A 57,671-nucleotide genomic window follows, 5' to 3' on the forward strand; every position below is an offset into this window, starting at 1 on the left:
CGTACTAAATGATCTTGTGGTACTAGTTGGTCAATCGCGATCACTTCTAATTGGTCTCTTTCAATATTATTGTTTCTCGTCATCATAATCCATCACCTCTAGATATCTCATTATAAATATTGTAAATGAAAAAAGACTGTAGGCAAACTCGATATTATCGAGTTTGTCAACAGTCTGAAACTCGCCAATTGGCGAGTTTTTTTCTTATAATGATCCATTTATTGAATTTTTCAGCAAAAGGGAACTATTGAACTAAGACATATAACGTTACACGAAAATTTTGAACACATATGATTAAGTAGAGAAGAATCTTTTATTATATGGTAAGGGGAAATGTATAATGGAAATCATTCGAACGTTTACGATCCCTTTCATTTCGTGTGTCGGTTCAGTACTCTCAGTAATGTATGGAGGCTGGAATCATATTTTTTTATTATTGATCATCGCTGTCATCCTTGATTATGGGCTAGGTGTTTTGCTTGCGTTTATGAACGGATCTTTATCAAGTAATGTGGGCTGGAAGGGTATTGCCAAGAAAGTAATTATATTTTCCCTGATAGCGGTCGCCCATATCGTCGATGTAGTATTGGATACTCCTCATCTCGTAAGAAATGCAACGATTCTTTTTTATCTTTGTAACGAATGTATTTCCATTATTGAGCATGCCGCCAAGGCAGGAGTGCCTATTCCGAAAGCTTTAATGAATGCTTTGGAGAGTATAAGACCAAAAGAGAATAAAAACCCGGATCAGAATCATGACACTTTAAAACAGGACAAGGATTCCGATAAAACGCCTGAATAAAAACCCCCTATATGTGGAAAAAGAAACATAAACGGCTTAAGGAGATAATCTTATGACAAATGAAAGGAAGACCTATTATATTGATCTGGGAAGTGGTGAGATTTCCAGAAGCAGAACGGCTTCTACCTGGAATTATCAAATTGAAGCATCTGATGAAGACATTACACAGCTGCGAGAGTATTTTGACCAAATGCATTCAACAGGGTGGCAGAATTTTTTTCGTGCCCATGTACCCTATGTTCAATATCATTATGACAGGGAAAACGACGCGAATGACCGCTTATTAAAAGATGTGTACCAACTGATTCACGATTTGGGAGATGAAGAGGCAAGGAAACAAATTGAGTCTATAGGAATCTTAGATGAGAAATCCTATGCCGAACCTGACTCGCAAGACATACAAAATGACATAAAATAATGAAAGAGCCTCATAAAGGCTCTTTCATTATTTTTACTATTTGTGTTCTGTTACAGACCTGTTTCTGCCGTAATATCCTGAGCAGTATCAATTACTTCTTGGGGAACTTCAACTGTCACACTATTGAAATCCGCATAGGATCCATTCATCTTCATATCCATATTTAAGGTTTCTTCCCCTTCTGTAATAGTTAGGGAAAGGTTCATATTTAACTTCGTAGGATAAAAGGATGTTTGATCGATAAACATCTCATATTCTAAATTCTCAATTGCCATATTTTCAAATGCATTTCCCATCGCTTCATAATCTTGCGGCATAGCACTTTGCAGCATTTGATTGGCAAACTCAACGAATTTTTCACCATTCGCCTTTAATGTTAAAATATAATTCGTTTCATCTTTTTGAAATTCAAAGTCATCAATAAATTGCTGGAGACTCGCCAATTCAGCTCCAGGGTTGTTTTGCTGGCCAGCTGCTTCTCCTAAAATTTGCGTTGACATTTCATTAGGCATTTTTAACCACGTCTGATTAGATGGCTCTAAAAAGAAGAATCCATCTTCTGTTACATACATTTCTGTATCAATTGCTTCCTGTGTTCCTTCAATAGAAGTTGTTAATTGCTGATACATAGCAAGCGGTTCTGTCACGATTTGGCCATTCGTACTGGATGACATGTTCATGGCCCCTTCTTGTACATTAGAAGTCATTGACATTTCCAAATCAGTCGTCATAGAAAAGCTTTGCAATGAATTAGAAGCTTCCATCGTTTTGTTGTATACTTCTTCAAGTGTAAGCTCTTTCTCTTCTTCCTTTGGTTCTTCTTGAACTTCTTGCTTTTCCTGTTCTGCCCCATTGTTTTCGGAATTTGATCCGCTGACATCCTCTGCAGTTTGATTACATGCACCCAGAACAACTAGTAATGCAGCTGTCAGCAGAATCATCCATAGCTTTTTCATGAATTGTCCTCTCCTTTTCATTCCGCTCTTGACTCGAGCGTACGGTTTCATTTTACGGTAAAATAAGTCTGTAAGATTCATTTTTTTGTAAAATCCGACGAAGGTACCAGATTATTCTATCAGGAGCGACTCTCATGATTGTATTCACAGATCTAAATGGAAACAAAATTGAATTATCCTTTGGCACGCAGGCAAATACGGATTATATACAGCATGTTCTTTGCATTACTGAATATAACGGTTGCTGGTTATGCACCAATCATAAGGAGCGGGGAATTGAATTCCCAGGAGGGAAACTGGAAGAAGGGGAAAATCCAGAAGATGCCGCCAAAAGGGAAATTTTTGAGGAAACAGGGGGACTGGTCCAAGAACTTAATTTTATAGGCCAATATAAAGTGATTTCTGAAAAAGAGGAGTTTGTGAAAGGCGTTTTTTATGCCAAAGTGAAAGAACTGGTCAGTAAAAATGATTACCTTGAGACTAGGGGGCCAGTACTCATAGACCCTACTATTTCATTTAAGGGGTTAGACGAATCCTTTAGTTTTATTATGAAGGATGGTGTAGTCGAGACTTTCATACAGTATTTAAAAAACAAAAAAGAGGCCAACTCATTTAACTCATAAGTCGGCCTTTTTATTCTAATTATCTTTTATTAACTTTCTCTCAATCAATTCAACAACCTTATACATAATCGTAGCAAATACTGCAATAACAAGCAGCGACAGCATAACCAGTGTAAAATTGAATACTTGGAAACCATATATGATCGAGTAGCCTAATCCTTGGGAGGACACTAAAAATTCACCGACAATAACACCTACCCAAGATAAGCCTACATTAACTTTTAGGGTTGAAATGATGGTCGGAAAAGAAGCAGGAAGAATTGCTTCTTTAAACATTTGAAATTGGCTTGCCCGAAAGGTTTGCAGTACTTTTAAATAGTTCGGGTCCACTTCGCGAAAAGACGTGTAGACGACAATCGTTGTAATAATGACAGAGATAATCGTTCCCATTGCAATGATGGAAGTGAAATTTGGACCAAGGGCTACAATTAAGATAGGTCCTAATGCAACCTTTGGCATGGCATTTAACACAACCAAATAAGGATCCGCAATTTTTGAAAAGAAAGGAAACCACCACAAAATCGCTGCCAGGATCGTACCCAGCAAAGTCCCTAAGATAAAGCCTAAAACTGTTTCAAATAAAGTAACCCCAATCTCAGAAAATAAAGAGGCATCTTGAACCTTCTCCACAAATAAGTTAAAAACCCGTGATGGGGAGCTAAAAATGAGCGGGTCAATCCAGTGAAGCCGGCTGGCCGTTTCCCATAAAGCAAAAAATGCAATGAATATGATTATTTGGTACAGCCGTACCATTCTTTTTTCTTTGATTAGACTTTGTTTGTATTGTTCGTGAAGGAGATTGATATCAGGATTTTGTTTCAAGATTCTCCAGCTCCTTCCAAATTTCTTGAAACAGACCAGAGTAGTCTGAATGCTGTCTTGCATGAAATGGTTTGAGTTCTTTTAATTGTTCAGGAACATGAAAGATTTTATGAATTTTACCTGGGTGGCTTGATAATAAATAAATGGTATCACTCATCGCGATGGCTTCTCCGATATCATGAGTAACGAGGACGGCAGTCTTTTTAAAAGATTTTAATGTTTCCCAAACCAAATCTTCAAGTTTGAGTTTTGTTTGAAAATCTAATGCAGAAAATGGCTCATCTAATAATAAGAGCTTTGGATTGGTAGAGAGCGTCCGGACAAGAGCAACCCTTTGCCTCATTCCGCCTGACAGCTGTTTGGGATATTGATCCTCTACTCCAGCAAGCCCCATTTCTTTTAATAAATCAAGCACTCTTTGGGATGAATCTGGATGTAAGAGCCCTTGAAGCTTTAATCCAAGTGTTATATTTTCTTTTATGGTTTTCCAAGGAAATAAATAATCTTGTTGCAGCATGTATCCAACCTGTTGTGAGGCCTCATCCAGAACGGATTTCCCCTCAATTGTGACTTGCCCCTCTGTTGGGGGAAATAGACCTGCAATAATGGAAAGGAGTGTTGTCTTTCCGCAACCGCTCGGGCCGAGTAGGGAGATAAATTCTCCTTCCTCAGATGTGAAATGAATATCCTCAAGAGCGGTCGTGGCCGTTTTTTTCGTGAAGTAGGTGTGATGGACATGATTAACGGACAAAAAACTCATGCTTGAACGGCCTCCTCTTTTTTACTTTAGACAATTCGTATTTGATGTGTGTCTTACTCCTCAATTACAGATTCAGCAATCTCAGTGTTTACCAAAGTCTTATGATCGACCTGCTGTGGAAGTTCCCCGGCCTCGTCCATAATAGTCTGCAGGTTGTTCCATTCTTCTTCATCTAAAATTGGATCTGTTGCAAAGGACCCTTGGCTTCTATAACGATCTACGCTCATCTCAATAATTTCTAGCTCAGTATCTTCAAAATATGGCTGAATGGTTTCGGCAATTTCACGAGGGCTCGCAGTTTGAATCCATTGTTGTGCTTTATAAAGAGCACGAGTGAATTTCTCTATCGTTTCTTTATTTTCATCCATAAAACTTTGCTTTGCCATGAAGGTTGTATATGGGACGTGTCCAGACTCAGTACCGAAGGAGGCAACAACATGACCGACTCCTTCTTTTTCAAATACACTTGCTTGCGGTTCAAATAATTGGACATAGTCACCAGTTCCAGAAGCGAAAGCACTAGAAATATTGGCGAAATCAATGTTTTGAATGAGATTTAGATCACTTTGCGGATCAATTCCATGCTTCTTTAATACAAACTCTCCAACCATTTGCGGCATCCCGCCTTTGCGCTGGCCAAGGAAGGTTGATCCTTTTAACTGATCCCAGGAAAACTCTCCAGTATCTTCACGTGCCACTAAAAAGGTGCCATCAGTTTGCGTTAATTGGGCAAAATTAATAACAGGGTCAGTAGAGCCTTGTGCATATACATAGATGGATGTTTCCGATCCGACGAGGCCAATTTCAGCACCGTCAGAAAGTAATGTGGTCATCACTTTATCGCCGCCAAAAACAGTAGTAAGCTCTATATCAAGGCCCTCTTCTTCAAAGAAGCCTTTTTCGATCGCAACGTATTGAGGTGCATAGAAAATGGAACGGGTAACTTCAGCAACACGAACTTTTTCATTTCCTGGATTACAAGCAGCTAATGTTATAATCAACATAAGCGCTACGGATAAAGAAAGCATGATTTTTAACCACTTTCTCATAAATGTTCCTCCTCACAATTTGGCTTTTTCCTATGGGTATTCGCCCGGAAAAAGAATCTAAATTATCGTATGAAAAAAGAAAAAATGTGTGAATGCCCATATTTAAAAAAGGATCTGTACCTCTATATCGCGTAAAGGAGGATTTCATCATGTCACTCATTATTGATAAGCAAAAGTTTCCCTCCCCGCACCCAAACATTGATCTTTTTCACGTTACATATTATTCCAGTGGCTTGAAAGTGAAAGGGCTGCTTGCCGAGCCAAAAGGAACCAATTTATTAAATGGGTTTCTGTATTTGAGGGGCGGAATCAAAAACGTTGGAAAGGTGAGACCGGGAAGAATCATTCAGTTTGCGGCAGAGGGCTTTATTGTGTTTGCCCCCTTTTATCGCGGGAATCAGGGTGGAGAAGGATTTGAAGATTTTGGGCTAGAGGATCGGAATGATGCTTATGCCGCTTTTGACCTGCTTGCCCAGCATCCGCGGGTCTCTGCAAACTTGATTCATGTCTTTGGTTTTTCAAGAGGAGGTGTGATGGCCTTGTGGACAGCCATAGAAAAACCTGCTGCATCCGTTGTTACATGGGGAGGTGTAAGTGATATGGCTCTTACCTATGCAGAAAGAACAGATTTAAGGAGGATGATGAAGCGGGTGATTGGAGGGACACCTGTAAAAGTACCCGAACTCTATCATAAACGAACTCCTCTGTATAATTTAGAAGAAATGGAAGCGCCCGTTCTGATTATTCATGGTGAAAAGGATGAAAATGTGTCAGTTGAACATTCATTGAGGCTTGAAAAAAGGCTAAAGGAATTAGGAAAATCCGTTGAATCCTGGTATTTTCCTGAATACACTCATTATTTTCCCCCTGCTGTTAATAGAAAGACCGTTCAGGATTTAACAAGATGGATGAAAATACGGGGACTTGAAAGGGGCTGATTTCGTGGGGATGCCTTTAGAAATGCAAACACTGATCGTTACTAACGGAAAAGAAAAACGATTACAGGATAACACGTTTGAGCTGATAAAGGAAGGCTACCGGTTATACCCGATGCACATACCAATTGAGGTCAGAAGAAAAAAGGAGTCCGAGCCAAGCGGAACGGCTGTGATTGACTCTTTAAAATGGGAAGATAAAAAAACGGTTATTATCTACCGGCTGGAAACTTTGTATTCTGTCAATTAACTTTCTGTGATGAAGGATATTCTTCGCTTGTGCAGGGTAAAAAATGTCCTTCATCCCTTTATGATCGCTCGGCAGCAAGGTTAAAAAGTCCTTCACTCCCGATATGTTGAATTCCCTCTCCCTGTTATCCCCGGTGACAATGACCTTACTTACAATCATAATAAAACCCGGACAAGAATATTTATAAAGAGTAGCTTGGCCTTTTTTAAATGAAATGTGCAGCGGGATGGTGCCAAACCAAACTGTGTACCGGACAGTAGGGATGAACATGTATCAATTTTGGAGGAAAAGCGGGTTTGTGATCGCAGGAGGGACAATCCAGGGATTAGGAATGGGATTATTTTTGTTTCCTCATTCGATTCCATCAGGAGGAGCTGGGGGAATCTCAGTTCTTTTAAATCATTTTCTTTTTATTAATATGGGTTTAGCCTTATGGATCGTAAACTTTTCTATGCTGATGCTGGCAATGAAGTATCTGGGAAATCGTTCTGTGATTTGGACCATGGTAGCCATTACTGTTACTTCACTTTCAATTGGGTTTTTCCAGCATATCATCCCCACTCCAGTCGGGAATGTGTGGATTGATGCAGTAGTCGGTTCTGTTTTTCTTGGCACTGGTATTGGACTATTGCTTAGGGAAGGCGTCTCCAACGGGGGAGTTGGAGTGATCGCCTTAATTATTGCTAAGTATAGGCATGTGTACCCAGGTAAACCATTGTTTTGGATGAATGGTTTTATTTTTGTTCTAACCGCTTCTATAATTAGCTGGGAAATAATCATTCAAGCTCTCATAAGCCAATGGATTTCTACGAAAATGGTGGATGTCATCTACAGTATTAACTTTCATTCTGTTTATACCCTAAGCTGGAGGAAGAAATAAACTGTTTTACACATAATTGTAGCGGAATGGTGAATGTTTCTTTTCGCCATCTGATTTTTTTACATGAATTAGGGTAAGAGCGAGCAATCCGCATAAAAGGGTAAGCGCAGCCAGGGAATAAAACATGCCAGGGCGTGACCAGTCTAATAAGCGGGTCATGATCGGGGGACCTACAGCCACTCCGATAAATCGGACAGAGCCGTATAAAGAGGTCACAAATCCTCTTCTTTCTTTTCCAACTGACCCTGTAATTAAACTATTAATAGAAGGCAATATTAAACCAGTTCCTACACTGCTGATTGCGAGAACCAATAAGAACGGGACTAAACTTTCTATAAAAGACAATAAGCTATAGGAGATGGTCATCAGAAAAAATCCAAGTACTGTTAACCGTTTCATTGTAAATAAGTTTTTTCCGATTTTACTGCCGGTTATATAGGATGTTGTTCCCATTACTAGCAGAGGTATGGCTAGAATCAGTCCCTTGGCAACTCCGTCAATTTTATATTGCTGCTCTAAAACATCACTTAAGTAGAAAAGAATCCCAAACAAAGTAAAAAGACAAGTAGCACCCGCTAAATAAGTTGTAAGCAGCCAGCGGCCTTCATATTTGAAAACACTAAGAAGACCTCTCATATATTTTCGAAACGGAGGGGGAGCCTGGCGGTGTCTTTTTTCTTTAATAAATATCCAAGTTAAAATGATAGAAATTAGACAAATTGCAGGAAATGCGAAGAAAACCGCATACCATACAATCAACCCTACTAATGAACCAATAATGGGAGATAAAACTTTTCCAAGTCCATTCGAAGCTTCGACAATTCCTAATACTCTGCTTCGTTCTCCTCCTTTAAAAAGGTCGCCAGTTAAAGCCATTGCAATCGGTGCTGTTCCGGCAGCACCGATCCCCTGTAAGATTCGTCCAATTAAAATCCACGCGAATGAATTATTAAAACCGGCAGCAGCAAAACCAGCAAGTAATCCGCCAATCCCATATAGAATGAGGGCGGGCAATATTATTATTTTTCTTGAAAATCGATCTGAGAGATATCCAAGGATTGGAATAAATATCGCAGCTGCGATTGAGAACACGGTAATCGTTAAGCTTACTTGGAATTGACTAAGTTTAAGTGCTGACTTCATTTGCGGAAAGATTGGGATCAGCATTGAATTGCCGAGAGTCATAATGAGCGGAATCGATCCTATTGCTGTTATCATCATCCCTTTATTCTTGGACGCCACGGGCTTGTACACATCCTTTTAGTTGCTTAAAAAGTATACCTTGCATAAACTTCATTATTCCTTATCTCCAAAAATCTATTTTAAATTCATAGGAGGAGGGACGAGCCAACCTTTTTCCTTTGAGATTTTTACTAGTTTTTCTTCATACTCTGTTCTCTGTGTATGAAATTCCCCGAACATTTGGGCAATATCCTCTCGCAGCGATATTCCCATTACATAACTGAACAATATGTTTCCCGCCATGATTTCTCTCTGAACAAGACCCGCAATTTCAGGATCATTAAACCTTGCCCCAGCTGGGATATCTTCTGGATTCACATCAGGTCTTGCTGGAGGAGCCGGCGGCAAACGTATTCCGCTCGTTTTCAGAATTGCCTCAGTTTGCTGTTCCTCTTGTTTCACACAGTTTTCCGTAAAATCCTCCAAAAATGCCTTTAAGTCGTGATCGCTTGAGTGGTTCGTTAATATTTGAAGCGTAACTAAAAAAGCCTTTGTGGCATAAAGGTGGGACCAAAGATTAAAGACCTCACCCGAATGAAGCGGTTCTTCTTGAGGCTTCGTACTTAAGAGCGCCATTCGTTTCCATCCTTTCATAACAATTAAAATCCATATTATTGTTTCTCGATGATGAAATTTTATGTCTCAATTTACATTTATTTGAATCGGGACAGGAACCTACCTTTCATACAATCATAGGCTAAAACAGATTGATTTTATTGATAAGAGCTTAATACAAGGAGTGAAAATATGAAAAAATCCAGCCCTATATTCTATGCGGTTATGAGCCTGTTTTTAATGGTTAGTACTGTCCTGATCGGATGCTCAGCAAGAGGTGAAGAAGAGAAAGATAGCACTAATGTGATCCGGATTGGCTATCAGAAAAATGGACCTCTGCTCATTTTAAAATCACTTGGAACATTAGAAGAGCGACTAGAGGAAATCGGGTTTACCGTGGAATGGAATGAATTTCAGGCAGGTCCAGCTTTACTTGAAGCACTCAATGCAGGAAGTATTGACCTTGGCAGAACCGGTAATTCCCCTCCTGTTTTTGCACAGGCTGCTGACGCACCACTTGTGTATGTTGCAGCAGGAAAATCGAAATTTAAGGGAAGTGGCATTTTGGTTCCTGAGGACTCCCCAATCAATTCATTGGAAGATTTAAAAGGAAAACGGATTGGCTTTGCAAAAGGATCAAGCTCTCACTTTTTGCTAGTTAAAGCACTAGAAAGTGTAGGTATTTCTTATGACGAGATTACACCTGCTTACTTGCAGCCGGGAGATGCACGGGTTGCGTTTGAACAGGGGAACATTGATGCCTGGGTTGTATGGGATCCTTATACAGCTTCAGCACAAATTAACTCTAAAGCTCGCATGATTACCGATGGTGAGGGTTTCACTACGGACCGAGACTTCTTTTTAGCAACGAAAGATTTTGCCAGCAAGCATAAAGAAGTGCTTGATATTGTAATGCAAGAAGTTCAAAAATCATCTGAATGGGCCAATCAAAATCATGATAAATTGATTCCGATGCTTGCAGATGTTTTAAAAATAGATGAAGCGTCAATTCAGATGACTGTAGAAAGAAGAGTATACGGAGTCGATAAGCTCTCGCCAGAAATCATGCAAGAACAGCAAGAGATAGCAGATACTTTTTATGATTTAGAAATTATTCCGAAAAAGATTAATGTTGAAGATGCGCTAATCAGCGAATGATAGACTCTATTAAACCTTTAAATGAAAGGGGGAGAAAGATTGAAATCGTCCATAACAGGTTTGCTTACTAGAATGGTGCCATGGGCCATCCCCTTTTTCTTATTAATTTTGTGGCAAACATTATCAATGCAGGGGGTAATCCCAGATAGAATATTGCCGGCACCGACTGATGTATTTGCAACAGGTTTTACCCTATTGATGTCAGGGGAATTGATCGATCATATTTCAATCAGTTTGTGGAGAGCGATAGTCGGATTCCTCATCGGAGGCTCGATTGGATTTTTACTCGGACTCTTCAACGGAATTTTCCGGATTTCCGATCTGCTATTTGACACGTCTATTCAGATGCTGAGGAATATTCCGCATTTAGCAATGATTCCACTTGTTATCCTTTGGTTTGGCATTGATGAAGTATCAAAAGTATTTTTAGTAGCGCTTGGGGTATTGTTCCCCATCTACATCAATACCTATCATGGCATTAAATCAGTTGATAAGACCCTCATTGAAATGGGCAAAGCTTATGGATTAAAAGGACCTTCGCTATTTTTTACAATCATTTTTCCAGGTGCCTTATCGTCCATCCTCGTAGGAATTCGCTTTTCGCTTGGTGTTATGTGGCTTACATTAATTGTGGCAGAAACGATTTCAGCTCATACAGGAATAGGATATATGGCCATGATTGCACGCGAATTTATGCAAATGGATGTAATTGTCCTAAGTATCGTCCTCTATGCCCTATTTGGTAAGCTTTCTGATGTAATCGCCCGGTATTTTGAAGGCAAATGGCTTCAATGGAATACGTAAAGATACGGAGGGGGAAGCCTTGGAAACAAAATTTCCGAAAATCCATGTAAGGTTGAAAAATATTAAAAAGTCCTATGATAACCGGGTGGTTCTCGACGGAATTAGCCTGGATATTCATGAAGGCGAGTTTATTGCGATTGTTGGAAAGAGCGGCTGCGGTAAAAGCACGCTGCTTCGATTAATGGCAGGTTTAGAGGCTTGTGATGATGGATCGATTACCATTAATGGAACAGAATTGACGGGTTTAAATCGGGAAGCTAGGATTATGTTTCAGGACGGACGCCTTTTGCCATGGAAGAAAATCATGCAAAATGTCGGTTTCGGACTGACTGGTGAGTGGCGTCCGAGAGCAATTGAAGCATTGCGAAATGTCGGGCTTGAGGATCGGGTGTACGATTGGCCTTCTAAGCTGTCAGGCGGACAGAGGCAACGGGTTGCATTGGCACGAGCTCTCGTACATCAGCCAAATATTCTATTGTTAGATGAGCCGCTAGGAGCGTTAGATGCTTTAACCCGGATTGAAATGCAGGATTTGATTGAAGAGATTTGGAAAAAAGCCAAAATAACGTCTGTTCTTGTGACTCATGATGTCGAAGAAGCAGTCGCTCTTGCAGACCGTGTGATTTTAATAGAAAATGGCAAGATTGTGTTAAATGTTCCTATCAATCTGCCGCGCAGAAGACAGAGAACCCACTCAGGATTTTCCAAATACGTAGAAGAAATTTTAGAACGAATTATGGGCGGAAACAGTGATAATGGTGATTTAAAGGTTGCGTTTAAATAAAAGGAGAGACAGTTCTCTCCTTTTTATTGTTTTACCAGCAGAAATTTTAAATATTTCTGTATGGTTGTCCTTCCTCCAGAATTTCGCGCATACAATAAAAGTGTTACTGGTATTGGAGGAGTGGAGAATGTTCATTTTATTAGAGAAAGCTATTATAGGCATGGCATTTTTACGTTTATTATCTGGAAGTTTAGAGATTTTTGCTGCCATATTAATCTTAAAATTTAATGACGTGGAAAAAGCATTGGTAGTTAATAGTTCTCTCGCATTAATTGGCCCGCTTGTTCTAATCGTCACTACAGCAATTGGGCTGTTTGGTATAGCTGAGAGAATCTCCTTTACTAAAATCATATGGATTGCGTGCGGTGTAGGCTGCATTTTATACGGAGTGAAAAGTCATTGAAATATCAAGAGGATGCTTCATAAGGGGACAAAACCCGCTTTATGAAGCATCCTCTTTTCTAATGGTAAAAACCTATTCGGTTCTGACTGGCCCGCCTAAGCTTTCAATTTCATCTGCAATGCCTTGGAACTTAGCAAAATTCTCTTTAAATTTCTTCGCCAATTCAAGAGCTTTTAGTTCGTAAGCTTCTTTATGCTCCCACGTTCTTGCAGGCTGAAGCACATAATCGGGTACGCCTGGTACATGAACCGGGATATATAATCCGAAAATTGGATCTCTCACGGTTTCTATTGAGCTAAGCTCTCCGTTTAACGCGGCTTGCACCATAGCACGGGTAAGCTTGAGCTTCATTCTTTTTCCTACACCATATTCGCCTCCAGTCCAGCCGGTATTCACAAGAAATACTTGGACATCATGTGCATCGATTTTCTCTCCAAGCATTTTTGCATATCTTTGTGCAGGGAGCGGAAGGAATGGGGCTCCGAAGCATGTTGAAAAAGTAGCTTGCGGAGAAGTAACTCCACGTTCCGTTCCGGCAAGCTTGCTCGTATAACCGCTTAGGAAATGATACATCGCTTGCTCTTTTGTTAATTTTGAAATCGGCGGAAGGACGCCAAAGGCATCCGCCGTTAAAAAGATAATAGTATTTGGGTGCCCTGCAACCGATGGATAGGCTATATTGGACATATTTTCAAGCGGATAAGCAGCCCGTGTATTTTCAGTGAGTGAGTTATCATCATAATCTGCTTCTCTAGTGACAGGATCGATCATAACATTTTCTAAAACAGCACCAAAACGAATCGCATCAAAAATCTGCGGTTCCTTTTCTTGTGAGAGATTGATACATTTTGCATAGCACCCTCCCTCAATGTTAAAAATACCGTTTGCCGACCATCCATGCTCATCATCGCCAATTAATTTGCGATTAGGGTCTGCTGAAAGAGTAGTCTTGCCTGTACCGGATAATCCGAAGAAAAGAGCAACGTCACCTTCAAGACCGATATTGGCTGAACAGTGCATTGAGAATACATCTTTTTTCGGCAATAAATAATTCATTACCGAAAAGATCGACTTTTTCATTTCGCCAGCATATTCAGTTCCGCCGATTAATACAACCTTTTCAGTAAATGAAATAATGATAAAAGTTTCGGAACGTGTTCCATCTACAGCGGGATCAGCTTTAAAACCGGGAGCTGAAATAACTGAAAACTCAGCCTGATGATTTTTTAATTCTTCTTTAGTAGGGCGGATAAAGAGCTGCTGTGCAAATAAATTATGCCAGGCTAATTCATTAATCACTTGGATGGGAAGTCGGTAAGAAGGGTCTGCCCCTGCAAAGCCTTTAAATACAAAAACTTCATTTAGCTGTTTTAAATAATTGATGACTTTATCATAAAGCTTTGTAAATTTCTCAGGATCAAAAGGCTGGTTGACCTTGCCCCATTCGACTTCATTTTCAGTAAGGGCGTCTCTTACAATAAACTTATCTTCTGGAGATCTGCCAGTATATAGTCCTGTTTCCGCACGAACAGCACCGGTTGAAGTTAAAATCCCTTCGTTCCGTTCTAATACCTTTTCCACTAACTTTGCCGTTCCCAGCTGAATTTGCAAATTTCCTCCTTGGTCAATAGCGGATAATTTGGTTTTGAGAAGACTAGAACCCATAAGTTACTCCCTGTCCTTCCTTTTAAAGTTTTGATTTGGTCTTAGCACTTTCGAGTTTACCTGTTTTAGTTTTTGTGTTGTTTCAAAACACATACGTTTTATGTCATTTGTATATAAGATCAGAATTTGACCTTTATTTCTTAATTAGTATAACACATTTATTTTAATAGTCTATACTATTTACTAAGAATGGTTCCATGATTTTTTAAAATTAGTGAAGCAAGAACATATTTTCTTTTTACATTAATGATTCATCTTAATAAATAATAGGAGCCCTTTTTCTATTTGTTAAGCAGTTTTATTTCTTAAAGTGTATAATATATGTAAGAGGAAATAAATGGGGGATAGGCCGAATGAGTAAAGTTAGATTGGCTTTATATGATGCAGAATGTGCCCTATGCCAAAGGACGAAAAAAACTGTAACTAAACTGGATTGGTTTAACAAATTAAAATGGGCCTCTTTACAAGAGTATGAAAAGCTGGATTATACCCTTAGCTTTAGACCCATTGAGCTGAGAAGAGAACTGCATCTCCTCGTTCAAACTGATAAGACAGTAAAAGTCCTTAAAGGGTTCCGTTCGATTCGCCATATGTTTCTCCTCATGCCCTCAACATTTGTACTTGGTTTAATTTGTTATATTCCAGGGGTTTCTCTAATTGGTGATCCGATTTATAAGTGGGTCGCAAAACGCCGCCATCAATTCTTGAAAGGCCAGTGTCATTCAGATAGCTGTACGATTTAATTATTTATGGACTGTCTTTTTAATTTTGGTTGACAATGCTATCATTGGTCGTTATGATTTTACGTTGAACGGATTCTCTTATCCTGAGAAGTGGAGGGACAGGCCCTATGAAACTCAGCAACCTGCTAACGTGAATGTTAGATGAAAGGTGCTAACCTGATGCAAGGCAGCAAGCCTTGAACGATAAGAGCGGGAGGCAAGACTTAAAAGGAAATCAGGGTCAACCCCCTATTCGTATTTTTTCCGTGTAAAGTAAATGAAACTAGGCACCCTAATAAAAGGTGATGCAATCTAAGAAATTCATTTCCATAATATATAGATGGCAAAGTTTCTTTTAATTAACTTTACTGAGAGCATTTTAAGGGAAACGAGTTCCGTGATTCTTGGGCGAGATTTTACGCCTTACTCATAGGAGGGTATTTGTAAAATGTCTACAAAGCGACGTTTATTTACTTCTGAATCCGTAACTGAAGGACATCCAGACAAAATTTGTGATCAAATCTCAGATGCAATCTTAGATGCCATTTTAGCTAAGGATCCCAATGCACGGGTAGCTTGTGAAACTTCTGTAACAACAGGTCTTGTACTTGTTTCAGGAGAGATTTCCACATCTACCTATGTTGATATTCCGAAAATCGTTCGTGATACTGTTGCCAACATTGGCTATACAAGAGCAAAGTATGGCTTTGACGCGGAAACATGTGCGGTGCTTACTTCCATAAATGAACAGTCACCTGATATTGCGATGGGAGTTAACCAAGCTCTTGAAGCGCGTGAAGGTTTAATGTCAGATGAAGAGGTGGAAGCAATCGGAGCTGGAGACCAGGGTCTTATGTTCGGATTTGCCTGCAATGAAACAAAGGAATTAATGCCGCTGCCGATTTCCCTTGCCCATAAGCTCGCACGAAGACTTACTGAGGTACGGAAAGATGATATTCTTCCTTATTTACGTCCGGACGGAAAAACACAGGTGACAGTTGAATATGATGAGAACGGTAAACCTGTTCGTATTGATACCATTGTCATTTCAACTCAACATCACCCAGAGATTTCGCTTGAACAAATTCAGCGTAATTTAAAAGAACATGTGATTAAACCGGTAGTTCCGCAAGAGTTAATTGATGACAATACGAAATATTTTATTAACCCGACTGGCCGTTTTGTAATTGGCGGACCTCAAGGGGATGCCGGTTTAACAGGGAGAAAAATTATTGTAGATACTTACGGGGGATATGCCCGTCATGGAGGCGGAGCTTTCTCTGGCAAGGATCCTACAAAAGTAGACCGTTCCGCAGCATACGCAGCCCGTTATGTCGCGAAGAACATTGTAGCGGCTGGATTAGCTGATAAATGTGAAGTTCAGTTAGCTTACGCTATTGGAGTAGCACAGCCTGTTTCCATTTCAATTGATACGTTTGGAACTGGGACGGTTAGTGAAGATGTTTTAGTTGATCTCGTACGGAAAAACTTCGACCTTCGTCCTGCGGGTATTATCCGAATGTTAGAATTACGTCGTCCGATTTATAAACAAACGGCTGCCTATGGACATTTTGGCCGTAATGATTTAGATTTGCCTTGGGAGAAAACAGACAAAGCAGACATTCTTAAAGCACAGGCTAACGCATGATGGTAATGAGGGGGTTACATCAAATTGGGTGTAACTTCCTTTTTGTTTGAACGTCATTAACTATGGGTAAGAAAAAATGAAGGGAAGAAATCCCTTTCCCTTTTTTGATTAAAAAATGGTAGTATTGTTTTGTAAATGGAATTTTAACAGTCCATGAAACTCTCAAAAGTTACAGAAACATTAAGGATAAAGCAGGTGACTACATATGTGTGGTTTTATCGGGTGTGTTCATGATCATCCCGTTTCAGATAAGAAAAGTCGAAATCTTCCATTCAAGCAAATGAATGATTTGATTTATCATCGGGGTCCTGATGATGAAGGCTTTTTTTCAAATGAACATGTTCAGCTTGGATTTAGAAGATTAAGTATCATTGATATTGAAGCAGGACATCAGCCTTTATCGTATGAAAACGAAAGATACTGGATTATTTTTAATGGGGAAATTTATAACTATGTAGAATTACGGGAGCAATGCATTGAAGAAGGGTTGACTTTTGCAACTCAATCAGATACTGAAGTGATTATTGCTCTGTATAGCAAATATAAAGAAAAAGCAGTCGATAAACTCCGCGGAATGTTCGCGTTTGTTATTTGGGATAAAAAAGAACAGAAGCTTTTTGGTGCTCGTGATCCTTTTGGGATTAAGCCCTTTTTCTATAAAGAAGATGAGGATCGGCTTTTGTTTGGTTCAGAGAAGAAGAGTATTCTTTTAGCTTTGCAAGAAGAACAGCAAATCTCTCATGAAGCTTTCCAGCATTATTTAACGTTTCAATATGTTCCGGAACCTTATACCCTAACAAAAGGCATTTATAAGCTCGAACCAGGTCATTACTTTACAAAGGAAATCGGAAAGCCCATCGAAATTAAACAATATTGGAAGGCTAATTTCATACCAGTCCATAAAGAAGAGACGGAATGGGTTAAAGAAATTCGTGATGTATTGTTTGATTCTGTAGAAAAGCATATGCGAAGTGATGTTCCGGTTGGATCCTTCCTTTCCGGCGGCATTGATTCAACTATTATTGCATCGATTGCGAAGGAATTTCATCCAAGTATCCAAACATTTTCAGTTGGATTCGACCATAATGGATTCAGTGAAATTGATGTAGCGAAGGAAAGTGCTGAAAAACTGGGACTAGAAAACATCAGCTATGTGATTTCACCAGAAGAATATATGAATGAACTGCCGAAGATTATGTGGCATTTAGACGATCCGCTCGCTGATCCGGCTTGTGTTCCTTTGTACTTTGTTGCAAGGGAAGCTAGAAAACATGTAACGGTAGTACTTTCTGGCGAAGGGGCAGATGAATTGTTCGGGGGCTATAATATTTACCGGGAACCTCAATCCTTACAGATTTTCAACCGAATCCCTGCCAGTCTGAAACGAATCCTCCTGCAGCTTTCGAAAATCATGCCTGACGGAATGAAAGGGAAAAGCTTTATCGAAAGAGGATGCACGCCATTAGAAGAAAGATTTATCGGGAATGCGAAAATGTATACTGAGGCAGAAAAGCAAGAATTGATGAGCCAGTATAATCAAAAGCTTCACTATACAGATATTACAAAGCCATTCTATAAAGAATCGATGGGATACGAGCCAGTAGAACAAATGCAATATATCGACATTCATACATGGCTGAGAGGCGATATTTTATTAAAAGCAGATAAAATGACAATGGCTCATTCGCTTGAGCTTCGAGTGCCATTTTTAGATAAAGAAGTATTTGAAGTAGCCTCCCATATTCCAAATTCAGTAAAAACAGCAAATGGAACAACCAAATATATTTTGCGAAAAGCGGCTGAATCCTTCGTTCCCGCCCATGTTTTAAATCGGAAGAAGCTTGGTTTCCCTGTTCCAATCAGGCATTGGCTTAAAGATGAAATGCATGACTGGGCTGTTTCATTAATTCTCGAAAGCAATACAGACCAATGGATAAAGAAGGACTATGTTCTAAACCTGTTAGAAGAACATTGCCAAGGCAAGGCCGACCATTCCCGTAAAATTTGGACGGTTCTAGTATTTATGATTTGGCATAAGGTCTATATTGAAAAAGTTTATGAATTCCAAAATGAAAAAGAGCTGCAACCAGAATATGTGACAGCTCATTAATGGTTAATGGCAATGGCCTGACTTCCCATTTGCGTCCACGATTGTACAAATTCAATCATGGGCGCTTTTTTATTTTTTTCGCCCGTCAGCGGGTCATTAAAGTAAACAAATTGTTCGTCATACCCAGTCAGCAGAACAGAATGCTCTTTATATGTAATTTTGATTGGACCACTTGGTGTTTGCCATGCTTCAAATTCAGTTTCAGGCAATGCTTGATAGGATGTATTTGTAATGACCCAAACGGGTAATCCCTGTGATAAGTAGATTTGAACAGATGTAAAATCACTTCCGGTTAAATCAATTACTTTTCCGGGCGCATATTTCTCAGCCAGCTCTTTAATTGGCTTGTGATACACACCGAGTCCAGGTTCAGCGTAAGAATACATATTTCCCACAAAGCCGGTATTTGGATGTCCGAAAAAGATCTGCCCATTTATATTTTTGTAAGTGGTGGGATCCTTTGCTATTTCTTGAGCCAGCGTCAGCTTATCGACATCGTATCCATGAAATTGAAGAAGCATTGCCAGACTAGTTACTTCACAGCCTCTGGCAAGCTCAGGAAACTGGGAAATGATTGGTGCGTTTAATAAGACTTGCTCTTGAATTTTAATGATTTCATACACATACGCATCTTGTTCCTTTGTTTGAATCGCTGATTTTGTTTGAATATCCGAATTTGTAATGGCGATTACTAATTTTTCATGGTTGAAGTAGATGGCAGCAGTCAAAGCTATAATAACAGTAAAAAGTATAGCAATTCCTTGAACAATCGGTCTAAAATTGCGAAAACCCATATAGATAAAAACGCTTATGAAAAGGATTAGGGCAAAAATCCATTCCACCTTAAGTCACCCTCAATAAAAAATTCTCTTATCTTTTTTATCGGTTGTGCTGTAAAGATTTATAGTATTGTCCTTTTTCATAATAGGATTGGACAATCCGTTTCATTTCTTTTAGATCCTCTTCATTTAGTTCACGCATCACTTTTGCTGGGCGGCCAAATGCTAAAACTCCAGGAGGAATCACTTTTCCGGGCGGAACTAAGCTGCCTGCCCCAATGTAGGCTCCTTCTCCAATTTCTGCACCATCAAGAATAATGGAGCCCATCCCAATTAATGCCCCTTTACGGATTGTGGCACTATGAAGGATGACTTGATGGCCAATAGTTGCTTCGTCTTCAATAATCATTGGTTTATTCGGACTCTGATGGATTACACTGTTATCTTGAATACTAACCTTTTTCCCGATGATGGTTGGGGCAATATCTCCTCTGATTACAGTGTTAAACCAAATGCTTGAACCCTCATCGATGGAGACATCACCAGTAATTGTAACAAAATCTGCAATAAAGACATTTTTAGCAATTTTGGGTGTGTGCTCACCAAATGGATAAATCATATTTCAAACCATCCTTTTCTTATCTTTGTTTCAAGTCTTCAGAAAGGATAAAATGCCGCTAATAGCGTAAAATCGAGATAGGACCTTTTTTACTGCATTCCTTCTGAAAACTTTAGTACCCATTTAATACTACCGTATTTTAGAAAGGATTGTCACAATCTATACTTATGGATCCTTTAAAAGGAGGTCTTGCTTCAATTATGTGGAAATGGGAATGTGATCATGATGCTAAAGGGGTTGTTGTCATTGTCCATGGAGCCTTTGAACATCACGGACGATACAGATGGCTCGTTGAAATGTGGCGTTCAAATGGGTTTCACGTTTTAATGGGTGATTTGCCTGGACAAGGATTGACAAGCCGTTTAAATCGAGGGCATATCGACTCATTTGATGAATATATAGAGGAAGTAGATGGATGGCTACATGAAGCGGCCAAATGGGAACTTCCAATATTTATTATAGGCCATAGTATGGGCGGCCTTGTAGTGATTAGACTGCTTCAGGAAAAAAGGTTGCCTTTGCTGGCTGCTGCCATTCTTTCTTCACCTTGTCTCGGATTGGTTTGGCACCCATCTAAATTTTTAGAAGCGTTGTCGCTGGGCTTAAATATATTTGCACCTAAATTGAAAGTTAGTCCACAATTAGCAGTTGATCTAGCTACGAATAATGCAGAAGTACAGAATTCCGACATCAACGATTCCTTGTATGTTCGCAAGATTTCCGTACGATGGTACAGGGAATTAGTGCAGGCGATGAAGCAGGCATTTGAAAATGTTCACAAAACTGCTGATATTCCTTTTTTAGTGATGCAAGGAGGAAATGATAAAATTGTTGACAAGCTAGCTGTTCGCAGCTGGATTGATCAGGCTGCTCTGAAAGAAAAGCATTTTAAAGAATGGGAAAACTGTTTTCATGAGATATTTAGTGATTCTAACAGAGAACTGGTATTTCAATATACAAAAGATTTTGTCGAGGCGAGGTTAAGATCACTTGGTTATTACATAGTGTGAGGTGACAGATATGGCAATTCCTACAAAGCCGCTATCCTTAATGAGGCATGTATTCAAAAGAGTATTTCCTATTGTAAATGAAGAGCTTTCTTATTGGTATGAACGTGCCAAACAAATCCCAAACGACGAACTTAGGAAACAGGCGATTGCAAGTATAGAGAAAAAGACCTTTCATTGCGAAGGAGGCTCCATATTATCTCTTCTTGGGGAGGCTGATTATAAAAAAATTATTAAATTTATTGTCGCCTATCAGACCATTAGTGATTATCTGGATAATCTTTGCGACCGAAGTACCTCATTAGATGCGATTGATTTCGAGCAACTTCATTTATCAATGAAGCATTCTGTAACAGTGGGGGCAAGCCCAGAAAATTATTACTGCTTTCGGAAAGATCAAAATGATGGAGGCTATTTAGAAGAGTTAGTCGCAACCTGTCAAAGTATCCTTGAACAATCGCCGTTTTATGGACAGATTAAAGATTACCTGATTGAACTTTGCCAATATTATTGTGATTTGCAAGTACATAAGCATGTAACGATTGAGGAAAGAGAATCAAGGCTGATGAATTGGTTTCAAAAGCAAAAACAATGGATTCCGAAGATGGAGTGGTACGAGTTTTCGGCTTGTTCTGGTTCAACCTTGGGCATTTTTTGTTTAGTTTCGTATTCCTTTAGAAAAGACTTTCCGGATATCCCTTTTGAACCGATAAAAGCAGGCTATTTCCCTTATATACAGGGGTTACATATTTTATTAGATTATTTTATTGATCAAGAGGAGGACCAAACAGAAGGAGATTTAAATTTTTGTTCCTATTACAGTGACAGTGAACATATGGCAGAGCGCTTAGTTTTCTTCTTCAATCAAGCAGAAAAACATATCCAGCAAATTCCACACGCCGGATTTCATAGGCTAATCAATAGAGGACTTTTGGGAGTCTATCTATCTGATTTAAAGGTAGCCAAAAAAGATGAACGCCATAAAAAAGTGGTGAAACAGCTGCTGAAATCAGGAGGTGCGACCGGGTACTTTTTCTATTGGAACCGAAAGGCCTATGAGGCCTTAAAAAAGTGGAAGCCTGTTGGCTCGGGAATTAAGGTCAGTACGTAAAAAATTAGCATTGGCTGAAGTAATTTGCGAACAATGGAGATGAAGGCGAACGTGAAATTATTAACATTAAGTATTCTCGACCAGTCTCCGATTTCGGAGGGGCAGTCAGCAACAGAAGCTCTAAGAAATACGTTACAATTGGCGAAATGGGCGGATCAAATGGGCATTAAACGGTTTTGGGTTTCAGAGCATCATGATACAGAAAGCTTGGCAGGGTCTTCCCCGGAAGTTCTGATTTCTCACGTCGCGAGTCATACTAAACACATTCGGGTCGGTTCTGGCGGAGTAATGCTAACTCATTACAGTTCCTTCAAGGTAGCCGAAAACTTCAAGGTTCTGGAAGCCCTTTTTCCAGGCCGTATTGATCTCGGCGTAGGAAGAGCTCCGGGAGGGATGCCAAGAGCTTCATATGCATTAGGTGACGGAAAACCGCGTGATCTAAAACGATATCCTCTGCAAATAGATGAATTAAATATGTACCTTCATGATACAATGCCACTTGATCACCCTTATTACGGGTTAAAAGCGACACCGATTTCAGACAGTATTCCGGATGTATGGATACTTGGCACTAGCCCTTCTAGTGCTGTACTTGCTGCGGATAAGGGGTTACCTTACTCATTTGCGCTTTTTATCAATGGGGAAGGCGGGGAAGAATATATGAGGACCTATCGTAAGCACTTTAAACCATCTGCGTATTTAAAAAGCCCTAAAACCATGGTCTCTGTATTTGCTATTTGTGCAGAAACTGATGAGAAGGCGAATTATCTGGCGGGAAGTATGGATTTAAGCATGCTGCGATCCGCAAACGGAATGTCTTCAAAGGGAACGCCTCACCCTGATCAATTTTTATCGTATTCGTTAACCCCATTTGAAAAAAAGAGTGTAGAGTATAACCGAAGACGAATGGTGGTCGGTTCCCCTAAAACCGTTAAGGAAAAAATTCTCAAAATAGCGGAGGCTTATCAAACCGAAGAAATTATGATTGCTTCGATTATGTATGATTTTAAAGATAAAATTCGATCATATGAGCTGATTGCCAATGAATTTGGGATGTGATGCTTTAACCCAAGCTAATCAAATTTATGCTAGAAATGCCAGCCTCCAAATAACGGGACTGGCTATATTTTTTCCAGGGCAATAATAAACGGCGGGTTATTCATTTGATTAATAAATTTATATTGGAGTACGTGAACAAAATGCTGATCGAGTTTTTCCGCGTATCGAATAATGTAATCCCTTTCCACAGCACCTTCAGGATGGCCAGGATAGATTACAACAACAATTAGCCCTTCTGAAGGCATCACGGTTAATAGTTGCTCCAGCGCTTTAATCGTGGTTTGCGGTCTTGTAACAATGGTTTTATTTCCGCCTGGCAAATAGCCTAAATTAAAAATGGCTGCTTTAATTTTGCTATGGTGAACAGGGGGAATCCATTCGAGCAGGTTTTCATGTCCTTGCTGGAATAAGAGGACTTGGTCAAGCATCTCATGTTCTTCTAACCGAGACTTTGCTGTCGCAATCGCTTCTTTTTGGATATCAAAGCCGTAGACTTTTCCGTGTTTCCCGACTAATCGGGCCAGGAACAGAGTGTCATGGCCGTTGCCGACTGTAGCATCGACTACGATGTCTCCATCAGAAATAGTATTTTCCAATAATCTTCGGGCAAATGGAAGAATTCGTTCTAGCTTCATACGATTCTCTCCTTTACTTCAGGTCGATAGAATTTACCTTGCCAGCTGTTTCGGCGTATCAGCTCACGGTCAATTTCGTTTAAAACATCCCACTTGTTAACACTCCACATCGGGCCGATCACTAAATCAATCGGTCCATCTCCTGTAACGCGGTGTATGATCATTTCAGGAGGCAGAATTTCTAACTGGTCACAGGTTAGCTTTACATAATCTTCAAATGATAAGAATTCAAGCATTCCTTTTTCATATTGCTTAACCATAGGAGTGCCTTTTAATAAATGCAATAAATGAATTTTGATGCCTTGCACATCAAGCTTGGCAACTTCCTGCGCAGTTTCCATCATCATATTATAGGTTTCTAAAGGCAAGCCATTAATGATATGGGAACACACCCGAATTCCGTGCTTTCTTAATTTTTCAACGCCTTCTACATAACAAGAATAATCATGAGCACGGTTAATCAAATCTGCTGTTTTTTGATGTACCGTTTGCAGACCAAGTTCAACCCAAAGATAGGTACGTTCGTTTAATTCGGCTAAATATTCCACGACATCATCCGGCAAGCAATCTGGTCTGGTTGCAATCGAAAGTCCGACAACGCCTTCTTGTTTTAAAACGGTTTCATATTTTTCCCGCAGGACTTCTACAGGAGCATGTGTGTTTGTAAAGGCTTGGAAATAGGCCATATACTTGCCGTCTTTCCATTTATGATGCATTTTGGCTTTTATGGTTTCAAATTGTGTGACCAAATCTTCTGCACGGTTTCCGGCAAAATCACCAGAACCAGCGGCACTGCAAAACGTACATCCCCCGCGAGCTACAGTCCCATCGCGGTTTGGACAATCGAAGCCACCATCTAATGCGATTTTAAACACTTTATATCCAAAGTGATTTCTTAAATGGTAGTTCCAGGTATGATATCTTTTATGATCACTCGCATAAGGAAATGGATTTTCTGGCATGTTCATTCCTCCTTGATTCAACTCATTTTATCATGGAAGCTCTATCCTTCCAATAACTCTACGTATTGGTAAATTTTGAACAGGCTACTTCTGTTTGCGTGCGTTCAAAATAAATAAAGGGGAGTTGTCCCCTTCCCAAACGAGTTTGGATTTTTCGAGGAGGAAAAAGAATGGCAACTCGAAGTTCAATGGACGCGTTTTTGCAGCGCTGTGAAGATACCTTACGCAATGCACAGGAACAGTATTTAGCCGGGCAAAGACAGGAACACTATCATGATCTGGAGTATACTCAATCTTTACAGGGGTTAGAAGATGTGATGAGCGAGCTTCAAATTATGGCTCATAGTGCGAATGCCCAACAAAGAGAACAGCTTTATCGAATGCGGCTTCAGATTGAACAATTACAAAATAAAATGATCCTACTTAACCACTAAGGAGGAGAACGATGAAAAAACGTTCTAAGCAAAACAACCCAGAACAAAAGACAAACAATGGCGTTAATAATATGGAAGCAGAGTTTGCGCAAGACGATCAAGTTGTCAAAGCACTAAAACGAAATGCGAAAAAAGGCCAGCCTGATTATTCCAAATAAACAAAAGCTGCTACCTTGGGGTAGTGGCTTTTTTTGTAGGGTAGGGTTGCGGCAGTGTGCCGTTAAGTTGGTGGTGATAGACAAATTGGGACGGGGACGGTTGCGAAATGTCCATCATGGCGGTTATGAAAGACAAAAGAGAGGAAAATGAATGGTGAAATGTCCGTCATACAGGAAATGAAGGACAAAAGATAGCTGGCGCGTTTGCAAAATGTCCATCATGGCGGTTATGAAAGACAAAAGAAAGGAAAATCAATAGGGAAATGTCCGTCATCCGAGGGATCAAGGACAAAAGAAGGCTGGATTGGCTGCGAAATGTCCATTATCTTGCGGATATTCAAAATGACAAAAAAGCCCTTCATAAAATATGAAGGACAAATAGGTAAAGTGTTTCAACCTAAGCTTTTAACTGCATGGCTTTTTATTCATAATAAGTCCATTGACGTACTCCCACTGTTCTAAAGTTTCTTGCCAAAATCCGGCTGATCCTCTTCTTAGATCCCACCACTTTACACCAATCATGAATTATATTAGTCGTAATTTTTTTATTTGGAAAGAGAAGTTTAAATTCTTTTATACTTCGCATTACTGCATCTGAGACCGGTTCTTTATGTCCACAACTTTCGCAAAGACAAGCCCGCCCTTTAACAGAAACAGAAATACAACGGCACTTATTACAAATAATCCCTTTTTGCAATTGCTCGTAATGAAAAGAGGGAAGCTGGGTATAGGGGGAGTCTTCTATATGCTGTGAAACTAATTTATTTGCTAGGGTCTTGTGTTTTTGATTTAACTTAGTAGCCGTTGAATTAACTTTATTAAGATAGCGGTTAATTTGTGTAGGTAAAATCAGCGGTTTGTTGAGAGGTGCCTGAAACAGGGTGAATTCTGGGTTGATAAATACAACGAAGGCATTAATGGGGATATTAAACCCGAGGTTTTGAAGAAATTGGCGGAAAAGGGATTCGGTTCTGCTCAATTGATTCAGAGGATCAGCAACTTCAGATTTTGGTTTCTTGTAAAATCTTCCCGCTTCGTAATAATAATCTCCATCATAATTTTTCACTTCAAAAAAATGAATATTTTCTCCGGTTATGATGATGCAGTCAATCTGGAACGTTGTGTTATTCAGTTTAAGCAGTAAATCATTAATAATAATGCAGTCACACTGAAGCTTTTCCGTTAATGAATCAAACAATACTTCTCCTTCGAAACCCTTTTTCAGATAGTAATAAATTTGCTTTTCTTTCTCAGAAAAACTCATTCGGCTGTTTAAAAAACTCAAAATTTGTAATTCAGAAGTTTCAGTACGGCGTTTGTAAGGCACAGTCTACATCCTTTCTGTAATGTCTAATCCTAAATAATATTAAATACGTGTTCACAAAACTCCTTCCACAGACTCCATTATTTGAAAAATTAAAATTTATATTATGCAACCTTTATCTATTGCTGGGATTGATAAAAACTCATACAATTATTTAGGTGTTCGAAATTTTGGGAGAGGGGCGGATTAAAAGTGCCTCGTTCAATTTGGCTTTTAGTAATTGGGATGGCGGTAAATATTACGGGAAGTTCATTCCTCTGGCCGCTCAATGCAATATATATACATGAACATTTGGGGAAAACTTTAACGGTTGCCGGAGTGGTGCTGCTTTTAAATCAGGCTGCAAGTGTTCTGGGGAATTTGGTTGGGGGCACGATATTTGATAAATTAGGCGGTTACCGCTCGATGCTTTTGGGGATTTGTATTAGCTTTTTTGCTGCCCTCGGGCTATTTTTTATGCATGGCTGGCCGCATTATGTCTATTTATTGATTATTCTTGGGTTTGGGTCCGGCATTATTGTTCCGGCGATGTATGCAATGGCTGGCTCTGTTTGGCCAGAGGGCGGAAGGAAATCGTTTAATGCACTTTATGTTGCATCTAACTTAGGAGTTGCGATTGGTTCTGCCCTAGGCGGATTTGTGGCAGCGTACAGCTTTGATTTAACCTTTATGGCCAATGCGATATTATTTACGATTTTCTTTTTGATTGCTGTTTTCGGATATCGCACGATTCATGTTTCAGGTGAAATTTCGACGTCGGTTATAAAACAGGCTGGTCAGGTAAAAAATTATACGAAGCTCACGGCCTTATTGATATTATGTACCGGTTACATGCTTTGCTGGGTTGGCTATGTCCAATGGCAGTCCACGATTGCCACTTATACTCAGGAGCTTTCGATTAGTTTGGAACAATATAGTCTTTTATGGACCATTAACGGTGCCTTAATCGTCTTAGCACAGCCGCTTGTCTCGATTGCGGTGAAAGTTATGAGGTCCATTAAGCTGCAGATTATTGTCGGAATTCTTATCTTTATTATTTCATTTTCAGTTGTTGGCACAGCCGATGATTATGCCGGTTTTTTAACGGCAATGGTTATCTTGACAGTGGGCGAAATGCTGGTTTGGCCAGCCGTTCCCACGATTGCCCAAAGTCTCGCTCCGAAGGGGAGAGAAGGATTATATCAGGGAATCGTCAACAGTACAGCGACATGCGGCAGGATGCTAGGGCCATTATTCGGAGGCATCATGGTCGATCAATTTGGGATGAACGCTTTATTTATTGCTTTAGGGGTTCTCTGTATCATTAGCATCGTTACAACCTTAATATATGACCGGAATTTGAAAAAAACGGACGTATCGAGTGCCAGTATAAATGCACAAGCCTAATTAAGAAGCAAAAAAGCAAGAAATACTTGCAAATTTTGTTTCTTTTACATACAATAATAGACAAATTTAACATTTAAAGCGTCGATAAGGAGTAGTAGCTTTTGAAAACCCGATTTAAAGAGAGCTGACGGGTGGTGCAAGTCAGCCGGGACGAAAGTGAACTCGCCTTGGAGCTATAGGTATGAAGCAAAAGTAATGCCTGTCGTGAATCTGCGTTAATGATGAATGAAGCGAGTGCTAAAAGTTTGAAGAGCACTAACGTGGGTGGTACCGCGGGAGTATACATACATCCTCTCGTCCCAATACTGGGATGTGAGGATTTTTTATTTAGAAATGAGAGTGGAGGAAGAGTCATGAGTTTTCATCATCAGGAAATTGAAAAGAAGTGGCAGACATATTGGGAGAAAAATAAAACCTTTAAAACATACGATGACATTGGAAAAAAGAAATTTTATGCACTCGATATGTTTCCGTATCCGTCAGGAGCAGGTCTGCATGTCGGGCATCCAGAAGGATATACAGCAACAGATATTGTCGCCCGTATGAAACGGATGCAAGGCTATAATGTTCTGCATCCAATGGGCTGGGATGCATTTGGTCTTCCGGCAGAACAATATGCGCTTGATACAGGAAATGACCCTGCTGAATTTACCCAGAAGAATATTGAAACGTTTAAGCGCCAAATTAAATCTCTAGGATTTTCATATGATTGGGATCGAGAAGTCAATACAACTGATCCGAACTATTACAAATGGACACAATGGATTTTTACAAAGCTTTATGAAAAAGGGCTGGCCTATGTCGATGAAGTTCCTGTTAACTGGTGTCCAGCTCTCGGAACAGTCCTGGCCAATGAAGAAGTAATTGACGGAAAAAGTGAGCGGGGCGGCCATCCGGTTATCCGGAAGCCAATGAGACAATGGGTACTTAGAATAACTGCCTATGCGGATCGTCTGCTGGAGGATCTGGAAGAGCTTGATTGGCCAGAGAGCCTAAAAGATATGCAGCGCAATTGGATTGGCCGATCAGAAGGTGCCCAAATTACATTTGATATTGCTCAAACTGACGAATCTTTTACTGTTTTTACAACAAGACCAGACACTCTATACGGAGCTACCTATGCGGTACTAGCTCCAGAACATCCTTTGGTTGAAAAAATTACAACACCTGAACAAAAGGAAAAAGTAGAGGCCTACCTGAAGGAAATTCAAAGCAAGAGTGACCTTGAAAGAACAGACTTGGCGAAAGATAAAACTGGCGTATTTACAGGTGCTTATGCAGTTAATCCTGTAAATGACGAGAAAATGCCAATCTGGATCGCTGATTATGTCCTAATGAGTTATGGAACAGGAGCCATCATGGCGGTACCTGCCCATGATGAAAGAGACTATGAGTTTGCAAAAAAATTTGATCTGCCGATTAAGGAAGTAGTTGCTGGCGGAGATATCACCAAAGAAGCCTATACGGGTGATGGAGAACATGTCAATTCGGGCTTCTTGAATGGCCTAGGAAAAGCGGAAGCCATCGCAAAAATGATTGACTGGCTGGAGGAAAAGGGCGTCGGCGAAAGAAAGGTCACGTATCGCCTTAGAGACTGGCTTTTCAGCAGGCAGCGTTATTGGGGTGAACCAATTCCAATTATCCATTGGGAAGATGGCACTTCCACAACTGTTCCAGTAGAAGAGCTTCCGCTGCTTCTTCCTAAAACAGATGAAATAAAGCCATCAGGAACTGGCGAGTCACCGCTTGCTAATATTGAGGAGTGGGTCAATGTTATTGATCCGGAAACAGGAAAGAAAGGCCGCAGAGAAACGAATACCATGCCACAATGGGCAGGAAGCTGCTGGTATTTCCTAAGATTTATCGATCCGCACAATAATCAGGAATTCGCTGATCCGGAAAAACTAAAACACTGGCTTCCGGTTGACCTTTATATTGGAGGGGCTGAGCACGCCGTTCTTCACCTGCTTTATGCTCGTTTCTGGCATAAGTTCCTTTATGATATCGGTGTTGTTCCAACAAAAGAGCCGTTCCAGAAGCTGTTTAACCAGGGGATGATTCTTGGGGAAAACAATGAAAAAATGAGTAAGTCAAAAGGAAATGTTGTCAATCCTGATGAAATCGTAACGACTCATGGGGCAGACACACTCAGATTGTATGAAATGTTTATGGGACCTCTTGATGCTTCAATCGCATGGTCTACAACTGGTCTTGATGGGGCAAGAAGATTCCTTGACCGCGTATGGCGGCTTTACGTGAGCGATAATGGCACACTCAATGAAAAAATTACAGATCAGTCATCCTCTCAGCTTGAAAGAGTGTACCACCAAACGGTGAAAAAGGTAACGGAGGATTTTGAAATTCTTCATTTTAATACGGCGATTTCACAAATGATGGTATTTGTTAATGAAGCCTACAAAGCCGATCAGCTTCCAATCGAATATATGAAGGGATTTGTCAAACTCCTTTCCCCAATTTGTCCGCATATTGCTGAAGAGCTATGGGAAAAACTCGGAGGAACCGATACCATTACGTATGAAGAATGGCCAACGTATGATGAGTCTAAGCTCATTGAAAACGAGATTGAAGTGGTTATTCAAATTAATGGTAAAGTTAAATCTAAAATTGTAGTTCCCCGTGATACAGATAAAATAAAACTTGAAGAGCTTGCCAGATCTGATGAGAAAGTTCAGGCTCAGCTTGAAGGAAAGACGATTCGAAAAGTCATTGCTGTACCCGGAAAACTTGTTAACATCGTGGCTAATTAATTTAACATTTTACTCTGTGCTGGTCATAACAGTTAGAACCTTGGAAAATCTAATCCAAGGTTCTTTTTTTCTCTATGAAGAATATTACTTTAGCCCCTCTACTAAAGTAATAGTTTCTGCCCTGTTTTCTAAACGATTAGACCTAATGTTCCATAGACAGGTTTTCTTGTTATTTGTATCTTTTAATTGGAATGCCAAATTTTTCATAGAATTCATTATTTTCTAAAAAATCTATGAAAAATATTAATTTCTAAGGGGGAATCGTATGAAGGAAAAAAAGTCGAAGGTCACGTATGTAACAGTATCTTTGCTTTTATCTGCAACCATGCTTTTTGGAATCGTTCTTCCAGTGAATGGAGAAGTACAAATTCCTGAACCATCGATTGAAAAACAAGAGAAAAATACAGTGACAAAAAAGGTGCACCCGAAATTTTCATGGGACAATCAAGCACCATCCTCCCCTGTTTTACATCTGGGTTCCATCCAAGGCGCTGGAATGGTGGAACAGCCTCTAAAGGAAATTGATACTGCAATGGAATCTCTAATCCAAGAAGGAGTTATGCCTGGTGCTGTTACGTTTGTCGCAAGACGTGGCCATATCGTACAGCATGAAGCGTATGGTCATAGCTATTTATATGCAGACGATGCAAAAACCCCAGCTGAAGATCCGATTACTATGCAAAAGGACACTATTTTTGACCTTGCTTCTATTAGTAAAATTTTTACGACTACGGCCGCTATGATTCTTTATGAAGATGGATTGTTCGAGTTAGATGACCCCGTTGCGGCATATATTCCTGAATTTGCAGCAAACGGCAAAGAGGATGTAACTATTAGACAGCTGATGACCCATACTTCAGGATTTACTGCTTGGGTTCCTTTATATACGATCGGTGAATCTCGTGAAGACAGACTACAATATGTTTTCCAGTATCCATTAGCAAATGATCCTGGATCCGCTTACACGTACAGTGATTTAAACATGATTACATTAGGGGCTTTAGTCGAACGATTATCTGGTCAGCGATTAGATGAATTTGTTCGGGAACAGATTACAGAACCGCTTGGCATGAAGGATACCATGTATAACCCGTCTGAAGCATTAAAACACCGTATCGCAGCAACCGAATATCAGCCATGGACCAATCGCGGTTTGGTTTGGGGAGAGGTCCATGATGAAAATGCATGGTCTTTGGATGGTGTTGCCGGACATGCGGGCGTTTTTTCAACAGCTCAGGATTTAGCGATTTTTGCCCATATGTTTTTAAATGATGGAACGTATGGGAGCAAACAAATTCTAAAACCTGAAACTATTAAATTATTATCGGAAAATCAAATCCCTGAATTTCCTGGTGATGATCATGGCTTAGGATGGGAACTTGCCCAAGGCTGGTATATGGATGGCTTATCCGAAGCATCTACTCTTGGCCATACTGGATATACAGGAACTTCTATAGTCATAAATCAAAACAATGATACAATTGCGATTCTGCTAACGAACCGGGTTCACCCGACGCGATCAACCGTATCGACCAACCCTGCCAGAAGGCAATTCGCAAGGCTTGTCGCAGATGCGATTCCGGTTTCTATTCCATCTGAAGAAGGTGCGTGGTTCTCTGGTTATGGAGATCGAGCAGACAAAATGCTTACAGCTGAAGTTGATTTTGAAGGTGATGCTGTCCTCACCTATGATACGTGGTACCGAATTGAACAGGATTGGGATTATGGATTTGTGGAAGTTTCGAATGACGGGGAAAACTGGCAAACTCTATCTGTCTATACCGGGAGCAGTGTGGGCTGGCAGACAGTAGAGGTACCGATTCCAGCGGGCACTACCCATATCCGATTTCATTATGATACAGATGGTTCAACCAATAATCGCGGCTGGTATGTTACCAATATGAAGGTAATTGATTCGTCCAATCAAAGCGTATCGATAAATCTGGCAAGCGAGGGATGGGTAACAAGAAACTATTAGAACAATAAGGGGGAACACGCATGAGGAGACGGTTTAAAACAACGTTTATATATGTAACGATGGTATGTTTGCTCCTAAGTCCTTTTAGCTTCTCAAAAACTACCGTAAAAGCAGAAGAGCAAAACAGCATCAAGGATTTAATTATTTTTCAAAATGTTCCCGAGGCTACCATTGAATTAATAGGCAATCAAATTGATTTAAATGCCCTTCATATATATGAAGATGGTCATTTCACAGAAGTCTCTGAGAAACTATCATGGAAATCAAAAAATAAAAACGTCGCTACCGTTAATGAGGACGGTGTGGTATCCTTTACCGGTCAATACGGGCGCACCTTTATCACTGTAACTGATGGACGGTATACCGATGAAATTGCAGTTCATCATGATAAGCATTCCGGCCAGATTGTCATTAAACAAAAGCATGACCGTTATAATATTATCGAAAATGCTATTAATGGCATGACTCTCCAAGAAAAAATTGGTCAAATGCTGATGCCTGATTTTAGAAAGTGGAACGGACAAGATGTAACGGAAATGATTCCGGAAATCGAAGCGTTGATCAAAGAATATCATCTTGGCGGTGTGATTCTCTTCCGTGAAAATGTAGTAACAACAGAACAAACTGCTAAACTCTTGGCTGCCTACCAAGAAGCATCAGAAAAATATGGCTTACTCATGGCAATCGATCAGGAAGGCGGGATCGTAACCCGTCTGCAATCAGGAACAGATATGCCAGGCAACATGGCGCTTGGGGCCACAAGATCCACAGAACTTGCAGAAGATGTCGGGAGAGTCATTGGTGAGGAATTACATGCACTAGGCATTAACATGAATTTAGCCCCTGTTTTAGATGTCAATAACAACCCGGATAACCCTGTTATTGGGGTACGGTCTTTTGGAGAGTCACCTGAGCTTGTAGCGGATTTAGGAGTTGCTTATACAAAAGGATTGCAGAGGGCTGGTATTGCGGCTACGGCTAAGCACTTCCCTGGGCACGGGGATACAGCCACTGACTCCCACTTAGACCTGCCAGAAGTTCCTCACGACAAAGAGAGGTTATTGGCAGTTGAGCTTTATCCATTCCAGAAGGCGATGGATGCAGGGATTGATGCGATAATGACGGCACATGTCACGTTCCCGCAAATTGATGGCACAAAGGTTATCTCGGAAAAAGATGGCACGGAAATTTCATTGCCGGCTACCCTCTCCTATAAAGTATTAACCGAACTAATGCGTGAGGAAATGGGATATAAAGGAGTCATTATAACGGATGCCTTAAATATGGAGGCGATTACAGAACATTTTGGTCCTGTAGATGCCGTCATCCGTGCTGTGAATGCAGGAACAGATATTATTTTAATGCCTGTTGGCCTTAAAGAGGTAGCAGACGGTTTGCTTGAAGCTACAGAAACTGGGGAAATTTCCGAATCACGGATTGAAGAATCGGTGAAGCGGATATTAACCTTAAAAATTAAAAGGGGAATTGTTAAAGCTGAGACTCCTGCTCTACTAGAAGAGGTAGTTGCCCATGCAGAACAAATTGTAGGGTCAGCTGAACATAAACAAGTTGAAGCGGAAGTTGCTAATAAGTCTATTACACTTGTTAAAAATGATCAGTCCCTTCCGCTGCAAGTAACGGAGGACGAAAAGATCGTTGTAGTAGGAAATACGTATATCACGAGCCTTTATGATGCTATTAAGGAAAAGCACGAAAATACAGAACTTATTCGGGCAGCTGGACCATTAAACGATACACAGCTTGCACAATTAGAGAAAGCAAGCGCCATTGTGGTTGGCTCTTATACCTTTAACGTAAGTGGCCGCTCACCAAGCAGTTCACAAATGCAAATGATTAATCAGATCATTGATGAAGCAGATACACCAGTAATCGGTGTTGGTATTCGTAATCCATATGACATTATGGCCTTCCCGGATATTGATGCGTATGTAGCCCAGTATAGCTATCGAAATGCTAGTTTCAAAGCTGCCGCAGCGACCCTTTTTGGTGAAAATAGCCCATCCGGGCTTCTGCCGGTCACAATTCCTGATCAAAACGGCGGTGTTCTGTATTCGTTTGGCCATGGCCTATCCTACTAATGGGTGAGGAGTGAAGATAATGAAAAAAACAGCCGTATTGCTTGTAATGGTAGTCATGCTTTTAACGACTCTTTCTGCAGCAATTGCAGATAGAGGAGAACATAATAGCAGCGGAAAAAATCCACAGGAATTTAAATTAGGTGTAGAAGTTTTACTGGGGGAACAAAAACATCTGATTGAAGGGAAACGGGTTGGGTTAATTACGAATCCGACCGGAGTAGACCAACAATTAAATAGTATTGTAGACCTGCTTTATAATGATCCAGATGTTGAATTGACAGCCCTTTACGGACCAGAGCATGGAGTGCGCGGGAATGCGCAAGCTGGCGAATATGTAGAATTTTATATCGATGAGACAACCGGTTTGCCCGTTTATAGTCTCTACGGCAAAACGAGAAAGCCGACACCTGATATGCTGGAAAATGTCGATGTGCTCTTATTCGATATTCAGGATGTTGGAACACGTTTCTATACCTACATTTACACAATGGCCTATGCAATGGAAGCAGCCGCTGAAAATGGGAAGGAGTTTATCGTTCTAGATCGTCCAAACCCATTGGGAGGACAAAAAGTTGAAGGGCCTGTATTAGACCCGGCTTATGCATCCTTTGTAGGAAACTATCCAATTCCATTGCGCCACGGCATGACTGTAGGAGAGTTAGCGCAGTTGTTTAATGAAGAATTTGATATCGGGGCAGATTTAACAGTGGTCAAAATGGAAGGCTGGAATCGCAATATGTATTATGATGACACGCCATTAGAATTTGTCTTGCCTTCACCTAATATGCCTACGCTTGATACGGCATTAGTCTATCCTGGAGCAGCCTTAATTGAAGGTACAAACGTATCAGAAGGGCGCGGAACAACGAAACCATTCGAGCTGATCGGCGCACCTTTCGTCAATAGTACCGAATTGGCGGCAGCCTTAAATGAATTAGAATTGCCCGGAGTTATTTTCCGTGCAGCATCCTTTACGCCGACTATATCCAAGCATAGCGGTGTTTTAAGCCATGGGGTACAAATTCACGTGATCAATAAACATGCATATAAACCAATTGAAACCGGACTTCATATTGTTAAAACGTTGCATGATTTGTATCCGGATGACTTTCAATTCAGAGCAGAAAATAGTGCAGGAATCTCTTTCTTTGATAACCTGATTGGAAACGGCTGGATCCGCGATGCCATTGAAAATGGCGTCTCTGTAAAAGAGATGGAAAATCAGTGGAAAGCCGAATTGAATGAGTTTATGCAAGTACGGAAGAAATACTTATTGTATTAGGTAGTGTCGTATGAATGAGAGAGCCTCCTTATTTAAAAGGAGGCTCCGACTTTCAACTGAACCGAAAAATGTTTATAATGACAACAGTACCTAGTATTGGAGGGCGTATCATGGAAGAAATAAAGCAGATTACACCAGATGAAGTGAAAAAGCTTTTAGAAGAAGATGAAACCTTGAATCTTATTGACGTTAGAGAAGATGATGAAGTCGCACAAGGAATGATTCCGGAAGCTGTACATATTCCAATGGGAGAAATCCCGGACAACTTAGACAAACTCGATAAAAATCAGGAGTATATTATAATTTGCCGGTCCGGACGACGCAGTGAAAATGTTAGCCATTTTCTCCAAGACCAAGGCTATAAAGTAAGAAATATGGTCGGAGGCATGCTTGCATATAAAGGTGAAACAAAGCCTAAATTATAAATTTTAAAAAGGTGGCCTAAGATGACCACCTTTTTAATCCCTTCTCCCCACTCAACATCTGCATCCGTTCATTAAACAAGGTTGGATAAGATAAAAATCCAAGAATAATACTAGTCACAGCTGCCGTAGTAAGGAGTAAGAATAAAATAAGCAATTGAAATTGGACGGCCTGAATCGGGTCAGCTCCGGCAATAATCTGCCCGCTCATCATTCCTGGCAATTGAACAAGTCCCACAGTTTTTTGGCTTTCAATCGTAGGAATCATACTCGCTTTGATAGAATTAATGAGTTGCGAATGGATCGCCTGTTTCGGTGTGCCGCCAAGGGATAGAATTAATTCCGTTTCGTCCCGATGATTCTCAACCTCTGCTGTAAAGCGGTTGAGGAACAAGATTGCCAAAACCATCGAGTTTCCAATCACCATACCGCTAATGGAAATAATGTACTGCGCTTTCGGCGGTGTAATGTTAAGGCCAATTAAAATACTTTGTGTCAACATTTCAACAAAAATCAGGGCAACTGCAACTTTCCATGTAATCCCTTTAATCGAAGCCCCTTTTTTACGGGCATTAAGGGTTGCAGTAACAATCATAAGCGTGACCATTAAAAAGATATATATCAAACTATCTGATTCAAAAACAAAATTAAGGACATAACCAATCACAAGTAATTGAATAATCGATCGGATCGTTGCAATAATGGTATCCTTTTCCAGACCAAGCTTCAACGTTTTAGACAGTACAAGAGGGATGAGGACAAATATCAGGGTTATAGCTAAAGTAGCATACGTCAATTTCCTTCCCCCTTTACAAATCTCTTCACTTTTTCATTGACAGGGGATTTCAGTAATTCGCTTTCCCCGGTTTCTACAATTTCTCCGTCCATTAACACCCAGGTGTAGTTTCCAACCGTAATCGCCTGCCGTAAATTATGGGTAATCCAAATGATCGTCGTGTTATACTTTTGATTTATTTTAACGATGAGCTCCTCAATCTCCTGTTGAGATGTCCGATCTAAGGAAGAAGTAATTTCATCCAACAATAAGATTTGCGGCAAATTAACCAGAGTCCGTGCAATCGAAACCTTCTGCCTCTGTCCTCCTGACAAATCCTTGACATTGCGGTATAAAAAACTGGAATCGAGCCCGACATCGTCCAGGAGTTCATTTGCCTGATGATCAGGGAGCTGTTTCCCTTGAAGAGTAAGGGGCAAGGCTAAATTATCTTGGACTGTCCCCGGAATCATAGGGGCACTTTGCAAGGCAATTCCTACAAGCCTGCGTAACTCAACCGGATCATACTGCTCAATCAGTTTTTCTTGAATATAAATTTCGCCTCTGTCAGGGGATAAAAGCCCATTACATAATTTAAGCAGGGTCGATTTTCCCGCACCCGAAGGCCCTACAAGCGTAATGATTTTACCTTCGGGAAAGGATCCGGTAATATTTTTTAAAATCGCTTTGTTATCAATCAAAAGATAAACATGGTTAAAATGTATAGCCGGCTGATAACTTGGTGCCATGGTTTCACTTCCCTTTATGAGAACAACAAAATAATAATTGAACTAGCCTACATTGTAAATGAAATAAATGTTTGTTTCAATTAATAATTATTTTAAAGAAGTAATTACTATAAAAAGGACTCTCGAACGTATATCGCTGCAGAGAGTCTCTTTTTATTAATCCGAATTGTTTAAAAAGTATGTAAAATTGACCATACTTATAATGATTTTTACAAATAAAGGGGAAACGAAAATGGTTCAGGTTAAATTATTTGACTGCGATCATGAAAAAGACTTACAGGATGCGATCAATCATTTTTTAGCTACATTAGACAGCTCGGATGTCATTGACATTAAATATGGTGTTTCTGCATTCCCAGAAACGACCGGCGATCAAATCTATTGTTTTACAGCGATGGTTATTTATCATGCCTGATCGACCAAACGAAGTTCCCTTGCTTCCTCCGCTGCATTTAATCCGGCAAGCCGTCCGGTAACGAAGGCAGATGTAATATTATAACCGCCTGTATAGCCGTGGATGTCGAGGATTTCCCCGCAAAAATAGAGTCCGCTTTGGAGCTTTGATTTCATTGCTTTCGGCTCAATTTCTTTTATGGAAACACCGCCGCCTGTTACAAATGCCTTTTCAATTGGAAGTGTCCCATTAACGCGAAAAGTAAATCCTTTACATAATTGAACAAACTTTCGCAGCTTATCATGACTAATTTGATTCGCGATATCACTAGGGTCTATACCCGATTGCTCTAATAAAAATTGTAAGTACCGTTCCGGCAATATTCCTTTTAACACATTCTTTACAGCTTTTTTCGGCTCATCCTTTAGAAGTTTCGCCATTGATTGAAATTGCTGTTCGGCGTTATTGTAAGGAAGCGCATCAATAGACATTGTGACCTCATCTAGCTTCCATTTTTTCATAGCTTTTACAACAAATTGGCTGCATCTTAAAACGGCAGGGCCAGAAATGCCAAAATGAGTAAAGATCATATCCATTTTATGTGTAATAATAGGTTTTCCTTTCGGATCTAAAACGCTTAAAGCAACGTCCCGAAGAGATAAGCCCTGCAGTTGTTTAGATACAATAAACTCTTCTTTGGAGGTTAAGGGGACTTCGGTCGGATAAAGGTCTGTAATGGTATGGCCTGCCTTTTCAGCCCACGGATAGCCATCCCCTGTTGAACCAGTATGCGGGACTGACTTCCCGCCAACGGCAATAATAACTGTATAGGCTTTTAGCTTTTCCCCCTCCATTAATTCAACCTGGTGGGTGTTTTCTATGTTAAAGTGTATATCCATTACAGGTGTGTTTGTCCGGATTTCAACGTTCAGATCATCTAATTTTCTCAGTAAAGCATCGACAACGGATTGGGCCTTATCAGAGACTGGAAACATTCGGCCGTGGTCTTCTTCTTTAAGTTTCACTCCAAGATTCTCAAAAAAAGCAATTATATCTTCATTATTAAAAACTGAAAAAGCACTATATAAAAATCGGCCATTTCCGGGTATATGCTTGACAATTTCGTCGATCGGAAGCCTGTTGGTTACATTACATCTGCCGCCGCCAGAAATTGCCAGTTTCCGCCCTAATTTATTACCCTTGTCCAAAAGCAAAACCTTTGCCCCGTTTTCTCCAGCAGCAATCGCCGCCATTAACCCCGAGGGTCCGCCGCCAATAACAATACAATCATAAATCAATTCATTCACCTGCCTACGGGTATTTTGTGAAATATGGGTGAAACATGGGTGAAACATGGGGACGGTTCTTGTGTTTCAGAAGAAAAATGAAACACAAGAACCGTCCCTCCGTTTCGCTCATTATGTAAAGAGAAAAGAAAATTGTCAATTCAACTGGAAAACATGTAAACTACAGATAGTGTCATTCAAGAATCGACAGAAAGCGAAAGATTAGGAAGGATTAAACATGTCTTCAAGTCTAATACGAGGTACCTTTATTTTAACCTTAGGTACATTTATATCTAAATTTTTAGGCCTATTTTATGTTATTCCGATGTACTCTATTTTAGGGAGAGAAGGAACAGCTTTATACCAATACGGATACGTGCCCTATACAATTGCGATCAGCGTTGCAACAGCTGGAGTGCCACTTGCCGTATCTAAGTTTATCTCAAAATATAATGCAATGGAAGAATATGAAGTCGGAAGGAAATTGTTCCGGTCTGGAATTGTATTAATGCTATTGACCGGTATTGCTACCTTCCTAATCCTGTTTGCCTTAGCACCAGTGCTTGCTGACTCTATTATTCCCGATGAAGGATTTTTATCAACAAGAGCTGAAGTTATTGGCGTTATTCGTGCCGTCAGCTTTGCTCTGATCCTGGTTCCTTTTCTTAGCTTAATTAGAGGCTTTTTTCAGGGGCATGAATCAATGGGGCCATCGGCTGTTTCTCAAGTTGTGGAACAAATTGTCCGGATTGTCTTTTTATTAGCAGCCTCTTATGCAGTCATTTATATTTTTAAAGGCGAATTAAGTACAGCTGTTAATTTTGCAACCTTTGCCGCTTTTGTGGGAGCTACCGGTGGCTTAGCCGTGCTTGGCTGGTACTGGTTTAGAAGAAAATCCCATTTGGACAAACTCTCCGTTCGCAGTAAAGGAAAGGTTCAATTATCAACATGGGATATGTATAAAGAACTGTTAACCTATGCAGGTCCATTTGTTCTTGTAGGGATTGCCAATCCGCTTTATCAATTTATTGATCAGCTTACTTTTAATAGAGCGATGGCCGAAGCTGGATTTAGCGGTATAGAAGCTGAGGCAGCGTTTTCAGCGCTCAACTTTTCATCCCATAAGCTGGTCATGATACCTGTGTCATTAGCGATTGCCTTATCTTTAACACTAGTCCCCGTAATTACTAAGTCATTTGTAAGACAGGAATATAAAACCCTTCATGATCAGTTGAATCAAACGTTTCAAGTGTTATTATTCCTAACCGTTCCTGCCTGTGCAGGTCTCATGCTGTTGGCTGAGCCAATGTATACATTTTTCTACGAAAATGACCCTTTAGGGATCGGCATTTTGCAGGCATACGCACCTGTTGCGATATTGTTTGCCTTGTTTTCAGTTACTGCAGCAATTCTTCAGGGAATCAACGAACAGCGCTATACACTATTAAGTTTGCTAGTCGGGCTGCTGGTTAAATTAAGTTTAAATATTCCTTTAATCAAGTGGCTCGATGCAGAAGGTGCTATAGTTGCAACAGCTCTTGGCTATACAGCTGCGATTTTAATCAACCTGTTTGTGATTAAATGGGCAACTGCCTTTCAGTATAAAAAAGTAATCAAGGTTTCCATTCTGATTTTGCTTTTAACAGGATTTATGTTACTGGCTGTGTGGGCAGTGTATACTATATTGAAGGCCTTCATTGTCCCCACAACAATGCTTCAAGCTTTATGTATCTTAATCCCAAGTGTTGTCATGGGTGTGATTGCATATGGGCTAGTCAGTTTAAAGCTGGGAATTGTGGCCAAACTATTTCCTGGTCAATACCAAAAGCTGAAAGCCAGGGTTCTTGGGTGATTTTAAAATAACTTTTAGAGAAAGAAGAAAGCGGTAATCTCCATCAAGGAGAACCGCTCTCTTTTTAATAGTCTTCGTCGCGAATGCCTAATCTGCGTTCAATGCGGTCAACTCGGCGTTCTAATCGGTCTATTTCACGATTTTTGCGGTCTACTTCTCGTTCAAGCCGACTCAAACGACGCTCAAATTGACCTCCGCCTCCAGGAAAACCCCCTGGGAACTGTCCTCCTGGGAACTGACCGCCTGGGAACTGACCAAATTGACCAGGCTGCTGCTGTTGTCTGTACATAGGAACCCTCCTCAATTTAGATTCATTGTAGTTTATGAATAGATGGTAATCCCTGTCACACAAATTAGGCAGATTGATTTCAAATGGGTGGTGTAAAAATGCGAATTGATAAAATATTAGCCAACTTAGGCTATGGAAGTCGCAAAGAAGTTAAAAAGCTCTTAAAAGACGGGGCCGTTCAAGTAAATGGTTCTCCTGTTAAAGATGGAAAAGAACAAGTAAACCCGAATGAGGATTCGATTAGCGTACATGGAGAGGTAATTGAGTATAAAGAATATATCTACCTAATGATGAACAAACCTCCAGGTGTTATATCCGCAACAGAGGATGTAAAGGATCAGACCGTGATAGACCTTCTCGAATGGGAGGATGCGGTATTAAAGCCGTTTCCAGTCGGACGATTAGACAAAGATACGGAGGGGCTCTTGCTCCTTACAAATGACGGACAGCTTGCGCATCAGCTGCTCTCTCCGAAAAAACATGTCCCGAAAACGTACTTTGCTGTTATTGAAGGTGAAGTAGACGAGGAAGATATCCATGCCTTTGCTGAAGGAGTTACCTTAGATGATGGTTATGTCACAAAGCCTGGGATATTAAAGGTTTTGAAAAAAGGGCCAACATCTGACATTGAATTGACGATTACCGAAGGGAAATTTCATCAGGTTAAAAGAATGTTTTTAACCCGCGGTAAACGGGTCATATATCTGAAAAGAATTTCAATGGGCGAGCTAAAATTGGATGAGACATTAGAATTAGGGGAATACCGGGAGCTTACGGATGAGGAAGTAGAGTTGCTTCGGAGCAGGCAACAATAAAATTTTTATGCTTTCCTACTGTGCAATAAAAAGACTGCTGCTTAAACACAGCAGTCCCTATTGGCTATAAGTGTTATATGTACTTGTCAATTTTCTCATGAAGTTAATCTTACTTTTTTTCTCGTCGTTGTCCATTTGCCGCGGCTCGGACTTGTCACTAAGTTGTTGTAGGCTAAAACATTTAAATCTCTTTGGATGGTTCTGGAGGTCATATCAAATTCCTCTACAAGCTCTTGGGTGGTAACCGTACCGTTTTCTTTAATAAACATATAAACAGATTTGATACGAGTCAGCATACGGTCAGTTGTAGGTTTCAAAAAACCACTCCTTATGAACTTTTTCCAAAGGCAACTCTGGCAGTCGTCCATTTCAAAACCAAGCTGTGCTATGGGTTCGCGGGCAAACATCTCCTTTTTATGAACTTTACACCTCTTATTGTAGACTTTTCTCTCTAAATTGACCAGTAATTCACAGATAATTTACAAAATGAATCGTGCTAAAGGAACGAATGTCTGGGGATCCCTTCTTTTTTCCATCTATATGATGAAGAATGATGGGATTACCCTATTTTTTTAAAATAATCGAATTTTGCAATCCCAGCCTTTGCTCCCTAATAGGGCCAAAGTAATATAAAATAATCCCTTTTTGGTTCCAACGGATTATAGACTCAACGATTTTAATATAAGTTAATAGAATTAAGATTCGAAATAAACTGACAATTTAGAGGAGGAGATAAAGTTTGAAAAGAACCCTGACGATTTCTCTATCTATTTTTCTGCTTTTTACAACATTTTTTAATCCTGCTTTCATAGTGAATGCGAACAGTCTCACATTTGATTCATCTATAGAAGTTCCGGAGAAAAAACCGCAAGCACCGACAAAAGCCCATCCGAAGTTTTCTTGGAGTAATCCCGGTCCGCTTTCACCTGTATTGCATCCAGGATCAGTTAGGGGGGCGGGCATGGTAGAAGAGCCGCTTGAAAGAATCGATGCGATCATGGAAACAATGATCACGGATGGCGTCATGCCTGGTGCGGTAACCTTTGTTGCAAGACGCGGCCATATTGTTCAGCATGAGGCATATGGATATGCCTACCAATACGAAGATGCTGAATTTACTGAAGCAGAGGATCCAATTCCCATGAAAAAAGACACAATTTTTGATTTGGCATCCATCAGCAAAATTTTTACGACAACTGCTGCGATGATTCTATTTGAAGAAGGATATTTCGAACTCGATGATCCGGTTGCTGAACATATACCGGAATTTGCGGCCAACGGAAAGGAGAAAGTTACGATTGAGCAGCTGATGACACATACATCAGGGTTCGCGCCAAGTGCTCCGGTTGCCGATGTGGAAGGAACAAGAGAAGAAAGATTGCAATACGTCCTGGAATATCCGCTCAATAATGAACCCGGAAGTACATACACCTATAGTGACCTTAATATGATTACATTAGGGATATTGGTTGAACGTTTATCTGGCAAACGCTTAGATGTATTTGTGAAAGAAGAAATTACCGAACCTCTTGGAATGAAAGATACGATGTACAATCCCCCTGAAGATCTGAAATATCGAATTGCTGCAACAGAATATCAGCCATGGACCGGCCGTGGGATTGTTTGGGGAGAAGTTCATGATGAAAAGGCGTGGGCTTTGGATGGAGTGGCAGGTCATGCAGGTGTTTTTTCTACGGCAGCAGACCTTGCCAAACTCGCACACATGTATTTGAATGAGGGAAGATACGGGAATAAGCAAATTTTACAGCCTGAAACGGTTGATTTATTGGTTGAAAATCAAATCCCCGAATTCCCGGGAGATGATCATGGTTTAGGCTGGGAACTCAATCAAATATGGTATATGGATGCACTGACAGAATCATCTACTCTCGGGCATACAGGCTACACTGGAACATCTATTGCGGTGAGCCAAAACAATGATACAATCGCCATTTTATTAACGAATCGAGTCCATCCTACAAGAAATACCGTGTCCACCAATCCGGCAAGACGTGCATTTGTTCAACAAGTTGCAGATGCAATTCCTGTTGCCATTCCTAATAAAAACGGTGCATGGTTTTCAGGGTACGGCGGAAATGTCAATAAAACATTGACTGCAGAAGTAAATCTTGACGAAGACGCAACCTTATTCTTTGATACGTGGTATCGCACAGAGAATGGATATGACATGGGTTATGTCGAGATTTCGAGTGATGGTGAAACTTGGACAGCACTAGAAGATAACTATACAGGATCAAGCGTAGATTGGATAACAAAAGAACATTCCATTCCGGCAGGAACAACCCATATCCGTTTTCGCTATGCAACCGATACCTATTATAATGGCAGGGGCTGGTATGTAACCAATGCCAAACTTGTTACCTCTTCAGGAGACTCATTGCCTTTTGAACTAAACAGTGAGGAATGGGTTTGGAGAAATTATTAATATGAATTTGGGGCTGTCTATAAAGTTAGAGTTACCTGACTTTTTAGACTGCCCCATTTTATTTTAAAAGAATAATAGGAAATATTTTTTTAAAGCAGTAAACCTAAGGATGAATAATAGATTCTTTAGGATTACCTTACATTCACATTCCCTCCTGAGATTACACAGACAATCCGCTTATCTCTTACTTTCAATTTATCAAACATGGCCGCTGCGGCGGTAACGGCACTGGAAGGCTCAATCAGCTGCTTCATCCGTTCCAGGACAAACGCTTGAGCTTCTTCTATTTCTTCTTCCTTAACCAGAACAATATCATCCACGTATTTTTGCACAATTGGAAAGGTCAAATCTCCCGGCTGACTAGTTCTTAAACCATCTGCAATGGTCGATGTTGCCGGAATGGACGTAATTTTATCATTTTTCAATGAGAGATATGTGTCATTGGCAATTTCGGGTTCAACTCCGATGACTAAAACTCTCGGGTTTGTTTCCTTAATCGCCGTTAAAATTCCCGAAATCAGCCCTCCTCCCCCGATTGGAACGACTACCATATCTACATTATCCAACTGTTCTAGAATTTCGGCTCCAATAGTACCCTGTCCTGCGATAATTAAAGGGTCATCATAAGGAGGAACAAATACCCCGTCATTCTCCTCCGCTAACGCTTTGGCGTGAGGAAGACGTTCGGCGGAAGTCCATCCACACTTTTCAAATTTTCCTCCATATGACTGGATGGCATTTAGTTTTGTATCCTTGGCATCTTCGGGTACAACAATGACCGATGGCACACCAAGTTTGGAAGCAATATAAGCAACCGCCTGACCATGGTTCCCGCTGGAAGCGGCAGTAATAAAGGTAGCTCCGTTTCGGACGGCATTTTTGACTTTATTGGTCGCGCCGCGAATTTTAAAGGATCCGGTTTTTTGCAGATGCTCGCTTTTTAAAAACATTTGATTTCCGCATATTTTGGATAGTTGAAAAGAGCTCAAGATCGGAGTTTGACAGACAACATCCGCTATCTGTTCCCGTGCAGACTGAATATCTTTCATTGTAACCATGTAGCAGGTCCTCCCCGTTAATATTAGTAGAGATCCATATATAATTGAATCCCAAGTTTGTTCCACTTTAAGAAAGTATAAAATTTTAGCAAAGCAGCAAATTCGACGCAGCTAAAATTTTTTGGAATAAAGCATCAGTGCGGGCTTGCAATCGCCGGCGCATAGACTAAAGCTAGCCCGGTTTTCTTTATTTAATTTAGAACTGCTTTTTTAATCATTATTCTTCTTGATGATCGGGGATCCCTTTTTTTAACCCTTAAAAAAAGGGAAGGCAAAGCAATAAGTTTTTAATGGTTCGTTCCCAATAGATATGGCTAAACATCTTTTCATTTGATAAGCTTACGGTATATAACATACACAAAAAAGGAGACTGGGAATGGCTACCATCAATTGGTTAGATGAAATTCTGAAACGTAAAGATGCGTTGTTAGAAGACGCATTCTGTCTGCTTTCGATTGAGAGTGTTTTAGATGAGGCTCAGGCCACAAAGGAAGCTCCGCTTGGTCAAGGCGTAAAAGAAGCTTTAGACTATATGCTTAACCTTGGTGAAAGAGATGGTTTCAACGTCAAAAATGTTGATCACGTAGCTGGTCATATTGAGTACGGAAGCGGCGAAGAAATAGTTGGAATTCTTTGTCATGTGGATGTGGTTCCTGCCGGTGAAGGCTGGACAACTCCCCCTTTTTCCCCTGAAATTCGGGATGGGAAGCTGTATGCAAGGGGAGCCATAGATGATAAAGGCCCTACAATGGCTGCCTATTACGGTTTAAAGCTAATGAAAGAATTGAATCTTCCTATTAAAAAACGGGTAAGAGTCATTATTGGGACAGATGAAGAAAGTAGATGGCGCTGCGTCAAGCGTTATTTTGAGACTGAGGAAATGCCCCAGCTCGGCTTTGCGCCGGACGCTGACTTTCCAATCATTCATGCCGAAAAAGGAATTGCCGATTTCTTTTTGGTTCAAAAAGAAACCGAAACCGTAAACGAAGGAATCAAGGTGCTTTCCTTTAAGTCTGGGCAAAGATTGAATATGGTGCCAGATCATGCCATTGTCCAAATCGAAGCTAGGGAAGAGGCATCTGCCATCCAAGCACAATTTGCAGAATTTTTACAAAAGCATCAGCTAAAAGGTCATTATTCCTATGAAGACAGCGTAATGATTTTAAAGGTAGAGGGTGAAGCGGCACATGCGATGGAACCGAATAACGGAACAAATGCCGGTCTTTATTTAAGTGCTTTTCTGGCAGAGTTAAACCTTGATGCAAAAGCAAAAGCCTATTTCCAATTTATTAAAAACTTCTTATTTCAAGATACAAGAGGACAAGCGCTTGGACTAAAATATTCGGATGACATTACGGGTGATCTGACGGTAAATGCTGGTGTATTTGAATATAATGATTCCGGTAAAGCACACATTGGCATTAATATCCGCTACCCGGTTACGTTTAGCATGGAGCAGCAATTACAGTCCCTTCAAGCTCTTTTAGAAACACATGGGTTTGGATTAGAGGATTTTAATGACTTAAAACCGCAACATGTTGAAAAGATGAGCCCGCTGATTCAAATTTTAAAAAAGGTATATGAGGAGCAAACAGGTGAAGAAGCAAAGCTTTTAACGATTGGCGGCGGTACTTACGCGAGATCCTTAAACACAGGGGTGGCATTCGGTCCGCTCTTTCCAGGCAGACCCGACGTAGCTCATCAAAAGGATGAATATATCGTCGTAGATGATATGCTAAAGGCAGCCGCTATTTATGCACAAGCCATTTTTGAGTTAGCCAATAATAATTAACGGGGGATAAAAAGATGGAAAAAGTATTATGGAACGGAAAAATTGTTAACAAAGAGGATGTTCGAATCAGTATAGATGATCGCGCCTTTCATTTTGGCGATGGTGTTTATGAAGTGGTTCGGGTTTACGATGGTGAACTCTACTTAGCAGATGGCCATATGAAACGACTCTATGACAGTGCCCGTAAAATCGGGATTCAGCTTGACATGACTCCAGACGATTTTTTAGCAAGTCTGGTTGAATTGAGAGAGGCAACAGGATTGATTGACGGCACTATTTATGTTCAAGTATCAAGAGGGGAGTGGCCTCGGAACCATGCTTTCCCAGATCAGTCTGTAGCCCCTCAAATTGTTGGATTTACGAAGCAAGCAAAAAGACCGCTTGAACAGATGAAGTCAGGTGTAAAAGCCACCATTATTGAGGATACCCGCTGGCTCCATTGTGATATCAAGAGCATTAGTTTATTAGGAAATGTGTTAGCCAAACAAAAAGCAGTAGAAGCCGGATGCTTTGAATCGATTCAGCACCGTGACGGTGTTGTGACAGAAGGAAGCTCTACGAACGTATTTATTGTGAAAGATGCAACAGTTTATACGCATCCTGCCAATCATTTGATTTTAAACGGAATTACACGGCAGCGCATTATTGAATTAGGACGCAAAGAGGGTATTAATATACGGGAAGAGGCTTTTACCACAGATCAGCTCTTACAGGCAGACGAAGTATTTGTTGCAGGTACAACAGTAGAAATCATGCCGGTCATTCAAGTCGATGATAAAAAGTATTCTGATCAGCCTGGACCTGTTACATTAAAGCTTCAAAGTTTGTTGAATGAGGATATTTCCCAGCTTGCAAGCGTTAAACATTAAGGAAAAAGAGGTTTTCTCGGGAGGGGGCAGCCCCCAGTAGAGAAAACCTCTTTTTTGGTATATTTTCCAGTGGGAAACAAACTCCAAAATAAAACAGGATTACGCCAAAGACATGATCCTGTTTCGTTAAATATACTTCTTTTCACGTACTTAAGTTTTTGAAACTTTGCCTCCGCTTTTACTTATTCAAATTGAAACAAATCACTGGATAGGTATCTTTCACCTGTATCAGGTGCGATGGAAATCACAACCTCATCTGGCGTTAACGTTCTAGCCACTTCAATAGCCGCATAGCATGATGCTCCAGCAGACGGCCCAACGAGGATCCCTTCCTTTTGAGCCAGATTCCTAGCGATCTTATACGCATCCTCGTCTTGAATTTGGTGAATTTGATCATAGACCTTTTGGTTTAATATCGGGGGAATAAACCCTGGACTAGTCCCAACGAGTTTGTGTTTACCGGGTTTTCCTCCAGATAGTACAGGTGATCCGGCCGGCTCTACCACGTGAACTTTTAAGTCTGGGAAGTGTTCCTTTAAGACTTCGCCAGTTCCAGTAATCGTTCCGCCTGTTCCAGAAGTTGCGACAAATGCCGCTAAAGGTTTTTCAAGCTGTTTCATTGCTTCAATAATTTCTATAGCAGTTGAATGGCGATGGGCTTCAGGGTTTGCTTCATTTTCAAACTGCATGGGGATGAAACTGTTAGGAACCTTCTTCGCTAATTCCTCTGCCTTTTTAATAGCTCCAGGCATTTTTTCATCAGAAGGGGTAAGCACAACTTTTGCACCATAGGCTTTTAATAAATTTATCCGTTCCTTTGTCGCGTTATCAGGCATCACAAGAATCGCATTATAGCCTCTTGCCGCAGCATTCATCGCTAAGCCGATTCCTGTATTTCCGCTGGTTGGTTCAATAATCGTAGCCCCTTGCTTTAAAAGTCCGGCTTGCTCCGCCTGTATAATCATTTCAAAGGCCGCCCTGTCTTTTACACTTCGGCTCGGATTAAAGTATTCAAGCTTTACATATACATCGGCTCCATTTGGAGGATTAATTTTATTTAACTTTACCAAGGGGGTATCTCCGATTAAATCCGCGATATTTTCCACAATCCTCATGCTGCTTTCATCCTCTCTTTATTCGGTCTAAACTCGACCATCCCTACTTTTTATCTTACTAATCGAAAGGAATGGAAGCAAATGGTGTACACTATCTTTAGAAAATTGCCTTTTAAACAGTCTTTGCCATTGATAAAATATAAGAACTGGAAGTGACAAAAATGTCTCATCATTATTTTTTTGCGGTCCCTCTCCCGCCTCAAACCAAAAGAGTGATTAAAGAAACATGTGAGAAAATTTCAGAATTCCTCCCTTTCCATAAATGGGTTCATGAGGAGGATTATCACATTACATTAGCCTTTTTGGGCGCAGCGGAGCTAACCAAGGTTAAAGAGGCCATTGAAGATATGACGTCTCCCTTGCAGCTGATGTCTCCTTTTTCTTTGCAGCTTGATTCTTTTGGTACATTCGGACGATTATCCCACCCGAGAATTTTTTGGGTCGGTGTAGAAAAAAATGAACTTCTTCATCAAACAAGATCGATTGTGTTTAATAGCTGTACCAAGGTTGGATTCGAATTGGAAACAAGGCCGTTTTCCCCGCATATTACGGTTGCGAGAAAGTGGAAGGGTGCCGAAAATTTTCATTCACATCTTTTAAAAGAGGTGGAACTGTCCGATAATTTTATTGTAGACCGAGTTGTTTTATATCAGACTCATTTAGATCGTACACCAAAATACGAAGCAGTAGAGACCATTTTATTGAATCAATAAAAGATAGTAAAGGGGGAGGACGAATGGCTCAACTTATTAAGCTTTCTGACTATATTTCTCGATATGAGCAGGATGCATATAGTTATCCCTCCCGTTTTATTCGTTTGAAAAAAAAGCAGTGGGAACGTTTGTTGGACCGCTGGAAGAATGAGCAGCTGATGCCAAGTTTTTACGAAGCGGAAGCGATTTCTGAAAAGCGGAATACAGCTTCTTTCTTTTCAAAGATATCTTTGAAATTCAGCAGAAAAAAAACAAAGTTAGATGTCTTGAGATCAGAGGAACTCGAATGGAATCAAAATCATCATGATGAGGAATCGGCTTTGGATCCTTTTAAGAACTCATCCATCCAGCAAGCCCGTACGGAAGAAGAACTCAAACAGTATTTTTTAGATCATCTATTTCGGCTTCAAATAAAGTGGGCAAGCTCGACGTTAACAAGTCAATCGTTCCCGGATCATAAATATTCAACTGATGCCAATTTAAAATATTTGCTTCAGCGTTTTCCTGATCATTGTCTAGTCCTCTATCATCCTATTTTTCTTTTGAAAAAAGCACCATTTGAAAGTGAAACACTTATAATTACTCCAACTGCTATTTGGTGCATTTCCTTTTTGGAAGAGGAAGAAAATGCTGTTTTTGTGGGATCAAAAGAGCATTTTTGGGTGAAAAAAGGAGCCGAAAAGGAAAAGAAAATCCTCAATCCGTTAGTTGGACTGGACCGAACAGAGAAGGTGGTAAAAGAACTTCTGACAAAACAAGGAAGTTTGTTTCCAATCAAAAAAGCAGTTTTATGCCGGAATGGATACCTTGACTATCCATCGGCACCGTTCGGAGTTGATTTGATTGAAAAAAGAAACTACCCGGAATGGTTTGAAAAAATGAGAAGTGAAAGAGCCCCGATTAAATCTGAGCAGCTCAAGGCTGCAAAAGTATTGCTGGATACCGTCCAATCGATTTACTCAAATCGGGTCGAATGGAGTTAAATATGGGGAATTCTTTTGTCTTTATCGTAAATCCAAACGCAAAAAGCGGCCAAAGCCAATATGTATGGAAACGAGTAGAATCCATTTTGCGGGAAAAAGGGATCGAATATGAAGTTTTTCAAACTGCTGCACCAGAACATGCTAGAAAACTAGTAAAAACAGTTTTTAAACGCTCGGACTTTAACGGGATTATTGTGGCAGTAGGCGGTGATGGTACGATTCATGAAGTTATAAATGGGATTGAATCCAATCATTTTCCTGTTACTTGTTTACCGGTTGGAAGCGGCAGTGATTTTGCAAGGGGTTTTCAGATTCCGCGAAAAGGTAAGAATTTTTATGATTGGCTAATCGATTCCAGATATTCACTAGATACTATTGATTTAGGAATCTTTCAAACTGAAACTAGTGAGGGAAAATTTGTTAATAATATTGGCTGCGGCTTTGATGCTGTTATTGCCGGCAGTGTGAATGCGTCTCCCATTAAAAAATGGCTTAATAAATGGAAAGTCGGAAAGCTGGTTTATGTTTTCTTTTTGATCAGACATTTATTTTCATTTAAGCCGACGAGCGCAGATATACTAGTGGATGGACAAAAAAATATCTTTGAAAACGTTTGGTTTCTCACTATTTCCAATCACCCATATTTTGGCGGCGGCATGAAGATTTCACCATTTTCTCATCCCGGTGATGGTGTTTTTGAGATCACAGTCGTTCATAATCTTCCGCGCTGGAAATTTTTATTTCTTTTTATTACGGTTTTTTGGGGCGGGCATACGAAATTAAAAGAAGTCACTTTGCTAAAGGGACAAGAATATGTTATTGAAACAAAGGAACCTCAGCCAATCCATGCCGACGGGGAGATTGTAGGGGAAGGCTCTTTCCGCGTGCAAATTGAAAAAGCAGGTCTGAACATCGTAAAACCTTTGAAGGAGCCCTTGACTTAAAAAAGGGAACGGTTATACAATCAAAAAGACTGTCTTTTTCGATACTGGATGGGTACATAGAAAAAGGCACATATTTTACACGTTTAAGAAAGATAAAATTTTAGCAAAGCAGTAAATACGACATAGTTAAGATTTTTAGGAATAAAGTAAGAAGGCCAGGATGGCGAGTTCGAGCGATGCATTAGGACGGAGCGCTTCGAGCGTGATAAGTTGAGGGTTTGCAAGTCGCCTGAGCCAAAAGGGTCGGCGCAAGCCAAGTTTTCTTTAGCTGTTGAAATTAAAGGTCAGGCAACACCTTTGAATAACGTAGGTGAACAGAAGTGGAACATTTATTTGATCATAATTGGGAAATAGAGCCTGCCGGCGGAGCAACCGGAGAGGCCTTTTTTGCCCACAGCAAGGAGCAAAAGCTTTTCTTAAAACGAAATTCTTCACCATTTTTAGCGGTTTTATCTGCTGAAGGGATTGTTCCCAAGCTCGTATGGACAAAAAGGCTTGAAAATGGAGATGTGATAACTGCTCAGCATTGGATCCACGGCCGGGTTTTAGAAGCAGCCGATATGAAAAAAGAAGAAGTCGCTAAGCTTTTGCGCAAGATTCATCAGTCAAAAGCGCTATTAACGATGCTAAAAAGACTGGGAAAAACACCGCTTAATCCAGAGAAAATGCTGATGGAATTGATCTTAAGGCTAAGCCCAGACCTGCAAGCTTCCCCGGTCGTTCAGGAATCCTTAGCTTATTTAAAAGCGGAAGTAAAATATATTTCCCATTCCGAATATGTGGTGTGTCACAGTGATGTAAATCATCACAATTGGATGCTGTCTGCAGAAAATGAACTATATCTGATAGATTGGGATGGAGCATTAATTGGAGATCCAGCCATCGACTTAGGCTCACTTCTTTATTGGTATATTCCAGAAGCAAAGTGGGGAGAGTGGCTTGAGCAATATGGAATCCCGTTAACAGATCATTTAAAACTTAGAATGAAATGGTATGTAATTGCCCAAACCCTTCAAACCATTCAATGGTTAAAAAACAAGAAAAATTTAGATGAAGCAGATTACTGGCTTCGATATTTAAATGCTGTTTTGTAAGTTTTATTCATTAACCGGTAATATTAATATAAATCATTTATATCTTCTACCCACTGTGCCAGCTTAGGCTGATAAGTGGTAATGTGGCTTTCAAGATTAGAAGACTGAATTCCTTCCTGGCTGTAACTATAAATATCTTGCAGCAGAGCCATTACATTGCCATCGAGGTTATGCTGAGCCATTAAAGATTTAACCAAGCGTTCTACCTGTTCACATTCTGTGACAGACCCGCAGCAATCTTCTGTGTGGTTTGACAATATATCTTTTAGCAAGTTGATTTGATCTAGTCTGTTTAGTGGCATACTAAGGACATTCCTTCCTTTTAGGATTCACATATAGATTGTGAATTCTTTTTTATTTTATACTTCGGCATAAATTGACAGATGCTTATATAGAAATTAGAGGTGATCGTATATGAGAATGAGAAACAAGCCTTGGGCAAAGGAAAAAATGATGGAATATCCTCAATATGTGATTCAAAATCCAGAAAAGCACCGGGGGAAATGGCAAGAGCTTTTTGCGCAGGAAGCTCCCTTGCATCTTGAGATAGGAACTGGTAAAGGCCGTTTTATTACGGAAATGGCAAAAGCCCATCCGAATATTAATTTTATTGGAATTGAGCTTTCAGACAGTGTTCTGGTTACCGCCTTGGACCGTGTAATCGAGGCTGAGCTTACAAATTTGAAGCTTTTAAATGTAAATGCCAAAAATCTGCCTCAATATTTTGAAGAGGGGGAAGTTGACCGCATTTATTTAAACTTCTCTGATCCTTGGCCAAAAACGCGCCACGAAAAGAGGAGATTAACGTATAAAGATTTTCTCGCACTTTATGAAGCTATTTTAAAACCGAATGGAGAAATTCATTTCAAAACAGATAACCAAGGTCTTTTTGAGTATTCATTAGTGAGCTTTTCCCACTACGGATTACTTTTAAATAATGTGAGCTTGGATCTTCATAATAGTGGCATGGAAGGCAATATTATGACGGAATACGAAGAAAAATTTTCGGGAAAAGGAAACAGGATTTACCGCTGTGAAGTTCAGTTTCCTAAAAAAGAGCGAGCGTGACTCATTGGGGAGTCAGGCTCTTTTTTGTTGTTTACTAGCAAATTACAAAATTCCTGATTTGTGGATAATTGTTCGATAAAATGTTCTTTTTGTTTTTAGGTAGAATAGGCATGTGATTCGGACACAGATGGCTGGGAATTCCGCAAAGCTGTCCGAATAGGCCCGTGATTCGGACACGAATGGCTGGGAAATCCGTACAGCTGTCTGAATAGGCCTGTGATTCGGACACGATTAGCTGGAAATTCCGCAAAGCTGTCCGAATAGGCCCGTGATTCGGACACGAATGGCTGGGAAATCCGTACAGCTGTCCGAATAGGCCTGTGATTCGGACACGATTAGCTGGGAATTCCGCAAAGCTGTCCGAATAGGCCCGTGATTCGGACACAGATGGCTTTGAATTCCGTACAGCTGTCAGAATAAGCCCGTGATTCGGACACGAATGGCTGGAAATTCCGCAAAGCTGTCCGAATAGGCCTGTGATTCGGACACGATTAGCTGGGAAATCCGCAAAGCTGTCAGAATAAGCCTGTGATTCGGACACGAATGGCTGGAAATTCCGCAAAGCTGTCAGAATAGGCCTGTGATTCGGACACGATTAGCTGGGAATTCCGCAAAGCTGTCAGAATAGGCCCGTGATTTGGACACGAATGGCTGGAAATTCCGCAAAGCTGTCCGAATAGGCCTGTGATTCGGACACGATTAGCTGGGAAATCCGCAAAGCTGTCAGAATAAGCCTGTGATTCGGACACGAATGACTGGAAATTCCGCAAAGCTGTCCGAATAGGTCCGTGATTCTGACACAGATGGCTGGAAATTCCGCAAAGCTGTCAGAATAGGCCCGTGATTTGGACACCAATGGCTGGGAATCCCGTACAGCTGTCAGAATAAGCCTGTGATTCGGACACAAATGGCTGGACATTCCGCAAAGCTGTCCGAATAGGCCTGTGATTCGGACACGATTAGCTGGGAAATCCGCAAAGCTGTCAGAATAAGCCCGTGATTCGGACACGATTAGCTGGGAATTCCGTACAGCTGTCAGAATAATTTTAAGTAAATGTCTAATGTTTTTAGGTAATTTATGATTGGTTCTTTGAGTTCAGAACGTTGTCCTATACACTAGTCACTCCGTTTTTTAAAAATTTTAAAAATAATAGGTTAAATGGTAAAATGATGAAAAGGGAAGGAAAGGAGAATACACATGGAGAATCTGCAATTCGGTTCGTATACATTAACATGGTTAAATGGCGGAGTAACTCATATGGATGGCGGAGCTATGTTTGGCGTTGTTCCAAAACCATTATGGTCAAAAAAATATACAGTTAATGAAAAAAACCAAATCGAACTTCGGACCGATCCAATTCTGGTTCAGGACGGGAAACAAAATATTTTAATTGAAGCGGGAATTGGCAATGGAAGGCTTTCTGAAAAACAAATGCGAAATTACGGGGTTACAGAGGAGTCTGCGATTGATCAATCATTAGCGGAATTAGGTCTTACGAAGGCAGATATTGATACAGTGATCATGACGCATATGCACTTTGACCATGCAACGGGTCTGACAGATTTGAACGATGGAAAACTCGTTTCAGCTTTTCCGAATGCAATTATTTATACATCACAAGTGGAATGGGATGAAATGAGAAATCCAAACATTCGCTCTCGCAACACATATTGGAAGGAAAATTGGGAGACGATTGAGAAGCAAGTCGTTACATTTAACGGCGAGTTAGAGGTAGCTCCAGGAATCAGGATGATTCATACTGGAGGTCATAGTGATGGGCATTCCATTGTTCTTTTTGAACAGGGAGACGACATTATGCTCCACATGGCAGACTTAATGCCGACACATGCACATGATAATGTACTCTGGGTCCTAGCCTACGATGATTACCCGATGACTTCGATTAAGGAAAAGCAAAAATATATTACATACGGAAAAGAAAAGCAGGCATGGTTTATTTTTTATCATGATGCGGATTTTCGGGCAATCCGTTTTAATACAAGCGGCGAAATTATTGAAAGTATTAAGAGAGAAAAAGGGAAAAAATAAAACATAAAAGAAAATACCACTGTTTTATACAGTGGTTTCTATAATACATAGGTTTCTAAGACAAGCCCTGTTTTAGCATCGGCGATAAATTCCCATTGTTCCGTGTGGGTAGCTAAATTGCGAGTAATTCCCCCTTTATAAACTGTATAAGTAAAGGGGCCTTTTGCATAGCTTTGGGTTTTCATTTCAATCCACGAGCCGCTAATTGGCCCATTCTTTTTAAACTGGCTTTTTACTTTATGTAAAACATTTTCTGGCTGTTTGAACGTAGAAGCAGCGAGCGGCTTTTGCAGTAGAGCTGCGGCTGCAACTCCCGTAATTAAGCCGAAAAAGAAAGATTTTGCATTCATGCCATGCACCTCCTTTTATAGTATACCTTACTTTAATTGACACTACTAATACCTAACATATTCCTAGCAACATGTAAAAATTTTCAGTACAATATACGGGTACATATTTTCTGAGAATGTTTTTAATTTATGATTAAAAGTGGGAGGGATAATTTGTGAATCAGGAAACATTGCAATTATTTAAAACGTTAACTGAGCTCCCAGGTGCACCGGGTAATGAGCATGCTGTCAGAGCTTTTATGAAAGAGCAATTAAGCCTTTATGCTGATGAAGTTGTACAAGATCGGCTGGGAGGAGTTTTTGGGGTTAAAAGAGGAAATACATCAGGACCCACTGTAATGGTAGCCGGACATATGGATGAAGTTGGATTTATGGTGACGAGCATTACGAAAAATGGAATGATTCGCTTTCAGCCGCTGG

At 40.3% G+C, this 57,671-nt stretch carries 59 protein-coding genes, 1 riboswitch and 1 other annotated feature (1 of these 61 running past the window's edge); of the genes, 37 read left to right on the plus strand and 22 right to left on the minus strand.

Features of this window, described 5'->3' with window-relative positions:
• The first annotated feature begins 340 nt into the window (after positions 1–340).
• Positions 341–802 carry a phage holin family protein gene (locus tag MLE14_RS09085; protein ID WP_243298051.1) on the plus strand — a complete coding sequence of 154 codons (462 nt, stop codon included), beginning with the start codon at positions 341–343 and terminating at the stop codon, positions 800–802.
• 52 nt (positions 803–854) lie between these two features.
• Complete coding sequence (locus tag MLE14_RS09090) at positions 855–1,220, plus strand: hydrolase (protein WP_243298052.1); 366 nt, start codon at positions 855–857, stop codon at positions 1,218–1,220.
• A 50-nt stretch (positions 1,221–1,270) separates the two neighbouring features.
• Here the strand turns inward: MLE14_RS09090 and MLE14_RS09095 are convergent, their stop codons facing one another.
• Entirely contained in the window at positions 1,271–2,176 is a 906-nt protein-coding gene (locus tag MLE14_RS09095) for a DUF6612 family protein (RefSeq protein ID WP_243298053.1), read from the minus strand.
• Between the two features lie 134 nt (positions 2,177–2,310).
• On the opposite strand from MLE14_RS09095, the gene ytkD reads away from it, so the two are divergent.
• The gene (gene ytkD, locus MLE14_RS09100; RefSeq protein WP_243298054.1) at positions 2,311–2,799 is read left to right on the plus strand and encodes an RNA deprotection pyrophosphohydrolase; all 489 of its coding nucleotides are present in this window, start codon (positions 2,311–2,313) and stop codon (positions 2,797–2,799) included.
• Between the two features lie 15 nt (positions 2,800–2,814).
• On the opposite strand, the gene MLE14_RS09105 is transcribed toward ytkD, so the two are convergent.
• From MLE14_RS09105 to MLE14_RS09115, 3 genes are read right to left on the minus strand one after another with little or no spacing between them, the layout of a single operon-like run.
• Positions 2,815–3,624, minus strand: coding sequence for an ABC transporter permease (locus tag MLE14_RS09105; protein WP_390628582.1), 810 nt, complete (start codon positions 3,622–3,624; stop codon positions 2,815–2,817).
• The gene (locus MLE14_RS09110) at positions 3,605–4,381 is read right to left on the minus strand and encodes an ABC transporter ATP-binding protein (RefSeq protein ID WP_243298056.1); all 777 of its coding nucleotides are present in this window, start codon (positions 4,379–4,381) and stop codon (positions 3,605–3,607) included. The genes MLE14_RS09105 and MLE14_RS09110 overlap by 20 nt, the downstream gene beginning before the upstream one ends.
• 53 nt (positions 4,382–4,434) lie before the next feature.
• Positions 4,435–5,430: an ABC transporter substrate-binding protein gene (locus tag MLE14_RS09115; protein ID WP_243298057.1), complete on the minus strand. Its 996-nt coding sequence runs from the start codon at positions 5,428–5,430 to the stop codon at positions 4,435–4,437.
• A 149-nt stretch (positions 5,431–5,579) separates the two neighbouring features.
• Between MLE14_RS09115 and MLE14_RS09120 the strand changes: the two genes are divergently transcribed.
• The 3 genes from MLE14_RS09120 to MLE14_RS09130 all read left to right on the plus strand — a co-directional run bounded on the left by MLE14_RS09120 (position 5,580) and on the right by MLE14_RS09130 (position 7,495).
• Positions 5,580–6,368, plus strand: coding sequence for an alpha/beta hydrolase family protein (locus MLE14_RS09120; protein ID WP_243298058.1), 789 nt, complete (start codon positions 5,580–5,582; stop codon positions 6,366–6,368).
• 4 nt (positions 6,369–6,372) lie between these two features.
• Entirely contained in the window at positions 6,373–6,615 is a 243-nt protein-coding gene (locus MLE14_RS09125; RefSeq protein WP_243298059.1) for a DUF2584 domain-containing protein, read from the plus strand.
• Between the two features lie 268 nt (positions 6,616–6,883).
• Complete coding sequence (locus tag MLE14_RS09130) at positions 6,884–7,495, plus strand: YitT family protein (protein WP_243298060.1); 612 nt, start codon at positions 6,884–6,886, stop codon at positions 7,493–7,495.
• Positions 7,496–7,501: 6 nt separating this feature from the next.
• On the opposite strand, the gene MLE14_RS09135 is transcribed toward MLE14_RS09130, so the two are convergent.
• Positions 7,502–8,716, minus strand: coding sequence for an MFS transporter (locus MLE14_RS09135; protein WP_243298133.1), 1,215 nt, complete (start codon positions 8,714–8,716; stop codon positions 7,502–7,504).
• A gap of 96 nt (positions 8,717–8,812) precedes the next feature.
• Positions 8,813–9,313, minus strand: coding sequence for a DUF3231 family protein (locus MLE14_RS09140; protein ID WP_243298061.1), 501 nt, complete (start codon positions 9,311–9,313; stop codon positions 8,813–8,815).
• Positions 9,314–9,484: 171 nt separating this feature from the next.
• Between MLE14_RS09140 and MLE14_RS09145 the strand changes: the two genes are divergently transcribed.
• The 4 genes from MLE14_RS09145 (at position 9,485) to MLE14_RS09160 (ending at position 12,441) form a co-directional block, all read left to right on the plus strand.
• Positions 9,485–10,450, plus strand: coding sequence for a sulfonate ABC transporter substrate-binding protein (locus tag MLE14_RS09145; RefSeq protein ID WP_243298062.1), 966 nt, complete (start codon positions 9,485–9,487; stop codon positions 10,448–10,450).
• A gap of 39 nt (positions 10,451–10,489) precedes the next feature.
• A complete protein-coding gene (locus MLE14_RS09150) occupies positions 10,490–11,254 on the plus strand; it encodes an ABC transporter permease subunit (protein ID WP_390628557.1) in 765 nt (254 codons plus the stop codon).
• A gap of 19 nt (positions 11,255–11,273) precedes the next feature.
• Complete coding sequence (locus MLE14_RS09155) at positions 11,274–12,038, plus strand: ATP-binding cassette domain-containing protein (RefSeq protein ID WP_243298064.1); 765 nt, start codon at positions 11,274–11,276, stop codon at positions 12,036–12,038.
• 127 nt (positions 12,039–12,165) lie between these two features.
• On the plus strand, positions 12,166–12,441 hold the full coding sequence (locus tag MLE14_RS09160; RefSeq protein WP_243298065.1) for a YqhV family protein: 276 nt from the start codon (positions 12,166–12,168) through the stop codon (positions 12,439–12,441).
• 72 nt (positions 12,442–12,513) lie between these two features.
• Here MLE14_RS09160 and pckA read toward each other — a convergent pair whose 3' ends face one another.
• On the minus strand, positions 12,514–14,106 hold the full coding sequence (pckA, locus tag MLE14_RS09165) for a phosphoenolpyruvate carboxykinase (ATP) (protein WP_243298066.1): 1,593 nt from the start codon (positions 14,104–14,106) through the stop codon (positions 12,514–12,516).
• Between the two features lie 353 nt (positions 14,107–14,459).
• Here pckA and MLE14_RS09170 point away from each other — a divergent pair, with 353 nt between their 5' ends.
• The 3 genes from MLE14_RS09170 (at position 14,460) to asnB (ending at position 18,586) form a co-directional block, all read left to right on the plus strand.
• Positions 14,460–14,849 carry a thiol-disulfide oxidoreductase DCC family protein gene (locus MLE14_RS09170; protein WP_243298067.1) on the plus strand — a complete coding sequence of 130 codons (390 nt, stop codon included), beginning with the start codon at positions 14,460–14,462 and terminating at the stop codon, positions 14,847–14,849.
• Between the two features lie 75 nt (positions 14,850–14,924).
• Positions 14,925–15,039, plus strand: a riboswitch (SAM riboswitch).
• Positions 15,040–15,276: 237 nt separating this feature from the next.
• Positions 15,277–16,476: a methionine adenosyltransferase gene (gene metK, locus MLE14_RS09175; RefSeq protein ID WP_243298068.1), complete on the plus strand. Its 1,200-nt coding sequence runs from the start codon at positions 15,277–15,279 to the stop codon at positions 16,474–16,476.
• A 205-nt stretch (positions 16,477–16,681) separates the two neighbouring features.
• Complete coding sequence (asnB, locus tag MLE14_RS09180; protein WP_243298069.1) at positions 16,682–18,586, plus strand: asparagine synthase (glutamine-hydrolyzing); 1,905 nt, start codon at positions 16,682–16,684, stop codon at positions 18,584–18,586.
• Here the strand turns inward: asnB and MLE14_RS09185 are convergent.
• Together MLE14_RS09185 and MLE14_RS09190 are read right to left on the minus strand one after the other, a co-directional pair.
• The gene (locus tag MLE14_RS09185; protein ID WP_243298070.1) at positions 18,583–19,428 is read right to left on the minus strand and encodes a C39 family peptidase; all 846 of its coding nucleotides are present in this window, start codon (positions 19,426–19,428) and stop codon (positions 18,583–18,585) included. The genes asnB and MLE14_RS09185 overlap by 4 nt on opposite strands.
• Before the next feature lie 37 nt (positions 19,429–19,465).
• Positions 19,466–19,984 carry a gamma carbonic anhydrase gene (locus MLE14_RS09190; RefSeq protein WP_243298071.1) on the minus strand — a complete coding sequence of 173 codons (519 nt, stop codon included), beginning with the start codon at positions 19,982–19,984 and terminating at the stop codon, positions 19,466–19,468.
• Positions 19,985–20,184: 200 nt separating this feature from the next.
• On the opposite strand from MLE14_RS09190, the gene MLE14_RS09195 reads away from it, so the two are divergent.
• From MLE14_RS09195 to MLE14_RS09205, 3 genes are read left to right on the plus strand one after another with little or no spacing between them, the layout of a single operon-like run.
• Positions 20,185–20,994, plus strand: a complete 810-nt coding sequence (locus tag MLE14_RS09195) for an alpha/beta hydrolase (protein WP_243298072.1) — start codon at positions 20,185–20,187, stop codon at positions 20,992–20,994.
• A gap of 10 nt (positions 20,995–21,004) precedes the next feature.
• Positions 21,005–22,102, plus strand: coding sequence for a tetraprenyl-beta-curcumene synthase family protein (locus MLE14_RS09200; RefSeq protein WP_243298073.1), 1,098 nt, complete (start codon positions 21,005–21,007; stop codon positions 22,100–22,102).
• A 51-nt stretch (positions 22,103–22,153) separates the two neighbouring features.
• Entirely contained in the window at positions 22,154–23,161 is a 1,008-nt protein-coding gene (locus MLE14_RS09205) for an LLM class flavin-dependent oxidoreductase (protein ID WP_243298074.1), read from the plus strand.
• 62 nt (positions 23,162–23,223) lie between these two features.
• Here MLE14_RS09205 and MLE14_RS09210 read toward each other — a convergent pair whose 3' ends face one another.
• Together MLE14_RS09210 and MLE14_RS09215 are read right to left on the minus strand one after the other, a co-directional pair.
• A complete protein-coding gene (locus MLE14_RS09210) occupies positions 23,224–23,796 on the minus strand; it encodes a class I SAM-dependent methyltransferase (protein WP_243298075.1) in 573 nt (190 codons plus the stop codon).
• Entirely contained in the window at positions 23,793–24,758 is a 966-nt protein-coding gene (locus MLE14_RS09215) for a TIGR01212 family radical SAM protein (protein WP_243298076.1), read from the minus strand. Before MLE14_RS09215 ends, MLE14_RS09210 begins: the two co-directional genes overlap by 4 nt.
• A gap of 170 nt (positions 24,759–24,928) precedes the next feature.
• On the opposite strand from MLE14_RS09215, the gene MLE14_RS09220 reads away from it, so the two are divergent.
• Entirely contained in the window at positions 24,929–25,192 is a 264-nt protein-coding gene (locus MLE14_RS09220) for a YtzC family protein (protein WP_243298077.1), read from the plus strand.
• 11 nt (positions 25,193–25,203) lie between these two features.
• Positions 25,204–25,350, plus strand: a complete 147-nt coding sequence (locus MLE14_RS09225; protein WP_243298078.1) for a glycogen biosynthesis protein GlgD — start codon at positions 25,204–25,206, stop codon at positions 25,348–25,350.
• Between the two features lie 421 nt (positions 25,351–25,771).
• Here MLE14_RS09225 and MLE14_RS09230 read toward each other — a convergent pair whose 3' ends face one another.
• Positions 25,772–26,677 carry a nuclease-related domain-containing protein gene (locus tag MLE14_RS09230; protein WP_243298079.1) on the minus strand — a complete coding sequence of 302 codons (906 nt, stop codon included), beginning with the start codon at positions 26,675–26,677 and terminating at the stop codon, positions 25,772–25,774.
• Positions 26,678–26,866: 189 nt separating this feature from the next.
• Between MLE14_RS09230 and MLE14_RS09235 the strand changes: the two genes are divergently transcribed.
• The 6 genes from MLE14_RS09235 to MLE14_RS09260 all read left to right on the plus strand — a co-directional run bounded on the left by MLE14_RS09235 (position 26,867) and on the right by MLE14_RS09260 (position 36,612).
• Entirely contained in the window at positions 26,867–28,060 is a 1,194-nt protein-coding gene (locus MLE14_RS09235; RefSeq protein ID WP_243298080.1) for an MDR family MFS transporter, read from the plus strand.
• 72 nt (positions 28,061–28,132) lie between these two features.
• Positions 28,133–28,365: a binding site (T-box leader), on the plus strand.
• A 48-nt stretch (positions 28,366–28,413) separates the two neighbouring features.
• The gene (gene leuS / locus MLE14_RS09240) at positions 28,414–30,828 is read left to right on the plus strand and encodes a leucine--tRNA ligase (protein WP_243298081.1); all 2,415 of its coding nucleotides are present in this window, start codon (positions 28,414–28,416) and stop codon (positions 30,826–30,828) included.
• A 265-nt stretch (positions 30,829–31,093) separates the two neighbouring features.
• Complete coding sequence (locus MLE14_RS09245) at positions 31,094–32,806, plus strand: serine hydrolase domain-containing protein (RefSeq protein ID WP_243298082.1); 1,713 nt, start codon at positions 31,094–31,096, stop codon at positions 32,804–32,806.
• A gap of 20 nt (positions 32,807–32,826) precedes the next feature.
• A complete protein-coding gene (gene nagZ / locus MLE14_RS09250; RefSeq protein WP_390628566.1) occupies positions 32,827–34,905 on the plus strand; it encodes a beta-N-acetylhexosaminidase in 2,079 nt (692 codons plus the stop codon).
• A gap of 19 nt (positions 34,906–34,924) precedes the next feature.
• On the plus strand, positions 34,925–36,187 hold the full coding sequence (locus tag MLE14_RS09255) for an exo-beta-N-acetylmuramidase NamZ family protein (protein ID WP_243298083.1): 1,263 nt from the start codon (positions 34,925–34,927) through the stop codon (positions 36,185–36,187).
• Positions 36,188–36,297: 110 nt separating this feature from the next.
• A complete protein-coding gene (locus MLE14_RS09260) occupies positions 36,298–36,612 on the plus strand; it encodes a rhodanese-like domain-containing protein (RefSeq protein ID WP_243298084.1) in 315 nt (104 codons plus the stop codon).
• Positions 36,613–36,628: 16 nt separating this feature from the next.
• Here the strand turns inward: MLE14_RS09260 and MLE14_RS09265 are convergent, their stop codons facing one another.
• Entirely contained in the window at positions 36,629–37,405 is a 777-nt protein-coding gene (locus tag MLE14_RS09265; RefSeq protein ID WP_243298085.1) for an ABC transporter permease, read from the minus strand.
• On the minus strand, positions 37,402–38,133 hold the full coding sequence (locus tag MLE14_RS09270) for an ABC transporter ATP-binding protein (protein ID WP_243298086.1): 732 nt from the start codon (positions 38,131–38,133) through the stop codon (positions 37,402–37,404). Before MLE14_RS09270 ends, MLE14_RS09265 begins: the two co-directional genes overlap by 4 nt.
• Positions 38,134–38,365: 232 nt before the next feature.
• Between MLE14_RS09270 and MLE14_RS09275 the strand changes: the two genes are divergently transcribed.
• Positions 38,366–38,548: a sporulation protein Cse60 gene (locus MLE14_RS09275; RefSeq protein ID WP_243298087.1), complete on the plus strand. Its 183-nt coding sequence runs from the start codon at positions 38,366–38,368 to the stop codon at positions 38,546–38,548.
• Here MLE14_RS09275 and MLE14_RS09280 read toward each other — a convergent pair.
• Positions 38,539–39,825, minus strand: a complete 1,287-nt coding sequence (locus tag MLE14_RS09280; RefSeq protein WP_243298088.1) for a BaiN/RdsA family NAD(P)/FAD-dependent oxidoreductase — start codon at positions 39,823–39,825, stop codon at positions 38,539–38,541. The two genes, MLE14_RS09275 and MLE14_RS09280, sit on opposite strands and share 10 nt — an antisense overlap.
• Positions 39,826–40,051: 226 nt before the next feature.
• On the opposite strand from MLE14_RS09280, the gene MLE14_RS09285 reads away from it, so the two are divergent.
• Positions 40,052–41,665, plus strand: coding sequence for a putative polysaccharide biosynthesis protein (locus MLE14_RS09285; protein WP_243298089.1), 1,614 nt, complete (start codon positions 40,052–40,054; stop codon positions 41,663–41,665).
• A 64-nt stretch (positions 41,666–41,729) separates the two neighbouring features.
• On the opposite strand, the gene MLE14_RS09290 is transcribed toward MLE14_RS09285, so the two are convergent.
• Positions 41,730–41,954: a hypothetical protein gene (locus tag MLE14_RS09290; protein WP_243298090.1), complete on the minus strand. Its 225-nt coding sequence runs from the start codon at positions 41,952–41,954 to the stop codon at positions 41,730–41,732.
• 98 nt (positions 41,955–42,052) lie between these two features.
• Here MLE14_RS09290 and MLE14_RS09295 point away from each other — a divergent pair, with 98 nt between their 5' ends.
• The gene (locus MLE14_RS09295) at positions 42,053–42,769 is read left to right on the plus strand and encodes a pseudouridine synthase (protein ID WP_243298091.1); all 717 of its coding nucleotides are present in this window, start codon (positions 42,053–42,055) and stop codon (positions 42,767–42,769) included.
• Positions 42,770–42,864: 95 nt separating this feature from the next.
• Here MLE14_RS09295 and MLE14_RS09300 read toward each other — a convergent pair whose 3' ends face one another.
• On the minus strand, positions 42,865–43,086 hold the full coding sequence (locus MLE14_RS09300) for a DeoR family transcriptional regulator (RefSeq protein WP_243298092.1): 222 nt from the start codon (positions 43,084–43,086) through the stop codon (positions 42,865–42,867).
• A gap of 422 nt (positions 43,087–43,508) precedes the next feature.
• Here MLE14_RS09300 and MLE14_RS09305 point away from each other — a divergent pair, with 422 nt between their 5' ends.
• Positions 43,509–45,215, plus strand: coding sequence for a serine hydrolase (locus MLE14_RS09305; RefSeq protein WP_279326805.1), 1,707 nt, complete (start codon positions 43,509–43,511; stop codon positions 45,213–45,215).
• 131 nt (positions 45,216–45,346) lie between these two features.
• Here the strand turns inward: MLE14_RS09305 and MLE14_RS09310 are convergent, their stop codons facing one another.
• Positions 45,347–46,273, minus strand: coding sequence for a threonine ammonia-lyase (locus MLE14_RS09310; RefSeq protein ID WP_243298093.1), 927 nt, complete (start codon positions 46,271–46,273; stop codon positions 45,347–45,349).
• Positions 46,274–46,649: 376 nt separating this feature from the next.
• On the opposite strand from MLE14_RS09310, the gene pepV reads away from it, so the two are divergent.
• Entirely contained in the window at positions 46,650–48,065 is a 1,416-nt protein-coding gene (pepV, locus tag MLE14_RS09315) for a dipeptidase PepV (protein WP_243298094.1), read from the plus strand.
• A 14-nt stretch (positions 48,066–48,079) separates the two neighbouring features.
• A complete protein-coding gene (gene dat / locus MLE14_RS09320; RefSeq protein WP_243298095.1) occupies positions 48,080–48,934 on the plus strand; it encodes a D-amino-acid transaminase in 855 nt (284 codons plus the stop codon).
• A 182-nt stretch (positions 48,935–49,116) separates the two neighbouring features.
• Here the strand turns inward: dat and cysK are convergent, their stop codons facing one another.
• Positions 49,117–50,049, minus strand: a complete 933-nt coding sequence (gene cysK, locus MLE14_RS09325) for a cysteine synthase A (protein WP_243298096.1) — start codon at positions 50,047–50,049, stop codon at positions 49,117–49,119.
• A 161-nt stretch (positions 50,050–50,210) separates the two neighbouring features.
• Here cysK and thpR point away from each other — a divergent pair, with 161 nt between their 5' ends.
• From thpR to MLE14_RS09345, 4 genes are all read left to right on the plus strand, one after another.
• Positions 50,211–50,762 carry an RNA 2',3'-cyclic phosphodiesterase gene (thpR, locus tag MLE14_RS09330; protein WP_243298097.1) on the plus strand — a complete coding sequence of 184 codons (552 nt, stop codon included), beginning with the start codon at positions 50,211–50,213 and terminating at the stop codon, positions 50,760–50,762.
• Between the two features lie 23 nt (positions 50,763–50,785).
• Positions 50,786–51,745 carry an NERD domain-containing protein gene (locus tag MLE14_RS09335; RefSeq protein WP_243298098.1) on the plus strand — a complete coding sequence of 320 codons (960 nt, stop codon included), beginning with the start codon at positions 50,786–50,788 and terminating at the stop codon, positions 51,743–51,745.
• A gap of 2 nt (positions 51,746–51,747) precedes the next feature.
• Complete coding sequence (locus tag MLE14_RS09340) at positions 51,748–52,689, plus strand: diacylglycerol/lipid kinase family protein (protein ID WP_243298099.1); 942 nt, start codon at positions 51,748–51,750, stop codon at positions 52,687–52,689.
• A 320-nt stretch (positions 52,690–53,009) separates the two neighbouring features.
• Complete coding sequence (locus MLE14_RS09345) at positions 53,010–53,783, plus strand: phosphotransferase (RefSeq protein ID WP_243298100.1); 774 nt, start codon at positions 53,010–53,012, stop codon at positions 53,781–53,783.
• A 23-nt stretch (positions 53,784–53,806) separates the two neighbouring features.
• Here MLE14_RS09345 and MLE14_RS09350 read toward each other — a convergent pair whose 3' ends face one another.
• The gene (locus MLE14_RS09350; protein WP_243298101.1) at positions 53,807–54,085 is read right to left on the minus strand and encodes a YtzH-like family protein; all 279 of its coding nucleotides are present in this window, start codon (positions 54,083–54,085) and stop codon (positions 53,807–53,809) included.
• 112 nt (positions 54,086–54,197) lie between these two features.
• Here MLE14_RS09350 and trmB point away from each other — a divergent pair, with 112 nt between their 5' ends.
• Positions 54,198–54,851, plus strand: coding sequence for a tRNA (guanosine(46)-N7)-methyltransferase TrmB (gene trmB, locus MLE14_RS09355; protein ID WP_243298102.1), 654 nt, complete (start codon positions 54,198–54,200; stop codon positions 54,849–54,851).
• Positions 54,852–55,470: 619 nt separating this feature from the next.
• Here the strand turns inward: trmB and MLE14_RS09360 are convergent.
• A complete protein-coding gene (locus MLE14_RS09360; RefSeq protein WP_243298103.1) occupies positions 55,471–55,860 on the minus strand; it encodes a hypothetical protein in 390 nt (129 codons plus the stop codon).
• 189 nt (positions 55,861–56,049) lie between these two features.
• Between MLE14_RS09360 and MLE14_RS09365 the strand changes: the two genes are divergently transcribed.
• A complete protein-coding gene (locus MLE14_RS09365; protein WP_243298104.1) occupies positions 56,050–56,901 on the plus strand; it encodes a YtnP family quorum-quenching lactonase in 852 nt (283 codons plus the stop codon).
• A gap of 38 nt (positions 56,902–56,939) precedes the next feature.
• Here the strand turns inward: MLE14_RS09365 and MLE14_RS09370 are convergent, their stop codons facing one another.
• The gene (locus tag MLE14_RS09370; RefSeq protein ID WP_243298105.1) at positions 56,940–57,251 is read right to left on the minus strand and encodes a hypothetical protein; all 312 of its coding nucleotides are present in this window, start codon (positions 57,249–57,251) and stop codon (positions 56,940–56,942) included.
• Between the two features lie 155 nt (positions 57,252–57,406).
• Between MLE14_RS09370 and MLE14_RS09375 the strand changes: the two genes are divergently transcribed.
• Positions 57,407–57,671 carry the 5' end (the start) of a M42 family metallopeptidase gene (locus MLE14_RS09375; protein ID WP_243298106.1) on the plus strand. 809 nt of this gene lie beyond the right edge of the window, so the window shows 265 of its 1,074 coding nt (coding positions 1–265); it begins with the start codon at positions 57,407–57,409; its stop codon lies off the right edge, out of view.

Source organism: Bacillus litorisediminis (assembly GCF_022808645.1).
GTDB lineage: Bacteria > Bacillota > Bacilli > Bacillales > JC228 > Bacillus_BF > Bacillus_BF litorisediminis.

Excerpts from the sequence above, each read along its gene's own strand:
- MLE14_RS09285 (WP_243298089.1), top strand. The coding sequence starts at position 40,052 with ATGTCTTCAAGTCTAATACGAGGTACCTTTATTTTAACCTTAGGTACA.
- MLE14_RS09365 (WP_243298104.1), top strand. The coding sequence starts at position 56,050 with ATGGAGAATCTGCAATTCGGTTCGTATACATTAACATGGTTAAATGGC.
- cysK (WP_243298096.1), bottom strand. The coding sequence starts at position 50,049 with ATGAGGATTGTGGAAAATATCGCGGATTTAATCGGAGATACCCCCTTG.
- metK (WP_243298068.1), top strand. The coding sequence starts at position 15,277 with ATGTCTACAAAGCGACGTTTATTTACTTCTGAATCCGTAACTGAAGGA.
- MLE14_RS09260 (WP_243298084.1), top strand. The coding sequence starts at position 36,298 with ATGGAAGAAATAAAGCAGATTACACCAGATGAAGTGAAAAAGCTTTTA.
- MLE14_RS09295 (WP_243298091.1), top strand. The coding sequence starts at position 42,053 with ATGCGAATTGATAAAATATTAGCCAACTTAGGCTATGGAAGTCGCAAA.
- MLE14_RS09085 (WP_243298051.1), top strand. The coding sequence starts at position 341 with ATGGAAATCATTCGAACGTTTACGATCCCTTTCATTTCGTGTGTCGGT.
- MLE14_RS09110 (WP_243298056.1), bottom strand. The coding sequence starts at position 4,381 with ATGAGTTTTTTGTCCGTTAATCATGTCCATCACACCTACTTCACGAAA.
- thpR (WP_243298097.1), top strand. The coding sequence starts at position 50,211 with ATGTCTCATCATTATTTTTTTGCGGTCCCTCTCCCGCCTCAAACCAAA.
- leuS (WP_243298081.1), top strand. The coding sequence starts at position 28,414 with ATGAGTTTTCATCATCAGGAAATTGAAAAGAAGTGGCAGACATATTGG.
- MLE14_RS09120 (WP_243298058.1), top strand. The coding sequence starts at position 5,580 with ATGTCACTCATTATTGATAAGCAAAAGTTTCCCTCCCCGCACCCAAAC.
- MLE14_RS09310 (WP_243298093.1), bottom strand. The coding sequence starts at position 46,273 with ATGGTTACAATGAAAGATATTCAGTCTGCACGGGAACAGATAGCGGAT.
- MLE14_RS09090 (WP_243298052.1), top strand. The coding sequence starts at position 855 with ATGACAAATGAAAGGAAGACCTATTATATTGATCTGGGAAGTGGTGAG.
- MLE14_RS09335 (WP_243298098.1), top strand. The coding sequence starts at position 50,786 with ATGGCTCAACTTATTAAGCTTTCTGACTATATTTCTCGATATGAGCAG.
- ytkD (WP_243298054.1), top strand. The coding sequence starts at position 2,311 with ATGATTGTATTCACAGATCTAAATGGAAACAAAATTGAATTATCCTTT.
- asnB (WP_243298069.1), top strand. The coding sequence starts at position 16,682 with ATGTGTGGTTTTATCGGGTGTGTTCATGATCATCCCGTTTCAGATAAG.
- MLE14_RS09190 (WP_243298071.1), bottom strand. The coding sequence starts at position 19,984 with ATGATTTATCCATTTGGTGAGCACACACCCAAAATTGCTAAAAATGTC.
- MLE14_RS09255 (WP_243298083.1), top strand. The coding sequence starts at position 34,925 with ATGAAAAAAACAGCCGTATTGCTTGTAATGGTAGTCATGCTTTTAACG.
- MLE14_RS09135 (WP_243298133.1), bottom strand. The coding sequence starts at position 8,716 with ATGATGATAACAGCAATAGGATCGATTCCGCTCATTATGACTCTCGGC.
- MLE14_RS09275 (WP_243298087.1), top strand. The coding sequence starts at position 38,366 with ATGGTTCAGGTTAAATTATTTGACTGCGATCATGAAAAAGACTTACAG.
- MLE14_RS09245 (WP_243298082.1), top strand. The coding sequence starts at position 31,094 with ATGAAGGAAAAAAAGTCGAAGGTCACGTATGTAACAGTATCTTTGCTT.
- MLE14_RS09220 (WP_243298077.1), top strand. The coding sequence starts at position 24,929 with ATGGCAACTCGAAGTTCAATGGACGCGTTTTTGCAGCGCTGTGAAGAT.
- pckA (WP_243298066.1), bottom strand. The coding sequence starts at position 14,106 with ATGGGTTCTAGTCTTCTCAAAACCAAATTATCCGCTATTGACCAAGGA.
- MLE14_RS09370 (WP_243298105.1), bottom strand. The coding sequence starts at position 57,251 with ATGAATGCAAAATCTTTCTTTTTCGGCTTAATTACGGGAGTTGCAGCC.
- MLE14_RS09225 (WP_243298078.1), top strand. The coding sequence starts at position 25,204 with ATGAAAAAACGTTCTAAGCAAAACAACCCAGAACAAAAGACAAACAAT.
- MLE14_RS09215 (WP_243298076.1), bottom strand. The coding sequence starts at position 24,758 with ATGCCAGAAAATCCATTTCCTTATGCGAGTGATCATAAAAGATATCAT.
- MLE14_RS09350 (WP_243298101.1), bottom strand. The coding sequence starts at position 54,085 with ATGCCACTAAACAGACTAGATCAAATCAACTTGCTAAAAGATATATTG.
- dat (WP_243298095.1), top strand. The coding sequence starts at position 48,080 with ATGGAAAAAGTATTATGGAACGGAAAAATTGTTAACAAAGAGGATGTT.
- MLE14_RS09340 (WP_243298099.1), top strand. The coding sequence starts at position 51,748 with ATGGGGAATTCTTTTGTCTTTATCGTAAATCCAAACGCAAAAAGCGGC.
- MLE14_RS09170 (WP_243298067.1), top strand. The coding sequence starts at position 14,460 with ATGAGTAAAGTTAGATTGGCTTTATATGATGCAGAATGTGCCCTATGC.
- MLE14_RS09270 (WP_243298086.1), bottom strand. The coding sequence starts at position 38,133 with ATGGCACCAAGTTATCAGCCGGCTATACATTTTAACCATGTTTATCTT.
- MLE14_RS09195 (WP_243298072.1), top strand. The coding sequence starts at position 20,185 with ATGTGGAAATGGGAATGTGATCATGATGCTAAAGGGGTTGTTGTCATT.
- MLE14_RS09130 (WP_243298060.1), top strand. The coding sequence starts at position 6,884 with ATGTATCAATTTTGGAGGAAAAGCGGGTTTGTGATCGCAGGAGGGACA.
- pepV (WP_243298094.1), top strand. The coding sequence starts at position 46,650 with ATGGCTACCATCAATTGGTTAGATGAAATTCTGAAACGTAAAGATGCG.
- MLE14_RS09210 (WP_243298075.1), bottom strand. The coding sequence starts at position 23,796 with ATGAAGCTAGAACGAATTCTTCCATTTGCCCGAAGATTATTGGAAAAT.
- MLE14_RS09115 (WP_243298057.1), bottom strand. The coding sequence starts at position 5,430 with ATGAGAAAGTGGTTAAAAATCATGCTTTCTTTATCCGTAGCGCTTATG.
- MLE14_RS09160 (WP_243298065.1), top strand. The coding sequence starts at position 12,166 with ATGTTCATTTTATTAGAGAAAGCTATTATAGGCATGGCATTTTTACGT.
- nagZ (WP_390628566.1), top strand. The coding sequence starts at position 32,827 with ATGAGGAGACGGTTTAAAACAACGTTTATATATGTAACGATGGTATGT.
- MLE14_RS09145 (WP_243298062.1), top strand. The coding sequence starts at position 9,485 with ATGAAAAAATCCAGCCCTATATTCTATGCGGTTATGAGCCTGTTTTTA.
- MLE14_RS09095 (WP_243298053.1), bottom strand. The coding sequence starts at position 2,176 with ATGAAAAAGCTATGGATGATTCTGCTGACAGCTGCATTACTAGTTGTT.
- MLE14_RS09140 (WP_243298061.1), bottom strand. The coding sequence starts at position 9,313 with ATGGCGCTCTTAAGTACGAAGCCTCAAGAAGAACCGCTTCATTCGGGT.
- trmB (WP_243298102.1), top strand. The coding sequence starts at position 54,198 with ATGAGAATGAGAAACAAGCCTTGGGCAAAGGAAAAAATGATGGAATAT.
- MLE14_RS09200 (WP_243298073.1), top strand. The coding sequence starts at position 21,005 with ATGGCAATTCCTACAAAGCCGCTATCCTTAATGAGGCATGTATTCAAA.
- MLE14_RS09290 (WP_243298090.1), bottom strand. The coding sequence starts at position 41,954 with ATGTACAGACAACAGCAGCAGCCTGGTCAATTTGGTCAGTTCCCAGGC.